Raw genomic sequence first — 56,391 nt, 5'->3', positions numbered from 1 at the left:
GCCGAAGGCCGCGACGATGGCGTCGCGCAGGTCGAGCATGCCGCCGCCGTGCTCGGCCGAGATCGGGCAGGGTTCGCCGAGCCCCAGGCGGTAGGCGTCGTACATGCCAGATTCCGCGCCCTTGGATTCGGCCTTGTTGGCGACCAGCACCACCGGCTTGCCGCGTTTTCTCAGGATTTCGGCCAGCAATTCATCGGCCGGGGTCAGCCCGGACTTGGCGTCGATCAGGAACAGCGCGCCGTCGGCCTCGTCCATCGCCATCTCGCTCTGGGCGCGCATGCGGCCTTCCAGCGTGTCGGGTCCCGCCACTTCGAGGCCGGCGGTGTCGATCATGCGGAAGCGCAAGTCGACCAGCTTGGCGTCGCCCGGCCGGCGGTCGCGGGTCACGCCGGGCGTGTCGTCGACCAGCGCCAGCTTGCGGCCGGCCAGACGGTTGAAGAGCGTCGATTTGCCGACATTGGGGCGTCCGACAATGGCGAGGGTGATGGTCATGGAAAGTCCTTGCCCGAAGGCGCCGTCATCGTCCGGGGCGCCGGAGCGGTCAGGATGCGCCGCCCTGGGCGGCGATCATGTCGAGCATGAGGCCGGCGCGCGTCTTGATGCCGTTGGGGGCCTCGCTGTCGGCGGCGATGGCGCCGAACCACTCGGAGGCCTGTTTGAGATCGCCGGCCTTGAAGGCCGCGAGCCCCAGCGCGTCGCGGGCCGAGTGGCGGGCCGGATTGCCGGGGACGGCCAGAACTTCGACTTCCCCCGAGACATCGGCGTAGCTGCCGTTGTCGACCAGCAGATAGGCGGCGCGCAGCCGCGCGGCGTCGCGGATGGCGACGGGCTGGGCGGTATCCTTGCCGATCGCGGAGAAGGCCGCGATCGCCGCGGCCGTATCGCCCTTGTCGGCCAGGACCGTGGCGGCGCGCATGCGCGCCAGCACCGGATAGGAGCCGTAGCCGGTTTTCTCGAGCTCCTGGAATTCGGCGAGCGCCGCATCGGTGTCGCCGGTGCGGGCCTTTTCGAGCGCCGCCAGGAACACGTCGCCGGAGCGGGCGGCGGTGGTTTCCTGCCAGTACTGCCAGCCGCGCAGGCCGGCGGTGAAGACGACGATGCCGATCGCCACGGCGAGGATGACAAAGCGGAACCGCTTCCACAGCGCCTTCATGTAATCCGAGCGCAGGTCGTCATTGACCTCGCGGATGAATGTCGAATTGTCGTCTGCCATGGCGTCACCGGCCGAAGCCGGTCCTCTCGATCTCGTGCCGCAAGCGGCGGCGTGTGGGGCCTTCTAGCCGATTTTGCGGCTTCTGTAAGGGGGTGCGGCGCCAAAAGCGCCAAAGCGCGGCGCCGGCGAAGCTACAGGCCGGCGATCGGCGGCACCCCGATGAGCCACTGGTGCAGGTAGAGCAGGAACAGCACATAGAGCACCAGGCCGCCCACGACGGAGATGATATCCCATTTCACCGGCCCCGCCACCGGATTGCTGGTGATGCCGGCGCGCAGCCGCTTCTTTTCCGAAATCCGGTCGACGACGGCCCAGGCCAGGAAGGCGCCGAACAGGACGATCGACGCCAGATCGCCATTGACCAGGAGATGGGCCAGCGCCCAGATCTTGACGGCAAGCAGTTGCGGATGCTTGACGGCGGCCTTGATGCGGCCCGCCGGCACCTGGGAGGCGACCAGCAGGATCATGACCGGCACCATCAGCAGCGCCACGACATGGCTCATCCAGGCGGGCGCCGCCCAGAACACCACCGGATCCTGCCGGGCTATGCCGTAGCCCCAGACGAGGATCACGAAGCCTATGATCGCCAGCACGGAATAAATCCCCTTCCAGGCGTTCAGTCCGCGCGCATCGATCTGCGCCTGCCTGAAGCCGGGCGCAGCGATCCGGACAGAGTGTATGCCCAGAAACAGCACAAGTCCGAGTATCAGCCAGATCATTGTTCATCTCCTATGTGGCGTCCGGGCAGCCCCGTCCGCGTGTGGCGGCGACCATAGCCCGGACCACTCCCCATGAGAAGCCGCCCGCGCCCGGATTTGTCCTGCCGCGGGTCGGGCAACGTCGGCGGGATGTCCACGACTGCGCGGGGCGGAGGGTCCGGCCGCGCGCGGGATCTCCGGGACGCACCGGCGCCGGCCGACCCGCCGTTTCACATCCCTGCCGCATTTGCCCTTCACGACGTCGGGACACTGTTTTCTGTCAAGCGTCGCATCGGATTGCCCATGATCGCCCCCGCGAAATCCCCTGCCCCGCCGCGTGGCGCGGCGCCGACCCGAGGCCTCGCCGCGGCTCTCCTCGCCGCGGCGCTGCTCGCCGGTCCCGCCTCCACCGGGGCACAGGCCGGGGAGCGGCCCAGGCAGATGGTGCTGATCTCCTTCGACGGCGCCCATGACAATGCACTGTGGGAACGCAGCCTGAAGCTCGGCGAGGCGACCGGGGCGCGGTTCACCTATTTCCTGTCCTGCACTTTTCTGATGAACCGGGACGACCGTCGCGGCTATCAGGCCCCGGGCCAGTCCGCGGGCCGCTCCAATGTCGGCTTCGCGCCCGACAGCGCCGACGTGCTGACCCGGCTCGGCCATGTCTGGGCCGCCTACCAGACCGGGCACGAGATCGGCAGCCATGGCTGCGGCCATTTCGACGGCAAGGGTTGGAGCAAATCCGACTGGCTCAAGGAGTTCGGCCAGTTCGACGGGGCGCTGAAAACTGCCTGGAGCCGCAATGGCGGATCGGAACCCGCCGGTTGGGCGGGGTTTGCGACATCGGCGGTGAAGGGGTTTCGCGCGCCCTATCTGTCGGGGGGCGACGGGCTCTATGCGGCGCTTGCCGCCCATGGCCTGAGCTATGACGCCAGCGCCGTATCGCAGGGACCGGTCATGCCCGATGTCTCGAAGACCGTCGCGCGATTCGCCCTGCCGCTGATCCCGGAAGGGCCCAAGGGCCGGCGGATCATCGCCATGGACTACAATCTGTTCGTCCGGCATTCCGCCGCGTTCGAGACCCCATCGAAATCGGAGGAGTTCGCGGAGCGGACGCTTGCGGCGTTCCGCGCGGCCTTCGAGGCGGAGTATTCGGGCAAGCGGCGGCCGCTGCAGCTCGGCTTTCACTTCGTCGAGATGAACGGCGGCGCCTACTGGACCGCGCTCGAGCGCTTCGCCATCGAGACCTGCGTCCGTCCCGATGTCGACTGCGTGACCTATCAGGAGGCGCTGCGCCGGCTCGAGCGCAGCGACGGATCGGCGAGCTAGATCAGAGCCCGGACGCCGGACCGGTCAGCGTTTCGGATCCTCGATCGTCTGAATCTGATCGGGTCCGCCCGCGCCGGGCGACGGATCGGCAACGGGCTGCGCGAAACCGCCCTGGCTCGCCAGATAGTTCCGTTCGATCTCATCCAGTTCCTGGCCGCGGAACACGGCTTCGAAAGCCTGCAGACGCTTGAAGATCGAGATCAGCTCGACGATGGTCGTCCAGGAACTGATCAGGAACTGGAACGAGTTTGAGACCTGGCCGAAGGCAGTCAGGATCTGCTGCCAGATGCCAAGAGTGATCTTGCCCGCGACGATGGTCGGCACCAGGAGAACGTCGACATAGATGTTGTCCGCCTGGAAATAGAAGCCGCGGGCGATGTTGAAATACATGTAGTGGAAGTAGAGCCGGAAATAGTTCTTCCGGACATTTTCGAACAGCTCGGCCACGGTGGGCGGCTGGGCGCGGTCCGGATCGTCCTCGCCATAGACCAGTTCCTTGCGGTAGGCGGCCTCGACGCGCTGGTTCCTGAACTCGAGACCCGGCAGCTTGATGCCGACGATGGCCAGCAAGCCGGTTCCGAAAGCCGCCCAGAAGATCAGCGCGGTGAACAGCGCATGCGGGATCTCGCCGACCAGCGGCAGTTCGGTGACGTATTGCGACAGACCCCACAAGACCGGCAGAAACGCTACCAGCGTCATCACCGCATTAACGAAGGCCACGCCCAGGCCCTCCATGATCGAGGCGAAGCGCATGGTGTCTTCCTGCACGCGCTGGGAGGCGCCCTCGATGTGGCGGACCAGCGGCCAGCGCTGCATGTAGAAATCGTTCATCGCGGTGCGCCAGCGGAAGATATAGTGGCTGACGAAAAAGCGGGTGACGACAAAGATGACCATGGAGATCAGGGCTATCTGGGCGAAGATGAGCAACAGGCCGTAAAGGTCCGCCGAGGTCACCGTGCCGTCGCCGGTCAGCGCCTGCTGGAACTGGTCGAAGAACGGCCGCCGCCAGTTGTTGATCGCCACCGAGACCTGGACGCCGTAATAGGTGGTGAAGAGGATGAAGGCCGAGCCCGGCATCGACCACCATTGCCATTTGTGCGGCGAATAGATGAACCAGAACGCCATGAACACGCCCGACCAGATGAAGTAGAAGAGATAGAACCACAGGAAGGACGGCGTGTAGAAATATCGCAGCCCGACGATCGGCTCGCCTTCCGGCTCGGGCAGGTCGAAGCCCAGCGCCGCGCCGATGCTGTCGCCGACCGTGTACCAGATCAGGATGCCCAATGCCGCCCAGATCAGAACTGAGGGGAAGAAGAGCTTCGGTCTGGGGAAAAATGATTCAAACACGGGGCGCGGATCCTGGAAATCGTCCCGCAGCGCGGGACCTGTTTCGTCGTGAGTCGCACGAATACCTAGGACACTGCGGCGAATACGGCAATCCGGGCCATAAGCGGTTCACGCCATCGTGCTGATGCAAGAGAGGGCATGACCGGTCCTGTGAACCGCGGCCACAGGTGTGGACTGCGCCCGTTGTGGTCAGGAGGATCTTCGATGGTCCCGTATTCCGGTCGAGGCAGGTCGGCCCGGATGATGTGCGGGGTTTCGCGCGCGTCACCGAATCTTGATTGGAAAATCGGTCGCGAGCGCCTATTTGTGCATTGCAGCATTCACGAAAGGATATTGCCATGAAAACCATTATCATCACCGGATCGACCAGCGGCATCGGCCTCGGAATCGCCGAGAGCTTTGCGCTTGCCGGAGACAATGTCGTTCTCAACGGCCTGGGCAAGGCCGACGAGATCGAGGCGACCCGGGCGCGCCTGGCGGCGCTGGGCGCGGGCGAAGTGATCTATCACGGCGCCAACATGCTCAAGCCCGACGAGATCGCCGACATGGTGGAGACCACCCGGACCCGGTTCGGCGGCGTGGACGTCATCGTTCCCAATGCGGGCATCCAGCATGTCGAGAAGATCGAGGATTTTCCACCGGAGAAATGGGATGCGATCATCGCCATCAACCTGAGCTCGGCCTTTCACCTGATCCGCGCGGCGATGCCGATCATGAAAGACCGGAAATTCGGCCGGATCATCGCCATCGCCTCGGCCCACGGGCTGATCGCCTCGCCCTACAAGAGCGCCTATGTGGCCGCCAAGCACGGCATCCTGGGCCTGATCAAGACCGTGGCGCTGGAAGGCGCAGAGTTCGGCGTCACCGCCAACGCCATCTGCCCCGGCTATGTCGAGACGCCGCTGGTTGCGGGTCAGATAGCCGACACCGCCAAGGCGCGCAACATGAGCGAGGAACAGGTGATCAACGAGGTGATCCTCAAGGCGCAGCCGACCAAGCAGTTCGTCCAGGTGGGGCAGATCGCGTCGCTGGCCATGTATCTCGCATCCGACCAGGCGGCGCAGATCACCGGCGCGGCGCTGTCGATCGACGGCGGCTGGACCGCGCAATGACCGCGAAAGCCAACAAGCCGACCGCAAGCGCGGGCAATGGCGGCGTGCGCACGATCAATCTGGCGCTGCAGGGCGGCGGCGCGCACGGCGCTTTCACCTGGGGCGTGATCGACAGGTTGCTCGACGAGCCCGACATCGAGTTCGAAGGCCTGTCGGGCACCAGCGCCGGCGCCGTCAACGCGGTGGTGCTGGCGCATGGGCTGATGGAAGGCGGACGGCTGGGCGGACAGGCGGCGCTCGAGGATTTCTGGCGCCGGTCAAGCCGGGCCGGCTCGGTCTGGTCGCCGGTCAACATGGTCCCGCAAGGCGCCATTCCCGGATTGGACATGCTGACGGCCGCGACCTATGCCGCGTTCGACACCATGACCCGCACCTTCTCCCCCTATGAATTCAATCCCTACAACATCAATCCGTTGCGCGACCTGCTGGCGGAAAGCGTGGATTTCGACGCGCTGCGCGACCGGTGCGAGACCAAGCTGTTCCTCAGCGCCACCAATGTGCGCAGCGGCCGGGTGCGGGTGTTCGAAACGCGGGAAGTCACTGTCGACGTGGTGATGGCCTCGGCCTGCCTGCCTTTCCTGTTCAAGGCGGTCGAGATCGAGGGCGAGCACTACTGGGACGGCGGTTACATGGGCAATCCGGTGCTGTTTCCGTTCTTCTACAATTGCCACAGCCGCGATGTGATGATCGTGCACATCAACCCGATGGAGCGCGACGACGTGCCCATGACCGCGCCCGACATCCTCAACCGGATCAACGAGATCTCGTTCAACTCATCCCTGCTCGACGAGTTGCGGGCGATCAACTTCGTCTCCCGCCTGATCGATCAGCAATGGCTCAAGGACGAGTACAAGGACCGGCTCAGGCACATCCTGGTGCATTCGGTGCGGGCGGACGACGCCATGGCGGACCTGCCGGTCTCCTCGAAATTCGATGTGAGCTGGCCGTTCCTGTCGAGGCTGCGCGACCTCGGCCGCGAGGTCGCCGACCGCTGGCTCGAAACCAACCGCGACCAGATCGGCAAGGCCTCGACGGTCGACCTCGCGGGCCAGTATCTCGGGCTTCCCGGTCCACGCCAGGCGGACGGCTCGCAACAGCGCGATTGACCGGATTTGCCTGAAACTGCTGAAAGCGGCCAACGCTCTTTCGCAACGCCGCGCCGTGGGTTAGGTTTTGTCCAAATGGTTTAAAAATCAAGAGGCCCCATGGCGCAGACGCACCGCACGCACATCCGTTTCCTGCTCAACGACCGGACGGTCGAGCTCTCCGGCTTCGCCCCGGACCTGACGCTGCTCGACTGGCTCAGGCTCGACCGCCGGCTGACCGGAACCAAGGAAGGATGCGCCGAGGGCGATTGCGGCGCCTGCACGGTGCTGGTGGGCCGCATGGACAATGGCGTGCTGACCTACGAAACGGTCAATGCCTGCATCCGCTTCGTGGGCTCGCTCGACGCCACCCATGTGGTCACGGTGGAGCACCTGAACCGACCCGACGGGGCGCTGAGCGCGGTGCAGCAGGCGATGGTGGACCTTCACGGCTCGCAATGCGGCTTCTGCACGCCGGGCATCGTCGCCTCGCTGCACGCGCTGTGGCTTGCCGACCCGGAGCCGACCGAGGCCGATATCGAACGGCAGTTGCAGGGCAATCTCTGCCGCTGCACCGGCTACGAACCGATCGTCAAGGCGGCGCTCGCGGCCGCCAGGACCATTCCCTCGGAAGACAACGACCGGCTGGTCAGGGCCTATGCGGAGACGGTCGAGACCCTGACGGCGCTCGCCGACGGGGCACGGGTGACGATCGACAGCGAGCGGGGAACGACCTATCTGCCCGCCGACGTGGACGACCTGGCGGAACTTTACGAAGCCCATCCCGGGGCCACCATCGTCGCCGGGTCCACCGATGTCGGGCTGTGGGTGACCAAGCATATGCGCGACATCGCGCCGGTGATCCTGATCGGCCATCTCGACGGGCTCAAGGAGATCGGGCTCGACGAAGACGGTCTCACACTCGGCGCCGGCGTGTCCTACACCGCCGCGCGCGGCGCGCTGGTCTCGGCCTTCCCGCAGATGGCGGAGCTGTGGGACCGGATCGGCGGCGAGCAGGTGCGCAACATGGGCACCATCGGCGGCAACATCGCCAACGGCTCGCCGATCGGCGACACGCCGCCGCCGCTGATCGCGCTCGACGCCACGGTGACGCTGCGCAAGGGCTCAAGCCGCCGCACGCTGCCGCTCGAAGCCTTCTTCCTCGACTACGGCAAGCAGGACCGGCAAAAGGGCGAGTTCGTCGAGAGCGTGTTCGTTCCGGCGCTCGACGAGGAGGCGTTCTTCGCCGTCTACAAGATTTCCAAGCGCCGCGACGAGGACATTTCGGCGCTGTGCGCGGCGTTTCGCGTGACGCTCGACGGCGAAGGCCTGGTGGCCTCGGCGCGGATCGCCTTCGGCGGCATGGCCGGCACGCCGAAACGGGCCAGGGCCGCGGAAGCGGCCCTGCTCGGCCGGGCCTGGACCTGGGACACGATCCAACAGGCGCGGCAGCAGCTCGCCAGCGACTACCAGCCGCTGTCGGACTGGCGGGCGAGCGCCGAATACCGGATGCTGACGGCGCAGAACCTCTTGATCCGGTTCTTCCTAGAAACCTGCGGCGCCCCGGCCCGCATCGAGCGCCGCCCGGCGCTGGCCGAGGCTTGACGATGACGCACCACAAACCCCGCAGCAAGACCGAGATCCGCGGCGGCGCGCATGCGACGCGCCAGCATGATTCCGCCCACAAGCACGTGACCGGCAGCGCCGACTACATCGACGACATGGCCGAGCCCGCAGGCATCCTGCACGGCTATCTCGGCCTCTCGGACCGGGCGCACGCCCGGATCGTCTCGCTCGATCTCGACGCGGTTCGCGCCTCCGACGGCGTGGTGGCGGTGCTGACAGGTGCTGACGTGCCGGGTAGCAACGACATCTCGCCCACCGGACGCAATGACGAGCCGGTGCTGGCCGAGAACGAGGTTCTGTTTCACGGCCAGCCGGTGTTCGCGGTCATCGCCGAGACCCGCGAGAAGGCCCGTCGCGCCGCCAAGAAGGCGGTGTTCACCTATGAGGACCTGCCGCATGTCACCGATGTGCGCGCGGCGGTCGACGCCGACTACCCCTATGTCACCGATCCGCTGAAGCTCGAGCGCGGCGATGTCGAGGCCGGGCTTGCCGCGGCGCCGCTCAGGCTCAAGGGCGACATGCGCATCGGCGGGCAGGATCATTTCTATCTCGAGGGCCATATCGCCATGGCCATTCCCGGCGAGGACGACGAGGTCACCGTATGGTCCTCGACCCAGCATCCGAGCGAGGTGCAGCACATGGTGGCGCATGCGCTGGGCACCGTGTCGAACGCGGTCACGGTGCAGGTGCGGCGCATGGGCGGCGGCTTCGGCGGCAAGGAAACGCAGAGCAACCAGTTCGCAGCCATCGCCGCCATCGCCGCCAAGAAATTGAACCGGGCCGTCAAGATCAGGCCCGACCGCGACGACGACATGATCATCACCGGCAAGCGGCACGATTTCGTCGTCGACTACGACGTGGGCTATGACGAGGCCGGGGTGATCCACGCGCTCGACGCGAGTTTCGCGGCGCGCTGCGGTTTCTCCTCCGACCTCTCGGGTCCGGTGACCGACCGGGCGCTGTTTCACGCCGACAACTGCTATTTCTACCAGGATGTGCGGCTCCGGTCGAAACCGATGATGACCAACACGGTCTCCAACACCGCCTTCCGCGGCTTCGGCGGGCCGCAGGGCATGCTCGGCGGCGAGCGGGTGATCGAGGAAGTGGCCTATGCGCTGGGGCGCGATCCGCTGGAGATCCGCAAGGCCAATTTCTATGGCGGGCAGGGACGCGACATCACGCCCTACCACCAGAAGGTCGAGGACAACATCATCGCCCGGATCGTCGAGGATCTCGAAGTCTCGACGGACTACCAGGCGCGCCGCGCCGAGATCATCGATTTCAACGCGGGGAGCCCGGTGGTGCGCCGCGGCATCGCGCTGACGCCGGTCAAGTTCGGCATCTCCTTCACCGCGACCTGGTACAACCAGGCGGGCGCGCTGGTGCATGTCTACCAGGACGGCTCGATCCATCTCAATCATGGCGGCACGGAGATGGGCCAGGGGCTCAACACCAAGGTGGCGCAGGTGCTGGCCGAGGAATTCCAGGTCGACCTCGACACGATCCGCATCACCGCCACCACCACCGGCAAGGTGCCCAACACCTCCGCCACTGCCGCCTCGTCGGGCACCGACCTCAACGGCATGGCGGCGGCCAATGCGGCGCAGCAGATCAAGGCGCGGCTGATCGGCTTCGCGTCGGAGAAATTCTCCGTGCCGCCGGAACAGGTGGAGTTCATCCCCAACCATGTGCGCATCGGCAACGAGCTGCTGGCGTTCGGGGATTTCATCAAGATGGCCTACCAGGCGCGGATCCAGCTTTCGGCGGCGGGCTTCTACAAGACGCCGGACATCCACTGGGACCGCGCAAAGGGCATGGGCCGGCCCTTCTACTACTTCGCCTATGGCGCGGCCGTTTCCGAAGTGTCGATCGACACGCTGACCGGGGAGTACCAGGTCGACCGGGTGGATGTGCTGCACGACGCTGGCCGCTCGCTCAACCCGGCGCTCGACATCGGCCAGATCGAAGGCGCCTTCGTGCAGGGCATGGGGTGGCTGACGACCGAGGAATTGTGGTGGGACGACAAGGGGCGGCTCAGGACCCATGCGCCCTCGACCTACAAGATCCCGCTCGCCTCGGACCGGCCGCCGGTCTTCAATGTCCGGCTTGCCGACTGGTCGGAAAACCGCGAGCCGACGATCCGCCGCTCGAAAGCGGTGGGCGAACCGCCCTTCATGCTGCCGATCTCGGTGCTCGAGGCGCTCGGCATGGCGGTGGCCTCGATCGCCGATTACCAGATCTCGCCCAGGCTCGATGCGCCGGCGACGCCGGAACGGGTGCTGATGGCGGTGGAGCGGCTGAAGGCGCTGGCGGCCGGGGACGGAGCCGAGGGCTGATGCCTCGCCTCGCCGCCTACCAGGATTTTGCGGACGCGACCGGGCCCGCCGGTTTCGTGCTGGTCCGGGTGGTCGAAGCCAAGGGCTCGACGCCGCGCGACGCGGATGCCTGGATGCTGGTGTCCGGCTCCGGCGGCTTCGGCACGATCGGCGGCGGCCGGCTGGAACTCGAGGCCATCGACCAGGCGCGCGCCGTGCTGGCGGGCGCGGAGGCCGCGCCGCTGGCGCTGCCGCTGGGGCCGGCCATCGGCCAGTGCTGCGGCGGGCATGTGACGCTGTCCTTCGAGATCATCCCCCCTGCCCGCCTCGGTGAGATCCGCGCCATGGTCGAGGCCGAGGACGCTGCCGATCCCGAGGTCTGGCTGTTCGGCGGCGGCCATGTCGGCCGCGCCCTGGCGTCAGCGCTGCTGCTGCTGCCGGTCAAGGTGCATGTGGCCGAGACGCGGGCGGACGAGCTGGCGCTGACGCCGCAAGGCGCCACACGGCATCTCACCGCCCTGCCCGAAAGCCTGGTCGAAACCATCGCCCCCGGCGGCGCCGTCATCGTGCTCACCCATGACCATGCGCTCGACTTCCTGATCGTCTCGGCGGCGCTCGCGCGCGACGACCTCGCCCAGGTGGGCATGATCGGCTCGGACACCAAGCGCATGACTTTCGAGCACCAGTATGTGCGCGAAGGCGGCGACAAGGCGCGGCTCGCCCGCCTCACCTGCCCGATCGGCCGCAAGCTCGCCGACAAGCGCCCGGAGGTGATCGCGGCCACCGTCGCGGCCGACATCATCGCCGCCCTGGCGGAGTGGCGCGAGGCGAGCCGTCAGGACGCGTCCTGAAGCACCAGCTCGGACGCCCGCCATCCGGTGGCGATGGCCGCGGCGTTGGTGTTGCCGGTGACGATGTTGGGGAAGATCGAGCAGTCGACCACCCGCAGGCCCGAAATCCCGTGAACGCGCAGGCGTGAATCCACGACAGATGTGGCCGGATCCGGCCCCATGCGGCAGGTGGCGACGGGATGATAGACGGTGCCCGAGCGGCGGCGGATGTCGTCGATCATCGCCGCGTCATCGGTGACATCGGGTCCGGGCAGCAATTCGGCCTCGATGCAATCGGCGAGCGGCCTGGCCTGCGCCATCTGGCGCACGAAGCGGCCCGCCTCCAGCATCTCGGCGACATCATCCTCGTGCGAGAGCGCATTGGGCGTGATCCTGGGCGCGGCCAGCGGATCGGCGGAGCGGATCATGATCTCGCCGCGGCTTTTGGGCCGGCAGTTCGACCAGCCGATGGAAAAGCCGGGCCAGGGATCGGGGCTCAGGATCGGGCGTTCGCCGGGCCGCGGGATCACGGTGGAAAAGGCCTGGAAATAGAGCTGGATGTTGGGGCGGGCTCGATCGGGCGTGGTGCGGATGAAGCCGCCGGCCTGGTTGAGGCTCACCGACAAGGGACCATCGCGCAGCAGCAGGTAGCGCAGGCCGGCGGTGAGCTTGCCCCACCAGGGGCCGAGCTGCTGGTTCAGCGTCGGGTAATTGGCCCGGTAGGTGTAGTTGATGCCGATATGGTCCTCGAGATTGCGGCCGACATGGGCATTGTCAACACGCACCCCGATCCCGAGGCCCTTGAGATGATCGGCCGGGCCGATGCCCGAAAGCTGCAGCAATTGCGGCGAATTGACCGAGCCGCCGCTCAGGATCACCTCGCGCCCGGCCTTCACACTCACCGTCCTGCCGCCCCTTGAGTAGGTGACGCCGGTGACTCGGGTTCCCTCGAAGGTGAGGCCGGTGACATGGGCGTTTGTGACGATCCTGACATTGGGCCGCTTCATCGCCGGGCGCAGGAAGGCGCGGGCCGCCGACAGCCGCCTGCCCTTGTGGATGGTGAACTCGAACTGGCCGACGCCTTCCTGGTCGGCGCCGTTGAAATCGGGGTTGATCGTCAGGCCGATGGCCTCGGCCGACTGGAACCATTTGCGGGTCAGCTCGTGGGTGGTCCTGTCGGGGACGAACAGGTTGAGCGGGCCCTTGCGGCCCCGCAGCGCCTCGTCGCCCACCACCGCGCATTCGACGTCGCGGAAGGCCTTGAACATCTCGTCGGCGCCCCAGCCGGGATTGCCGGCGTCGCGCCAGTCGTCGAAATCGGCGCGCGCGCCGCGCACCCAGACCATGGCGTTGATCGAGGAGGAGCCGCCCAGCACCCGGCCGCGCGGCCAGTGGTCGACATTGCCGGCAAGCCCCGGATCGGGCTCGGCGCGGTACATCCAGTTGACCTTCGGATCGAAGAAGGTCTTGCCGTAGCCGAGCGGCATCTGCACGAAGAAGCGCCGGTCGTCGCCGCCGGCTTCCAGCACCAGCACCCTGTGCCGGCCGGACGCCGACAGGCGCTCGGCCATGACGCAGCCCGACGAGCCGGCGCCGATGATGATGAAGTCCGGATTGTCCATGGAAGGCTCACTGCGCGGGCGGATTGACGACAAAACCGTTGTCACATTTGCGGGCGGCGATCAACGGATTTGCAGCGCCCGCCACTGCTCCGGCTGCGACATCGGTGACGGGTCCCGCCCCCGGTCCTACACGCGGAATTGATCGGGCATCGCAACCGGTTCGGGTCGGGCCTCTTGATTGATGAGCATGCTCATTATATATCGCGCTTATGAAAACGCCCCCCATCGACCAATTCGGCCTGCTTCTGCACGACGCCGCCCGGCTGCTGCGCAAGCGGTTTGACGCGCGCGGCGAGGAGCACGGGCTGTCTTCGGCGCAGTGGCGGCTGCTGGTGAAGGTCGTGCGCGAGCAGAAGACCACCCAGGCCCGCCTTGCCGAACTCATGGAAATCGAGCCGATCAGCGTTTCGCGGCTGATCGACCGGATGGAGCAGGCCGGCTGGGTCGAGCGCCGTCCGCACGAGACCGACCGCCGGGTCAAGCTGGTGGCGCCCACGGAGAAGAGCCTTGCGGCCTATTCCTCGATCAAGGCGGCGGCCGGGGATGTCTACAGCGAAGCGATGGCAGGCCTCGACGACTCCCAGAAGCAGGCGCTGGTCTCAGCGCTTGCCCGGGTGGTCGAGAACCTGTCCTCCGACGAACCCAGCTCCCTCTGCCCCGACCTCAAGATTCAGGCCTGACCATGAACGCCCCCGTCAAACCCGTTTCAGCCAACTCCCTTTCCACCGGCCGGACCGATCCGCAGGCCGCGCCGGAAAAGACACGCTCGCGCTTTCGCCGCAACCTGCTGATGGCCCTGGTGCCCGCCCTGCTGGTCGGCGCCGGCGCCTATGTCTGGATCCATGGCGGCCGCTTCGAGGAGACCGAGAACGCCAATCTCAGGCTGTCGCGGATCACCATCGCCAGCGAGATCGCCGGCCGGGTGGTGAGCGTCAATGTGAGCGAGAACGTGCCCGTCAAGCAGGGCGACGTGCTGTTCCAGGTCGACCCGGAACCGCTGCAGATCGCGCTCAACCAGGCCAATGCCGCGGTGGAAAGCGCCCGGCTCAACGTCATCCAGCTCCGGGCCGCCTACACGCAGGCGGTGACCCAGGAACGGATCGCCGCGGACGACGCCAAGTATTTCGACGACAATCTCGCCCGCCAGACCTCGCTCGCCGCCAAGGGCGTGGCAACGGCATCGTCGCTCGACGACGCGCGGCACACGGCGCAGAAGGCCAACCAGGACCTGATCGCCGCCACCCAGTCGGTGTCGACCGCCAAGGCGGCGCTCGCCAACAGCCTGGACGGCGACATCGATGCCCACCCGATGGTCGCGGCCGCGATCGCCGCCCGCGACAAGGCCGCCTACAATCTCGCCGCGGCGACCGTGCGCGCGCCAGCGGACGGCCTGGTCTACCAGGCCTCGTCCTTCCGTCCGGGCGAATATGTCTCGCCCGGCGCCTCGCTGTTCTCCATCGTCGAGACGACCGATCCCTGGATCGACGCCAATTTCAAGGAACCGCAGCTCGCCCACATGCAGCCCGACCAGTCGGCCGAAGTGGTGTTCGACGTCTATCCCGACCGCACCTTCAGGGCGACGGTGGATTCGATCGGCGCCGGCACCGGCGCGGAGTTCTCGCTCCTGCCGGCGCAGAACGCCACCGGCAACTGGGTCAAGGTGACCCAGCGGATTCCGGTCCGCCTCAAGCTCGTGGATCCCGAGGCCAAGATCCTGGCGCGATCGGGGCTCAGCGCCACGGTGACCGTGGACACCGAGGCAAGCCGCAGCTTCGGCGATTTCTTCAGCAGCGCCAAGGCCGCGGAATAATCCTCCGCCCGGAAGGCAAGATCCATGAGCACGACCCTAGAGCCCGGGCATACGGTGCCGCACCGGGGGCTGATCACGATGTCGATCATGCTCGCCACCATCATGCAGGTGCTGGACACGACGATCGCCAATGTGGCGCTGCCGTCGATGACCGGCGATCTCGACGCCTCGCAGGACACCATCACCTGGGTGCTGACCTCCTACATCGTCGCCGCCGCGATCATGACGCCGGTGACGGGGTGGCTCGCCGACCGGGTCGGCCGGCGCGAGCTGTTCCTGATCACCATCGTCGGCTTCACCGTCACCTCGATGGCCTGCGGCATGGCGCCGAGCCTCGAAACCATGGTGGCGTTCCGGCTGCTGCAGGGCGTGTTCGGCGCGGCGATCGTGCCGCTGTCGCAGACCTTCCTGCTCGACATCAACCCCAAGGAACGGCACGGACAGGCCATGGCGATCTGGGGCGCGGGCATCATGGTCGGCCCGATCATCGGCCCGACGCTCGGCGGCTGGCTCACCGAGACGCTGAACTGGCGCTGGGTGTTCTTCATCAACCTGCCGGTCGGCATCATCGCCTTCATGGGCTGCGCTGCCTACCTGCCGGAAGTGGCCAGGCGCGTGCGCCGGTTCGATTTCTTCGGCTTCGCCATGCTCTCGCTCGGCGTCGGCGCGCTGCAGCTCATGCTCGACCGCGGCGGCGAGGTCGACTGGTTCTCGTCCTGGGAAATCTGGATCGAGCTTGCCCTGGCGATCACCGGCCTGTGGGTCTTCATCGTGCATGTGGCGACCGACCGGGAGCCCTTCGTCGATCCGAAGATCTTCGCCGACCGCAATTTCGTCACCGGCCTGGTGCTGATCTTCGTCGTCGGTATCGTGCTTCTGGCGAGCCTTGCGCTGCTGCCGCCGATGCTGTCGCATGTGTTCGGCTACTCGACCATCACCACCGGGCTGGTGATGGCGCCGCGCGGCGTGGGCACCATGATCTCGATGATCCTCGTGGGGCGGCTGGTGCGCATGGTCGACGCGCGCTACCTGGTGATCACCGGGCTGAGCCTGACCGCGCTGTCGCTCTATATGATGACCGGCTTCTCGCCGCAGATGGACAGCGGCCCGGTGATCTGGACCGGCGTCATCCAGGGATTGGGGCTGGGGCTGGTGTTCGTGCCGCTGTCGACGGTGGCCTTCGCCACGCTCGACGTGCGCTTCCGCACCGACGCCGCGAGCCTGTTCTCGCTGGTGCGCAATATCGGCTCGTCCATCGGCATTTCGGTGGTGACCCTGTTCCTGACCCGCTACACGCAGATCAACCACCAGGAGCTCAGCGTGTTCATCAACCCGTTCAATCCGGTGCTGCAGGAGATCATGCCCGGCTTCGCCACCAATCCGGCAAGCCTGCAGGTGCTCGACGGGCTGGTCAACCAGCAGGCGCTGATGATTTCCTACAACAACGATTTCAAGCTGATGATGATGGTGACGCTGCTGGCGATCCCGCTGGCGCTGATGCTGCGCAAGCCGCGGCACGCCGCACCGGCCGGCGCCCCCCCGGCCGCGCACATGGATTGACGCGCGGCGGCCGGGCCGGTCCGGGTGCCTGCAGGAGACAAATCAACGCGCGGCGGTGGCCGGGCCGCGGATTGTGTGAGAATAGACGAAACATGATTCCATTATCAGGAATCGCCATCAACTGATTCATTGCGGCCGGAGCCAAACCAGGCTTTCCATTCGGATCGGCATTGCGCATCATGCGCCGCAACAAGAACGGGCACCAAAACGCGAGGGGCGCCGATGTATGATTATCCGCTGCTGTGGGAATGGCTCAGCTTCGCCACGCGCTGGCTGCATGTGATCACGGCGATCGCCTGGATCGGGTCCTCGTTCTATTTCATCGCGCTCGACCTGGGCCTGGTGCAGCGGCCGGGCCTGCCCGAGGGCGCCCATGGCGAGGAATGGCAAGTGCATGGCGGCGGCTTCTACCACATCCAGAAATACCTGGTGGCGCCGCCGAACCTGCCCGAGCACCTGACCTGGTTCAAATGGGAGAGCTACGCCACGTGGCTGTCGGGCGTGGCGCTCCTGTGCGTGGTCTATTATGCCGGGGCGGAACTCTATCTGATCGACGTCAACGTGCTTGATGTCACGGCGCCGGTGGCGATCGGCATCTCGCTCGCCTCGATCGTCGCCGGCTGGATCATCTACGATCAGTTGTGCAAGTCGCCGGTAGGCGCCAGCACCACCGGGCTGATGCTGGTGCTGTTTGGCGTGCTGGTGGCGATGGCCTGGGGCTACACGCAGGTGTTCACCGGGCGGGCGGCGCTCCTGCATCTCGGCGCCTTCACCGCCACCATCATGACCGCCAATGTGGCGATGATCATCATCCCCAACCAGAAGATCGTCGTGGCCGACCTCAAGGCCGGGCGCACCCCGGACCCGAAATACGGCCGCATCGCCAAGCAGCGCTCGCTGCACAACAACTACCTCACCCTGCCGGTGATCTTCCTGATGCTGTCCAACCACTATCCGCTGGCGTTCGGCACCGAGTGGAACTGGCTGATCGCGGCGCTGGTGTTCCTGATGGGCGTGACCATCCGCCACTGGTTCAACACCGTGCATGCCCGCAAGGGCCGGCCGCACTGGACCTGGGCCGCAACCGTCGCGCTGTTTGCCGTCATCATCTGGCTGTCGAGCCTGCCGCGGTCTGGAGAGACGATGGAAGAGGCGGCCCTGGCGCCGGTGCACGAGCGCTTCGCCACCAACACGCATTTCGAGGCCGTCACCGAGACCGTGATGGGCCGCTGCTCGATGTGCCATGCGGCGGAGCCGTTCTGGGACGGGATCGCGCGCGCGCCCAAGAACGTGAGGCTCGAGACCCCGGCCGACATCGCCCGGCATGCGCGCGACATCTACCTCCAGGCCGGGCGCAGCCACGCCATGCCGCCGGGCAACGTCACTCTCGTCGAACCGCAGGAGCGGGCGCTGATCGTGGCCTGGTACGAATCGGCGATCTCTGGCGAGGCCGGCCAATGACCGCACGACTTCTGCGCGGCCGGGTGCTCAGTTTCAGGTCGCGGCCCGGGGCGCGCGACGACCATGGGAGCTACCTGTTCGAGGACAACGGCGCGGTGCTGATCGAGAACGGCAAGATCTCGGCCTGCGGCGCCTATGACGAGGTCCGGCTCGCTTCGCCGTTGGGCGTCGAGGTGATCGATCACCGGCCGCTGCTGCTTATGGCCGGGTTCATCGATCCGCACATCCATTTCCCGCAGATGCAGGTGACGGCGAGCTATGCCGCGAACCTGCTCGAATGGCTTGGCACCTACACCTTCGTCGAGGAGCAGAAATTCGCCGACGCGGACCACGCCGCGCGGTTCGCGAAGCTGTTCTTCGACGAATTGCTGCGCCACGGCACGACCACGGCGGCGGCCTATTGCTCGGTGCACCGGGGCTCGGCGGACGCCTTCTTTGCCGAAGCGACGCGCCGCAACCTGCTGATGGTCGGCGGCAAGGTGATGATGGACCGCAACGCGCCGGAGGCGCTCACCGACACCGCGCAATCGGGCTATGACGACACCAGGGCGGTGATCAAGGCCTGGCACGGCAAGGGCCGCAACCACGTGGCGATCACGCCGCGCTTCGCCATCACCTCGAGCCCCGCGCAACTGGAGGCGGCGGGAACGCTCGCGCGCGAGCATCCGGACCTGCTGATCCAGACGCATCTGTCGGAAAACAACGCCGAGATCGCCTACACGCTGGAGCTCTATCCCGAGGCCAGGGATTACACCGATGTCTATGCGCTTCACGGGCTCCTGACCCGCAAGACGCTGCTCGGCCACGCCATCCATCTGTCGGACCGGGAGATGGCGGCCATCGCCGAAGCCGGCGCGGTGGCGGTGCATTGCCCTACCTCCAACCTGTTCCTGGGCTCCGGCCTGTTCGATCTCCGGCGGATCAAGGAACATGGCGTGCGCACGGCGGTGGCCACCGACATCGGCGGAGGCTCGAGCTACTCGATGCTCAGGACCATGGACGAGGCCTACAAGATCCAGCAATTGCGCAGTCACCGGCTGCCGCCGATCGAGAGCTTCTGGCAGGCCACCCGCGGCAATGCCGAGGCGCTGGGGCTCGCCGACCGCATCGGCACGCTGGAGCCGGGCAGCGACGCCGACATCATCGCGCTCGACGCCCGCGCCACGCCGGCGATGCGCATCCGCATGGAGACGGTGAAGACGCTGGAGGAGGAACTGTTCCTGCTGCAGACGATGGGGGATGACCGCTCGGTGCGGCACGTCTATATTGCCGGAGAAATCGTCACGGCCTGATCCGCAGGAGGTTGGAGATGGAAGCTGTCGTGGAATTGCGCAATGTGCGCGGAACCCGCGCCGCCATGGGCTGGGCCGGCGGGCATACGGTGATCATCGACCGGCCCGAGGGCCGCGCCGGCGGCATGGGGCTCGGCTTCAATGGCGCGCAGATGCTGGGCCTGGCGCTCGGCGGCTGCTTCTGCAACGACCTGCGCTATACGGCCGAGAAGATGGGCGTGGATCTCGACACGGTCGAAGTCACGGTCAAGGTCACCCTCGAGGGAGAGCCGCTGGTGACCACCGCCGCGCATATGCAGGTGTCCTGCACCCGCACCGATGGCGGCGATTGCGCCGAGGTCATCGATCGCGCAAGGGAGAGCTGCATGGTCAGCAATTCGCTGCAGCGGGGCGTCGCGGTGTCGATCGAGAGCCTTCTCCCCTGACCCGACCCCCGTGCTCCGCCAATTCATGCAGCACCGTCACATTTCCGTCTTAACGCTTTGTTAACACTGTTCCTGCAAGCTGTTTGTCAGCAGCGGTCTCTTCGAAGATCGCTTATAAGTCGCGTGAGCACGGATGTACTGCCACGCGGCTTTCGCTTTTTCCGCTTCCCGGTTTTCGCCAAAGCCTTCGCCCGCGCCGGGCGACCGGCAGCGCCGCGCGGCCTTTAGCTGCCGCGATAGGTCGAGTAGCTGTAAGGCGAGATCAGCAGCGGCACATGATAATGGGCCGAGGTGTCGGCGATGCCGAAGCGGATCGGGATGACGTCGAGAAACGCCGGCTCCGGCAGCACGGCGCCGGTCGAGCGCAGATAGTCGCCGGCGTGAAACCTGAGCTCGTAAACGCCCCTGGCGATGTCCGTACCGGTGAGCAACGGGGCATCGACCCGGCCGTCGTCATTGGTGCGCACGGTCTTGACCGGATGATGGTCGAGGCCGTCGACCCGCACAAGCTCGATCACCAGTCCGCCGGCGGGACGGCCGCGGGCGGTGTCGAGAACATGGGTGGTCAGGCGTCCGGTGGGAAGCGGCTGGGCGGACATCTTCGTCTCCTCTCTCTTGCGGCCCCCGCGCATCAGGCAGGATGCGCAGAGCTCGCTGGAACAGCGTCAATCAGGGTTTGGTAATCACATAGGGCGCCGGATAGCCGATCTCCTCGAGATTGTCGCCCTCGCCTTCGCGGTCCACCACCAGGAACTGGCATATCTGGCCCACCGCGATCAGCGGGTGATGCCAGACGTTGCGGCCATACTGCACGCCCATGTCCCGGGGCACCCTGAACGCGCGCGGCTCGCCCGGCCTGCCGTCCTCATCGGGGGCGACGACGGCGATCCATTCCCGGTTCGACAGCGGAAAGAACGCCTGGCTGCCGAGCGGATGCCGCTCCATCATCCGGATCTTGTAGGGAAACTCGCGCGGCTGGCCGCGGAAGACCGACAGGATGGCGCGCCCGCCCTGGCCGCCGGTGTCGGCCATCGCCAGCGCATGGAAGCGCTCGGTGGTGCCCTCATTGATCAGGCGCCGTTCGGCCGCGCCCGGATCCATCACGGTCCCGAACGGCGCGAAGGCCTCGGCGGTCAGCGGTTCGAGTTCAAGCTCCCGCATGGCGTTCACCCCTCCGCCAGGATGGCGGCGATGCGGAAGCCGGCGATCTTCTCGACCTGGGCGCAGGCGGTCTCGAACTCGGTTTCCCGGTCATGGCCGATGCGGGTCTCGAAGGCCGCGAGAATATCCTCCTTGGTCAGTCCCTTGACCGCGATGATGAAGGGAAAGCCGAACTCGCGCACATAATGGGTGTTGAGGTCGGTGAAGCGGGCGTGTTCCGCCTCGCTCAGCCGGTCGAGCCCGGCGCCGGCCTGCTCGGATTTCGAGTGCTCGGTCAGTTCGCCGGCAATCGCGAGCTTGCCCGCCAGGTCCGGGTGGGCCAGCAGCACGGCGAGGCGCTCGTCAAGGGTCGCGCCGCGGAACTCGGTGCAGAGAGCCTCATGCAACGGCCCGGCCCGCAAAGGCTCGGCAATATGGCCCTGATCGAAGGCCCGTTCGGCGATCCAGGGCGAATGCTCGAACACGCCGCCGAAGGTTTCGATGAATTTGTCGCGCGTGATCATCGGACGCCCTCCGGATGGTGATGCTTGTGCCAGTGATTGGCGATGTCGATGCGGCGGGTGACCCAGGCCTTGTCGTGGGAGGCGACGTAGTCGAGGAAGCGCGCCAGCGCCGCGGCGCGGCCGGGCCGGCCGACGAGCCGGCAGTGAAGCCCGACCGACATCATCTTCGGGCTGCCCGCCGCACCTTCGGCCATCAGCACGTCGAACGTGTCCTTGAGATAGGTGAAGAACTGGTCGCCCGAGTTGAAGCCCTGCGGCGTGGCGAAACGCATGTCGTTGGCGTCGAGCGTGTAGGGCACGATCAGGTGCAGGCCGTTCGGCCCCTGCACCCAGTAGGGCAGCTCGTCGGCGTAGGAATCGGCGGAATAGACGAAGCCGCCCTCCTCCATCACCAGCTTGAGCGTGTTGACCGAGGGCTTGCCCTGATAGATCCCCAGCGGCCGCGACCCGGTCACCTCGGTGTGGATGCGGACGCAGTCGGCGATGTGGCGCCGCTCTTCCGCTTCGGAGAAATCCTTGTATTCGAGCCAGCGAAGGCCGTGGCTGGCGATCTCCCAGCCCGCCTCGTTCATTGCCGCGACCGCTTCGGGATTGCGCTGCAGGGCGAGCGCCACGCCATAGACCGTGACCGGCATGCTGCGCTCGGTGAACAGCCGCCAGAGCCGCCAGAAGCCCGCGCGCGACCCGTATTCGTAGATCGATTCCATGTTCATGTTGCGCTGGCCGGGCCAGGCCTGCGCGCCGACGATTTCCGACAGCAGCGATTCGGATGCCGGATCGCCGTCGAGGATCGAGCTTTCGCCGCCTTCCTCGTAGTTGACGACGAACTGGACCGCGCAATGGGCCTGGCCGGGCCATCGGGGGTCCGGCGTCCTCCGGCCGTAACCGATCAGGTCGCGGGGATATGGTGTCATGCTCATCAATGCGTCCTATCTCACCTGCGCCGAACGGTACCAGCCCGGCCCCAAAAGTCGAGACCGGGACTTTGAAGAAAAACCGCAAGCTGTTGCGGCAATTCAGCCCGCGGCGGCCTTACGGGCGGCCTTGGCGGCGTGGTGGTCGACGGCGAAGCTCAGGGGGGTCTCGGGACCCTCCATTCCGGTGATGGCCGCGACGAGGCAATCGGCCATGCGGTGGGCGATGCCGAAGCTGATCTTGAAGCCGCCGGTCATGGCCAGAACCCCGGGCGCGCCAGGAACCGAGCCGAGCATCGGATCGGTGCCCACCGCGCGCGGGCGCACCCCGGCCCAGCGGCGCAGCACGGGGGCATGCTTGATGAGCGGGCAGAGCTTGCGCGCCCTTTTGACGATCTCGTCGAGCTGGTCGTCGGTGCCGGACGGATCGTCGAAATCCCGTTCGCTGGTCGAGCCGATGGCGACATGGCCGTTCTCGTGGACGATCACATAGACGCCGTCGTCATAGACCAGCGGCAGATCGGGCGACGCCCCGGCGTCGAGCAGCGCCGCCTGGCCCTTGACGCCGCCGCCGAGCGAGCCGGCCGGAAGGCCCGCGGCGCGTTCGACCAGCGCGAAGGCGCCGACGCCGTTGGCGAGCGCGACATGGCCGTAGCTCACGCTGGATCCGTCGGACAGGCGGGCCTCGTGCGCGTGGTGCGCGATGCCGACCACGGCTGCGCCCAGGCGCAGCTCGACATTGGGCATCACCGCAAGGCGCGACAGCAGCGCGCCGATCAGGCCCGGCGGCGACAGCCGGGCGGAGAGCGTTTCGCAGACCACGCCGTGCGGGGCGCGCAGCATGTCGGGCCAGCCGCTGCGGTCGGGCGTGTGGTTGACCTCGTAGCTGAAGCGCGGCCCCCAATTGGCGCGGGCGTCGGCCGTCCGCTCGATCGCCTCGGCGCGGCCGCGTTCGGAAGTCAGGGGCAGGATCCGGCCGACGCGGCGGTAACCGCAATAGGCGCCGGTGTCCGATTCCAGCCGGGCGATCTCGTCCTCGAGATCCACCAACGCGCGAAACTGGAAATCCTTCTTGCCGTTCCAGCGCTCGGGGCTGTGCGGCATCAGCGCGCCCAGGAACCCGCCGCTGGCGCCGCAACCGGGCGTGCCGGGCTCGACCAGCATGACCGACAGTCCGGCGCGCGCCGCCTTCACCGTCAGCCACAGGCCCGCCACGCCGGCGCCGGCGATCAGCAGATCGGGAGCAGCTTGACCGCCGCGCACCACGCCGCTATCGGCAACACCCATGATCGATCCTTCCGCCCCGGACGACGCCGCCGCCGGACAGCCCGCACGGCTGTCCTGGCATGACGGCGATATGCCCTATTCCGAGGAATTTGGCGACTTCTATTATTCCCGCGCCGACGGACGGGCCGAATGCCGCCATGTGTTCCTGGCCGGCAACGGCCTGCCGCAGCGCTTCGCGGAGAGGCCCGGCTTCGTCATCGGCGAGCTCGGATTCGGCACAGGGCTCAATTTCATCGAGACCTGGTCGGCCTTCGAGACGGCGGCCCCCGAAGGCGCGCGGCTGGAGTTCCACTCGTTCGAACTCTCCGCGCTCTCGCGCAGCGACATGGCGCGCGCGCTGTCGGCCTGGCCGGATCTCGCGGAACGCACCTCCCGGCTCACGGCGGCCTGGCCCGATGCGCCCGCAGGCGACATCCGGCTTGAGTTTCAGGACGCCGGGCGATCGGTCGGCCTCCTTATCCATGCCGGACCGGCGCTGGAGCGGCTTCAGGCCGCGCGGCTTGACGCGGACGCCTGGTTTCTCGACGGGTTCTCGCCCGCGCGCAACCCGGACATGTGGTCTCAAGAGCTGATGCGCCTGGTGGCGGCGCGGACCGCGCCGGGGTGCACCTTCGCCACCTATTCGGCGGCGGGCTGGGTGCGGCGGAACCTCGAGGCAGCCGGGTTCGCGGTGGAAAAACGTCCCGGGCATGCGGGCAAGCGCGCCATGAGCGCGGGAATTCTCGCCGGCGCCGCCGTCAGCCCTGGCTGATGCGGGCCGAAATGTCGGCGGGCAGCCATTCGCGGATCTTCGCCTCGAGCTTCTCCGGGCTGATCGGCTTGGACAGGTAATCGTCCATGCCGGCCTCCAGGCACCGCTCGCGGTCGCCGGTGAGCGCATGGGCGGTGACGCCCACGACCGGCGTGCGGCCGAGCGAAGGATCCTCGGCCTCGGCCTTGCGGATCGCCTGCGTCGCCTGATGCCCGTTCATCACCGGCATGGAGACATCCATCAGGATCAGCGCCGGACGGTGGCTCCTCCACAGCTCGAACGCGCTGCCGCCATTGTCGGCGATCTGATAGCGCACGCCCAGATCCTCGAGGATCTGCGTGAAGACGATCTGGTTGACCTCGTTGTCCTCCGCCACCAGGATGTCGAGACGGCTGTGCGGCGAGGCAGGCGCGCGGGTCTGCGGCTCGGCGCCGGAGGAATGCACCACCAGCCTGGGCGGCGTGGAGGCTTGAGCCGGAACAGGCGCCGCGGTCTTCGGCTTGGATGCCGCCGGAATGCGGGCCTGGCTCTGGGCCGAGACCTGTAGCACCTCGACAATGGTTTCGAGCAGGAGCGACGAGCGCGCCGGCTTCATCAGCGTCGCCTGCACGACGCCCTTCCGGAAGTCGGCCTCGGAGGACTTGATGTCCATCGAGGTCAGCATGATGATCGGCGGATTGTCCGGACCGAAAATCTTGCGGATGGCGCGGGCGGTCATCACGCCGTCCATGTCGGGCATGTGGTAGTCGAGGATGACGGCATCGACGGGAACATCGAAGCGGGCGGCCGCCTCCAGCACTTCGATGCCCTCCTGGCCGGAGACGGCGGCGCAGGCGTCAAAACCCCAGGCGGTGAGTTGTTCGTTCAGAATGGCGCGGTTGACGGGATTGTCGTCGATCACCAGGATCCTCGATCCGGTCACATCGAAGGGAGCGACACGGGCCTTGGGCGCGGTGTGGTCGACCGGCATCGACACCTCGATGGTGAACACCGACCCCTGGCCGACCGAGCTTTCGGCCCGGATCGTTCCGCCCATCAGGCTCACCAGCCGCGAGGTGATGGCGAGCCCGAGCCCGGTGCCCTCGTGGCGGCGGGTCGAGGAGGTGTCGACCTGCGAGAACTTCTCGAACACGGCGTCGAGCTTGTCCTGAGGAATGCCGATTCCGGTATCCTCCACCCGGAGCTTCATATCCAGCGTCCTGTCGGCATTGACGCTGCCGGTCAGCTCGATCAGGACATAGCCGGATTCGGTGAACTTGATGGCGTTGCCGGCGAGATTGGTGATCACCTGGCGCACGCGGCCCATGTCTCCGACGACGCGCGCCGGAAGCTCGGGATCGATGCGGACGATGAGCTCGATGTCCCTCTCCGCGGCACGGCTCGAGACCAGCGTCGCGACGTCCTCGACGGTCTCGCGGATGTCGAACGGCGATGCGTCGAGAACGAGCTGGCCTGCATCGATCTTGGAGAAATCGAGGATGTCGTTGATGATGGTCAGCAGCGCATTCCCGGACTTGACGATGATGTCGGTGAAGGTGCGCTGACGGGTGTCGAGGTCGGTCCGCGACAGCAGTTCCGCCATGCCCAGGACGCCGTTCATCGGCGTGCGGATCTCGTGGCTCATATTGGCCAGGAACTCGGACTTGGCGCGATCGGCGATCTCGGCCTTGCCCAGGAGCTCCTCGAGTTCGCCCTCGCGCGTCTTCGCGTCGGTGACGTCCGTGAAGGTGGTGATCATGGTGTTGTTGGCGGCGGGCTTGGCGTCGATCCTCAGCCACAGGCCTTTGGGCACCTGCATCTCGAGCGTATGGGCGATGCCGTCGCGGTGACACTTGAGAATATTGTCGATGTCGCCTTCGTCGGCGTCCTTGCCCTCCTCGCCGGGCAAGGCAGCCTGCTGGCAGAAGCGCAGATAGGCTTCCAGCGAGCTGCCCGGCGCCACCAGTTCCGCGGGGACCCCCATCATGTCCCTCAACGTGTCGTTGGCGAACTGGATCCTGCCTGCGCTGGTCACCATCAGGCCCTGCGCCATGGCGCCGGCAGCGCCTTGCAGCAGCTCGCTGGCGTATTCGGCATCCCTGCGGGCGAGCATCAGCTCCTGCTCCCGCTGCTTGAGTTCGGTGACATCGAAATAGGAGATCATCCGCTTGCCCTCGGACAGGGCGCGGACGGAATAGATCATGGTCCTGCCGTCGGCCCGCGCAAACTCGCGCGGCTCGACATATCCGGCGCTGATCTCTTCCAGCCGTGTCTTGATGTAGTCCTCGAACTTGTCCTCGGCCACCTGGTAGATGCCGTTGTGGCGGTTGACGTCGATGAGGCGCCGGAACGGCGCGCCCCGGTAGGAGTCGTCCGGCTTGATCTTCCAGATCCGGAAGAAGGCGCCGTTGACCAGCTCGACATTGTGATCCCTGTCGACAACGACCACGCCCATGTGCATGGCGTCGATGGCGCTTTCGAGGTCCGAGCGGTTGATTTCGGCAAGCCGCCGCGCCTCGAAGACTTCCTCCTCGCGGCGCCTCATCTCGCTCACATCGAGCGTGGTCCCCAGCAAATAGCGCCGGCCGGCGGGATCGGTGAAGCAGACCTTGCGGTCGATCAGCTTCAGCGCCTCGCCTCTTGCATTGGCGATGTCCGCGTCGCGCTCGATCACGTCGTGGCCTTTCATGACCTCGACATCGGCATCGCGCAGGGCTTGGCCGTGGTCGCCGAAGATCTGGAAATCGTCCCGGCCGATCATGTCGGCGCTGGAGATCCCGGTCAGCCTGCCATGGGCGCGGTTGACATAGGTGTAGCGGTAGTCCTCGTCCTTGACGAAGCTCGAGACCGGCATTTCGTCGAGGATGGCGCGGAACAGCTCGTTCTCGGCGACCTTGCTTTCAAGGGCGGCCTCGCGCTGCTTGAGATCGGTGACGTCGATCCGCAAACCCAGGACGCAGCCATCGCCAAGCCCCCGGTTGATGAGCCGGATCCAGCGGCCGTTCTTCAACTGCTCGACCGTCGCCTTGCCGAAGTCGCGATGCGCCGCGGTGCGCATGGCGATCCAGGCATTGCGGGCGGCGGGATCTTCGTCGGGACGGATGCTGCAGGTGACGTCGAGGACCGAGCGCAGGGGCTGGCCGACCGTGAGGCTGTAGTCGGGCGCGGTCAGCGCATCCATCGCCGGGTTGACGTAGAGCAGGACATCGTCGGGGCCATAAAGAACGATGCCGACTTCCATGCAGTCGAAGATCTCATTGAACCGGTTGAGCAGGGAACTCTCTGACTCAGCGCCTTCCGCCGGTGCGGACCGGCCGTCGCGCGGCGCCGCGGGATCGTTCCGGCCTGCTACCTGGTCCGGCGCGGCCCATTGCAGCACGCCGCCCTCCGGCAAGGGTGTGGTGTGCCACGGGCCGCTTGCGGTCTTGTGGGTGCGGCTTTCGGCGACAATTCGCCCCTGTCCGTCGAACACCGCGATCGGCTGGGCCGCGGCCTCGATCGCCGCCTGCAGCAGCTTGTGGTCGCCGCGCATGGCGGTGTCGTGAGCCGGGGCCTCCCCGGCGGGCGCGACGGGGGCCGGCGCCGCGGGCGCTTCGACGGCGGTCTTGGGCTTGTCCGCCTGACCGGTTTCGAAGCGCACGCCGGCGATGGGCTCGAAATGGCCGACGATGAAGGTCTTTCCGGTGGGCTGGCGCTTGCGGTGGATGCGCACGCGGTAGCGCCCGCCTTTCAGCGGATGGGCGAAGAGCGCGACCTGGTCCTTGCCGAAGACGAGGCTGCGGCGTTCCTTCTCGTCGCGGTCGTTCTGTTCGATCGAATCAAAATGCTGATGGCTCTGCTGGCCGATGAGGGAGGCGGGGTTGCAGTCCCACAGCTCCGCATAGGCGGGGTTGACGGCAACGTAGCGAAGTTCCGAATCCTTGACGAACGCCGGGTTCGGGTCGCTGCCAACCCGCGCGCATGCGTCCGCAAGCACGTCCTCACTGTCGGTACTTTCGAAGTCTCCCACCCGGCAAATCCCCGCTAATGCACGTTCCGGCCTGTGTCACCGCCTGCCATCTTGCATGCCGGCTTTAAATAAAGCGTTAACCATGGCGTCGAGACTAGAATGCCCTGCTTACGCGAGACTTGTCGGCGACACGCGTTGGCGGCGAGGCGAAAATATGCTTCCCGGGACGCCTTGCGGGAACGACGAGACCGGCATAGCGTCTCGCTCCATCGCGACCCGCGAGCGACCGACAGGGATCGCGCCGGGCAGGACAGCACCAGGACGGGGACAGGTTCAAATGAGCAGCTTTGACGACATCGTGCCCGCAGCCATCGAGAACACGGCGGGCGCGCCCGAGCGGCGCAGACGCGTCGGCGGCGGCCGCGGCGGAGACCGTGGCAAGGGCCGGAAAAGCCCGGCCACCCTGCGCTACCGGTCGATCCTCAACACCCAGGATCCGTCCCTGCTGTTGAGCGAGGAGGGGCTCGAGGCCATCCACGAGGCGTCGCTGAAGGTGCTCGAGGAGATCGGCATGGACTTCATGCTGGCCGAGGCCCGCGACCGGCTCAAGGCCGCCGGCGCCGATGTCGCGGCCGGCAGCGAGCGGGTGCGGCTCGACCGCGGCCTGGTCATGGACATGGTCGGCAAGGCGCCCGGACCGTTCACGCTGCATGCCCGCAATCCCGAACGCAATGTCGAGATCGGCGGCCGCAACATCGCCTTCGCGCAGGTTGCCTCGGCGCCCTACTGCTCGGACCGCGACACCGGCCGCAGGACCGGCACCCAGGAGGACTTCCGCAACCTGGTCAAGCTGGCGCAATCCTTCGACATCATCCACATGACCGGCGGCTACCCGGTGGAGCCCACCGACCTGCACGCCTCGGTGCGCCACATCGATTGCCTGTCGGACATGGTCAAGCTCACGGACAAGCCGTTCCATGCCTATTCTCTGGGCAAGGAGCGCAATCTTGATGCACTCGAGATCGTGCGCATCGGCCGCGGCATCAGCGCCGAGCAGTTGGAAGCCGAGCCGTCGCTGTTCACCATCATCAACGCCTCGTCGCCGCTCCGCTACGATGCGCCGATGCTGCAGGGCATCATCGAGATGTCGGCGCGCAACCAGGTGGTTGTGATCACCCCGTTCACGCTTGCCGGCGCGATGGCCCCGGTCACCATCGCCGGCGCGCTGGTGCAGCAGAACGCCGAGGCGCTTGCCGGCATCGCCTTCACGCAGATGGTCCGCGCCGGCGCGCCGGTGGTCTATGGCGGCTTCACCTCCAATGTCGACATGAAGTCGGGCGCGCCCGCCTTCGGAACGCCCGAATACATGAAGGCGGTGATGGCGGGCGGACAGCTCGCGCGGCGCTACGGCGTGCCCTACCGCACCTCCAACACCTGCGCCGCCAACACACTCGACGCCCAGTCGGCCTATGAATCGATGATGTCGCTGTGGGCCGTGGTCCAGGGCGGCGGCAATTTCATCATGCACGCGGCCGGCTGGATGGAAGGCGGTCTCACGGCCTCGTTCGAGAAGTTCATCCTCGACGTCGACATGCTGCAGATGGTGGCCGAGTTCCTGGCGCCGCTCGACACCAGCCCGGAGGCGCTGGCCATGGATGCGATCGCCGAAGTTGGCCCCGGCGGGCACTATTTCGGCACCGCGCACACGCTGTCGCGCTACGAGACCGCGTTCTATTCGCCGATCCTGTCGGACTGGCGCAATTTCGAGAGCTGGAGCCTCGCCGGCCAGCCGACCACCTATGACCACGCCAACCGCGTCTGGAAGGACACCCTGGCCAATTACGAGGCGCCGCCGCTCGATCCGGCGATCGAGGAGGAACTCGACGCCTTCGTCGCCCGCCGCAAGAGCGAGGGCGGGGTGCCGACCGATTTCTGATCAGGCGATGATCCGGGTCTTCCGGTTGGTCAGCCAGACGCCGATGACGACGATCACGGTGCCGAGGATCATCGGCACTGTGAGTTCCTCGCCGAACAGGAACCAGCTTTCGATGGCCACCGCCGGCGGCACCAGATAGGTGAGCGAGGCCGCCCGCGAGACCTGGCCGCGGCGGATGAGATAGAGAAGCAGCATGATCGAGACCAGGGAGAGGCCCAGCACCGACCAGGCCATGGCAAGCGCGAATTCCAGGTTCCAGTCGATCCTGAGCGGCTCGATCAGCAGCGCCAGCGGCATGACCACCAGGCATCCGCCGACATATTGCAGGGACGCGATCGCCCGCAGATCGCCTTCCTGCAGATGCCGCTTCTGGTAGAGCGTGCCGGAAGTCACCGAGGCCATGGCGACGACATTGACAAGGAGCGGCACCAGCGCGACCTGCATCATCGCCGCGTCGAGCGCGAGGACCCGCGGCAGGATAGCGACCGCAAGGCCGGCGAAGCCGAGCACCACGCCCAGTTTCTGCGGCCCGCTCAGGCGCTCGCCGACGATGTAGGGCGCCGCGATCGCGGTCATCAGCGGCTGCAGCGCCGCGATCAGGCCGGAGACGGACGACGGCACCCCTTGCGCGATCGCCCACCAGACGCCGCCGAGATAGAGACCGTGCAGAAACACGCCCGACACGACGGCGTGCATCCAGCCCGCGCGGGTGCGGGGCCAGGCGGCGCGGCTTACCATCGCCAGGACCGCGAACAGCACCGCGGCGATGGTGAAGCGGAGGCTCAGGAAGGTCAGCGGATCGGCATGCGGGCTCGCATATTTGGCGACGATCCACCCGGTCGACCAGAGCAGGACAAACACGGCTGGGGCGAGGCGATCGAGCGACATGAACGGGAACCTGAGGCTTGGGCGCCGGGGCGCGACCGGTGGGACAGCAAAGACTGAGAGGGGTAGCCCCGGCCCCGGCCCAGCGCAACCCCGGAGCCGGCCGGGCCTGAAAAACAGGCGGTGCGCCGCCGGCTGCTTGCTGCCTGAGTGCAACAATGGCCAAGAAAATATAAGTCGCTCCGCGAAATCGGTAAATTCTGCACGGTTCTTGCATTCTGAACCCTGATGCGATCTTATGATCTCAAAAGGGAGCTGAAAACACGTGCCTTTCGATGAAATGCTAACTGAGGACAGCCTTCCCCGAGCACCCTACAAAGGGTACTTCAACTGGCATTCGGAACAGAAGACGTCCGACCTGATCAAGAAATCCCAGGATGCGGAAAACATCTTCCGCAAGACCGGCATCACCTTCGCGGTCTACGGCAAGGAAGATTCCTCGGAACGGCTGATCCCGTTCGATATCGTGCCGCGCATCATCTCCGGCTCCGAATGGCGCAAGCTGGCGCAGGGGATCGAGCAGCGGGTGATGGCGCTCAACGCGTTCCTTGACGACATCTACCACAAGCAGGAGATCATCAAGGCCGGTCGCGTGCCGCGCGCGCTGATCGAGAAGAACGACGCGTTCCTGCCGGAAATGATCGGCATGCGCCCGCCGGGCGGGGTCTACACCCACATCATCGGCACCGACATCGTCCGCACCGGCGAAGGCGAGTTCTATGTGCTCGAGGACAATGCGCGCACGCCCTCGGGCGTGTCCTACATGCTCGAGAACCGCGAAACCATGATGCAGATGTTTCCCGAGCTGTTTCATCTGAACAAGGTGCGGCCGGTCGAGAACTACCCGAAGCTCTTGCGCCAGAGCCTGGCGGCGGTGGCGCCTCCGGGCTGCACCGGCAAGCCGCGGATCGCGGTGCTCACCCCGGGCATCTTCAACTCGGCCTTCTACGAGCACGCCTATCTCGCCGACCAGATGGGCGTCGAGCTGGTCGAGGGCTCCGACCTGCGCGTGATCAACGGCAAGGTGGCGATGCGCACGACGCTGGGCTACGAGGCGATCGACGTGCTCTACCGCCGCGTCGACGACGATTTCCTCGATCCGCTGAGCTTCCGCCCGGATTCGACGCTGGGCGTGCCAGGCATCATGGATGTCTACCGGGCCGGCAACATCACCATCGCCAACGCGCCCGGCACAGGGATTGCCGACGACAAGGCGATCTACTCCTACATGCCCGAGATCGTCGAGTTCTACACCGGCCAGAAGCCGATCCTCGAGAACGTGCCGACCTATCGCTGCTCGGAGCCCGACACGCTGGCCTATGTGCTCGAGCACCTGGCCGAACTGGTGGTCAAGGAGGTTCACGGCTCGGGCGGCTACGGCATGCTGGTGGGACCGGCCGCCTCCAAGCGCGAGCGCACCGAATTCGCCGCCAAGCTCAGGGCGCGGCCCGGCAATTACATCGCCCAGCCGACGCTGTCGCTGTCGACCGTGCCGATCCTGGTCAAGAAGGGACTGGCGCCCCGGCATGTCGATCTGCGGCCGTTTGTGCTGGTGTCCAACAAGATCCAGATCATCCCCGGGGGACTGACCCGGGTGGCGCTCAAGGAAGGCTCGCTCGTGGTCAACTCCAGCCAGGGAGGCGGCACCAAGGACACCTGGGTGCTGGAGGACTGAGATGCTGGGAAGAACCGCAAACGGCCTGTTCTGGATGTTCCGCTATATCGAGCGCGCGGAAAACACCGCGCGCCTGATCGACGCCGGGCTGAGGATGTCATTGACCCGCATGCACGGGCACGAGGAGGAATGGGAATCGGTGCTGCGCAGCTCGGGCGTGTTCAATGCCTACTCGGCGGCCAACCCCCAGGTGACCGGCCCCGACGCCATCAACTATCTGCTGCGCGACAAGTCCAACCCCTCAAGCGTGCTTTCGGCCATCGAGGCGGCGCGCAACAACGGCCGCATGGTGCGCACCGCCTTGACGCGGGAAGCCTGGGAGGCGACCAACGAGTGCTATCTCGACATCAAGGCGAAGCTGGCGCGCAAGATTTCGGGCGACGAGATGCCCGAGATCATCAACACCATCAAGCAGCGCACCGGCCTGATCCGCGGCGCGTTCCACGGCACCATGCTGCGCAACGAGATCTACAATTTCTCGCGCATCGGCACCTTCATCGAGCGCGCCGACAACACCTCGCGCATTCTCGACGTGAAATACTACGTGCTGCTGCCCGCGGTCTCCTATGTCGGCTCGTCGCTCGACAATGTGCAGTGGGAATCGATCCTCCGGTCGGTTTCGGCGCACCGCTCCTACGGCTGGGTCTATGACGACGACTACAAGCCGGCCAACATCGCCGATTTCCTGATCCTGAATGGCCGCATGCCGCGCTCGCTCGCCTATTGCTACGACAAGATCAACGCCAACCTCACCTATCTCGAACGGGAGTATGGCGAACGGACGTCCTGCCACGAGATCGCGGCGGCGACCCTGGGGATGCTGCGCGAGCGCGAGATCCAGTCGATCATGGATTTCGGCCTGCACGAATTCCTTCAGGATTTCATCAGCCATAACAGCCGGGTTGCTGCCGAGATCGCAGAAGTCTACCGGTTCTACCAGGACTGATCCCATGCACCTGAAAATCTCCCATGTGACCGATTACGCGTATGCGCAGCCCGTGCGCTATGCGCTCCAGCGGCTTCGACTGACCCCGCAGGACAGCCCGCTGCAGAGCGTCCGCTCCTGGTCGACCGAGGTCGAGGGCGGCGCGGTCGAGGCGCGCTATATCGACCATTTCGGCAATGTGGTGGAACTGGTGAGCGCCAGCCGCGACACGGAGGCGATCCGGGTGGTGGCGTCCGGCATTGTCGAGACCCATGACAAGATCGGCGTCTCGGGTCCGCACCGGGCCTATATGCCTCTGTGGCTCTACCAGCGGGACTCGGCGCTGACCAAGCCCGGCAAGATGATCCGGGAACTGGCGCGCAGCATCGAAAAGGGCAAGCCGCTCGAGCAGCTCCATGGGCTGATGACCCGGCTGCATGAGGCCATGGCCTATGTGCCGGGCGCGACGCAGACCCACACGCTGGCCGAAGACGCGCTGGCGGCGGGCCAGGGCGTCTGCCAGGACCACGCCCAGGCCTTCGCCGCCGCCGCCCGGGTGATGGGGTTCCCGGCGCGCTATGTCTCGGGATATCTGATGATGGAGGAGACGCCCGACCAGGCGGCGAGCCACGCCTGGGCGGAAGCCCATGTTGAGGGGCTGGGCTGGGTCGGCTTCGACCCCGCCAACGACATGTCGCCCGACGACCGCTATGTCCATATCGCCTATGGCCTCGACTACAAGGACGCCGCCCCTATTTCTGGTATTCGCACCGGCACGGGCGAAGAACAGCTTGCAGTCCGTATCACAGTGGAGCAATAAGAATCGGGCGGCATTTACAGGGCGGATTCGCGAATCATGACTTATTGCGTCGGGCTGCGCCTTAACAGGGGCATGATCTTCATGTCCGACACGCGCACCAATGCGGGCGTCGACAACATCTCCACCTTCCGCAAGATGTACACCTGGTGCAAGCCCGGCAACCGGCTGATCACGCTTTTGTCGGCGGGGAACCTGGCGACCACGCAGACCGTGGTCAGCATGCTCGAGGAGCACACCAAGGCCGCCCAGGACCGGCATCCCGACATCATGGAGGCGCCGTCGATGTTCGAGGTGGCGCGGCTGGTCGGCGAGACCGTGCGCGAGGTCATCAAGAGCGCGACGGACGGCGGCCACCAGAGCGAATCCACCTTCAGCGCCACCTTCATCCTCGGCGGCCAGGTCGAGGGCGGCGCGATGCGCATGTTCCTGATCTATCCGGAAGGCAATTTCATCGAGGCCACGGAGGATAATCCGTTCTTCCAGATCGGCGAGCACAAATACGGCAAGCCGATCCTGGTGCGCGCCTATGACCCGGAGATGAGCTTCGAGATGGCGACGAAGCTGCTCTATGTCTCGTTCGATTCGACGCTCAAATCCAACCTGTCCGTGGGCCTGCCGCTCGACCTGCAGTTCTACGAGCGCGACAGCCTGACCAAGGGCTACGAGAAGCGCATCCAGGCGAGCGATCCCTACTACCGCAAGATCTCCGACGGCTGGTCGGACGCGCTCAGGGCGGCCTTCAACAGCCTGCCCGATTTCGAGCGGACCTGAGCCCGAAACGGCTTGCTACTGCGCGGCCGCGGAGACGCGCAAGCCGCCATTTTCCTCGATGAACGCCACCACGTCCTCGACGCCTGCGCCGCGGCGCATGTCGGTGAACAGATGCGGCCTGCCCTTGCGGCCGGCCGATGCATCGCGCTCCATGACGGAGAGATCGGCGCCGACATGGGGCGCGAGGTCCATCTTGTTGATGACCAGCAGATCCGAGCGGGTGATCGCCGGGCCGCCCTTGCGCGGGATCTCCTCGCCCTGGCAGACCGAGATCACGTAGATGGTCAGGTCGGCGAGATCGGGCGAGAATGTGGCGGCGAGATTGTCGCCGCCCGATTCGATGAAGATGATGTCGAGATCGGGATGGCGCGCGTTGAGCGCGTCGATGGCGCGCAGGTTGAGCGAGGCGTCCTCGCGGATCGCGGTGTGCGGGCAGCCGCCAGTCTCCACGCCGATGATCCTGTCCGAGGGCAGCGCCTGCATCCTGACCAGCGCCTCGGCATCCTCGCGGGTGTAGATGTCGTTGGTGATGACGCCGACGGACCAGGTGTCGCGCATCGCCTTGCAGAGCTTCTCGGTGAGCGCGGTCTTGCCGGAGCCGACCGGACCGCCGATTCCGACGCGCAGGGGACCGTTGGGTGAGGTCATGACAGGAACAACCTTGGCTGAAGGGTTTCGTGGGTCATCGAAGCAATATCACAGATGAAGGCGGCGCCGCCAAGATCGTCGGGCGTGGACGCAGCGGCGCGGGCTGCGGTCTCGCCGATCAGCGGCTCGAGTGCGGCCAGGGCTCTCGTCGCCCCGTCCTGACCGACCACGGAAAGCCTGATCGCGCATTGGAGCTGGTTGGAGACGAAGGCGTGCAGATAGGCGCTCGCCGTAAGCCGCGGATCGATCCGCTCGAGGCCGGCCGCAGCGCCGAGCGCCACCGGCAAGGGCGCGCCCCTGCCCGGCAGGCGCGCCGGGTCGACCCAGTGCGAGACCGCGTCGAAGAACGAAATTCCCTGGTTCAGCGTCTCGTCGAGGCGCTCCTGGCCGATGCACAGCGCAAGGCATAGGTCGGACAATGCGGCGAGCGCTGCCCGGTCTTCGGCGCCGCGGTGGGCCTCCATCAGGATCACCGCATCGTTCCACAGCGCGCCCTGGGCGACCTGCACCGCGATCCAGTCGGCCAGCGCTGCACCTGTCGTCACACGGCCGGACTGCACGGCCTGTTCCAGCCCGGCCGAATAGGCGAAGCCGCCGATCGGGAACACCGGCGACAGCCAGCTCATCAGACGCAACAGGGGGCCCGCGTCGCTCACCGTCCGGCCTCGCGCCGCAGCCATTCCTCGACCGCGTCGCGCATGGTCGAGCCGGCATGGGATTTCATCCAGGCCATGAACGGCCGGTCGAACCTGAACCGCTCGCCGATCTCGGCCCTGAAGAAGCGGCGGACATTCTGGGTATTCCTATAGTGCGCGTCGATCCGCGTCTCGCCGGTGATCGGGCTGCTGTGCCAGTCATGCGGCTCAGCCATGGTCGTGCCCGTGTCCATGGTCATGATCGTGGTCGTGGTCATGATCGCCGGGGCCATGCTCGTGGTGCGCGGCATGCGCGCCGCCATAGGCGCCGCCTTCGGGATCGAACGGCGCCTCGATGTCGGCGACCGTGGCGCCGAGCCCCGTGAGCATGGCGCGGATCACATGGTCGCGCCTTATGCGGATGCTGTCGGCCGCGATTTCGGCGGCGAGATGCCGGTTGCCGATCTGCCAGGCGAGCGCCAGGAGATGCGCGGCGTCCCTGCCCCTCACCTCGATCAGCGGCTCGGGTCGGGCGCGCACCTCGATGACGCGGCCGTCGTCGAGCACAAGGCCATCGCCATGGCGCAGCAGCCGGGCCGCGGGGAGATCGAGCAGGAAGCTGATCGCCGACCCGGACGCGGTGCGGTCGGACGTCATCATCATGCGGCGGCGGTGACGCGCGGTTTCATCGAGCGTGATGGTGGCGGCCGGATCGCGGAAGTCGCGGGTGACGGAGGTCGCGGTCAACATGGGCGAAGTCTACACCAACATCCGGCCGTCCCGCCAGCGCCGAAACAGCGACAAAGCGAGCATTTTCCGCGGGATGAGCACTGTGGCCGGGAGGGCGGACGTCCCGCTCAGGGCATCAAGCCTGCAAGGAGGGCGATGGTCCGGGTAGCACCGGAGGGCGGCGCCTCCAAAGCAGGCACGGCCCGCCGGAAAGCCCGCATCCGGCCCAGGCCCGAGCTATTCGAACAGGATCTTTTCGATGTCCGGCACCGGGTGCTTGGTGAGATCCTTGGCGACCTCAGCGACGATCCGGCTGGTGACGGATTTGCCGAGCTGTTTGCGCAATTCCCCCATGATCACGGCCGGCGCGACGAGGACAATCTGCTCGAACCGGTCGGCCAGGGCATGCTGCTCCAGCACGGAAGCGATCTCCTGGGCGAATTCGTGCTTGGCCAGGCGGTGCCAGTCGGTCTCCTGCACAGCGCTGCGATGGGCGTTGCCCATGCCGTCCGACAGCCGTCCCGGACGGTCCACGCCCTGATCGGCGGTCCGCGGATTGGGCTGTTCAAAGCCGGTGAAGACTTCCAGCTCCGGGCGATCCGGCGTGCCGGCATTGCTCAGAAACAGCGCCTTTTCGCCATCGGCGACCACGACCCAACCATTGTGCTTCAATCTTATTCCGGACATGGCATGTCTCCCTTCAATCTGTCGAACAAATCCATCTAACCACACAATGTGGCGAGACTGACTGATCCGGATCAAGTGCGGCGCAGATTGGCGGAGATTTGGAGAAGAGACGTCCGGGGCGCGGGCCAGGCAAAGGCCGGCCGTCACCGCGACAGGCGGGAACGCGGCGGAGCCGCGCCCGCGGTGCCTGGCAGGGCTGTCAAAGCTGGTCGAGCAGATCCCGGATCGCCTGCTGGCGCGTGGTGCCGCGGGCCTGGAACACGCTTTCGGGCGTGTGGGCAAGACGGTCGGCCTGGGTGGCCAGCCGGAACGAGCGGGCGGCGCCGCTGAAAAAGCGGCTCAACGGGTTGTGATTGGCGGTGGACATGAGGCAACTCCTTGGTTTCGGCGCAGTTTACCATCCTGCTGCACCGCACCATAGCGCCGATCCGTCCCATCAGCCATGCGCCTGACGCATGAGTGGTGATCGAGGCCCCCGCCGGCCGCCCCTCGCCTAGAACAGGAAGTACCGCTGCGCCATCGGCAGCACCGTGGCGGGTTCGCAGGTGAGAAGCTCGCCGTCGGCGCGGACCTCGTAGGTTTCCGGATCGACTTCGATGTGCGGCAGCGCGTCGTTCAACACCATCGAGGCCTTGGAGATGCCGCTGCGGGTGTTTTCCACCGCCAGCATGTGCTTGGCGGTGCCGAGCTTGTGCGCCAGCCCGTCCTCGATCGCCGCCTGGCTCACGAAGGTGACGGAGGATTCGGTCCGGGCCTTGCCGTAGGCGCCGAACATGGGGCGGTAATGCACCGGCTGCGGCGTCGGGATCGAGGCGTTGGGATCGCCCATCGGCGCCGCGGCGATCATGCCGCCGAGCAGCACCATGTCCGGCTTGACGCCGAAGAAGGCCGGGTTCCAGATCACCAGGTCGGCGCGCTTGCCCACCTCGATCGAGCCGATGTGTTTCGACACGCCCTGGGCGATGGCCGGGTTGATGGTGTATTTGGCGATGTAGCGGCGGACGCGGAGATTGTCGTTCTCGCCGGTCTCCTGCGGCAGGCGTCCGCGCTGGCGCTTCATCTTGTCGGCGGTCTGCCAGGTGCGGATGATGACCTCGCCGACGCGGCCCATGGCCTGGCTGTCGGACGCGATGATCGAGAAGGCGCCGATGTCGTGCAGGATGTCCTCGGCGGCGATGGTCTCCTTGCGGATGCGGCTTTCGGCGAAGGCGATGTCCTCGGGGATGGAACTGTCGAGATGATGGCAGACCATCAGCATGTCGAGATGCTCGGCGATGGTGTTGACCGTGTAGGGCCGCGTCGGGTTGGTCGAGGACGGGATGACATTGGGCAGCCCGCAGACCTTGATGATGTCGGGCGCGTGGCCGCCGCCGGCGCCCTCGGTGTGGAAGGCGTGGATGGTGCGGCCCCTGATGGCGTCGACCGTGGTCTCGACGAAGCCGCTCTCGTTCAGCGTGTCGGTGTGGATCATCACCTGGATGTCGTACTGGTCGGCGACCGAGAGGCAAGTGTCGATGGCTGCGGGCGTCGTGCCCCAGTCCTCGTGCAGTTTCAGCGCGCAAGCACCGCCGAGGATCATTTCCTCGAGCGCCGCGGGCCGCGAGGCGTTGCCCTTGCCGGACAGGCCGATGTTCATCGGGAAGGCGTCCATCGCCTGGATCATCCGCCCCAGATGCCAGGGGCCGGGCGTGCAGGTGGTCGCCAGCGTGCCGTGCGCCGGGCCGGTGCCGCCGCCCAGCATGGTGGTGAGCCCGCTCATCAGCGCTTCCTCGATCTGCTGCGGGCAGATGAAATGGATGTGGCTGTCGAAGCCGCCGGCGGTGAGGATCTTGCCCTCGCCGGCAATGACCTCGGTGCCGGGGCCGACGATGATGTCGACGCCGGGCTGCGTGTCGGGGTTGCCGGCCTTGCCGATGGCGGCGATGCGGCCGTCCTTCAGGCCGATGTCGGCCTTGAAGATGCCGGTGTGGTCGACCACCAGCGCGTTGGTGATGACGGTGTCGACGGCGCCGTCGGCGCGGCTGACCTGGCTCTGGCCCATGCCGTCGCGGATCACCTTGCCGCCGCCGAACTTGACCTCCTCGCCATAGGTGGTGAAGTCCTTCTCCACCTCGATGAACAGCTCGGTGTCGGCGAGCCGCACCCGGTCTCCGGTGGTGGGGCCATACATGGCCGCATAGGCCTGGCGCGACAGTCTGCTCATGTGCTCATCCCCGTGATGCGTTGATCCAATATCATATTGCCGCCGCACAATGGCCCAGCGATGACCTTGCGGGCGGCGGCATGAAGCCACTTTCGGGCGGTGTTCTGCCCTGGCCTTGCGCGACGCGGAAGGCAGACCCCGAATCCCAAACGAAGGAACCCATCATGAAAAACGGGATCATTCTCGCAGCAGCATTCGCAGTCAGCACCGCGCCGGCCTTTGCCCAGACAGCGCCGCCCGCCACAGGAACCCAGCCCCAGGCCCAGGCCGAACCCCAGACGCAGACGCAGGCCCCTGCGCAACCGGCGGTCAAGACCGTCAGCATCATCGACATCACCGAGCTTCCCGAGACGGCGCAGGCGCAGGTCGCCCAGATCGAGGAACAGCGCTCCGAAGAGGACCTCACGCAACTGCGCGAGTCGATCAAGACCTCGCCGGCGCTTCTGCAGGCGCTCGAGCAGAAAGGCACGTCCGCCGCCGAGGTGGTGGCCGCGCGACTGAGCCAGGACGGCAACCTGACGATCGTCACGCGCAAGAAGAGCTGACCGCCCGGCGCCGCGCGGCGAACGCCGGATTAAATCACCGAACCGGGGAACCAAAGTCCCCTGTTCGGCTTTACAACCCGAACATGCGCGCACCCTGTCTCCGTTCAAAGGACACATTTCATGACCACGATCTCCGCCCTGACCGGATCCCGGCTGCAAAGATTTGCGGCAATGGTGCTTCTCGCCGCCTCCGTTCAGGCCGCGCCGGTTCACGCCCAGGGCGTCACCGACCAGGAGGCCGTCGACAGGATCGTCGGCTCGCAGGTCAATGAGGAAGAGGTGCGGTCCGAGGCCGGCGACGAGCGGGTCATCGCTGCGATCGAGAAGCTGAGCGACAACATCGACATCGTTCGCAAGATCACCGCTCTCGACCGGGTCGACATCGTCTATATGCCGGATTCGTCGCGCATCGAAGGCGGGCCTCCGGAGAAGATCGCCAGCAAGTTGAGCGAACACAGCGAGACCGTGGCGACCCTGCGGCGCGAGCTGGAAGGCAATGCCCTGCTCTATCACGCCATCAACTCCAAGAATATCCTGGTCCAGGACGTCCTCGCCATCGAGTTCGACGGCGAGAAGAACCTCATCATCTTCGCCGCCGCCAAACCTGCGCAATAATCTCCGGCCATCCTGGCGGGCATCGGCGATCCTCGGTTCGTTCACACACTGCCGATCGACATGCAAGACACGGGCCATCAGGACCCGCCACCCCGAGACGATGCCTAGCGCTGCGCCAGTGCCTGCCTGAACAGCGCGACGCGCTCCCGGGTCAGACGCGCAAGGCAGAGGCTGCCGACCATCGGCTGGGCGGTTCCGCCGAACACCTCATAGGCCTCGTAGTCGCATTGCGCATCGCGAAAGGCGATCCAGGCGCGCTGGGCTGTGCGCAGCGCCTCCTCGGTGGTGGGCACGCCCATCGACTTGGCCTGTTCGGCGACATACTCGTCGTCCTGCCGTGCGGCGGCCACCACTTCGGGCCACAGCTCGTTGAGTTCCGCGTCAGCGGTCTCATAGTCGAGACCGGCGCAATAGGTCATCTCCACCTGCGCCTGCGGATCGATGCAGTCGGGCAGGTCCTCAGCAAGCGCCGAGGCGCCGAGCCACAGGAGCGCGGAAAAACCCATCACTGTCCGGATCATGGTCACGGCCTGCCTCACGACTTGCGGCCGCCGGGAACGGCGTTGCGGGCCAGCCGCTTGCGGTTGGCGCGGGCAACCGTGGCGAGCGGCTTGACGGCGGCGGCGACCACCTGGTCGGGCCTGCCGCCGGCCGCGGCCTTTTTCGCAGCCGCGAGCGAGGCTTTGGCGAAGGCGGGCGGTTTCTCCGAGAGCATCTTCTTGTCCTCGCCCTTGCCCACCGGCCACAGGCCGTTCATGCCCATCACGCGCATGCCGACCACGGCGTTGGCCTCGAAGGCCAGCATGCCGAGCCCCGCCCAGGCGCGCCAGAGGTCGACCGGAGTTGCTTTCTTTCGCGCCATCAGTGGGTTCCCATCGTGGTGTTCCTCAGATCATCGCCATGACGCGCGCGGGGCCGCCGGTGCCGTTGCGGTGCTTGGGGGCGCCGACGAACAGGGTTGCGCCGGTGGCGGGCAGTTGATCGAGATTGGCAAGGTTCTCGATGCCGTAGCGGCCGGAGGGCAGCCAGGAATAATGCACGGCGAAATCGGCCGAATTGCCCGGATCGAGCGACAGCGTGTCGACGCCGATGGCGCCCGCGCCCATCTCGATCAGCAGATCCGTCGCAGCCTTGGAGAAGCCGGGAAACGCGAACTTGCCTTCGGCGTCGTTGCGGTAGCTCGGATCGCCCATCTTCGCCTGCCATCCCGAATTCATCGCCACGCAGGCGCCTTGCGGAATGGCGCCATGAGCGCTGGTGTAGGCTTCGATGTCCGCGGGTTCGACCATCGCATTGGGGTCTTCGGCCGCCTTGGCCTTGATGTCGACGATGCAGAGCGGGCAGATCAGGCCCTGCGGGTCGAGCTCGGCGACCGAGGTGCCGTCCTTGGAAAAATGCAGCGGCGCATCGATGTGGGTGCCGGAATGCTCGAAAATCGTCAGTTCCCAGATCTGGTAGCCGGACTTGTCGAAGTTGACGTTCTCGGTGAAGAGGATCCCCGGCTTGCCGTCGAAGGTGGGGAAATCGCCGTCGAGCACATAGGTGAGGTCGACGACCTTGCCCGAGGCCTGCGCCAGCGCCGGCTTGGCCGACAGGGCGCCGGCCGCGGTGGCGGCAACGCCCGCTGCGGCCGTCTTGCGGAAGAAATCACGACGCGACAGCATCGAGGACTTGACGTTGTTGATCACGCAGACATTGCACATATGACTTCCCTTCCCCTGTGACGGCGCGGCGAAACCCTCAGAGTTTCCCCATCACCTTCTGTTGAAATCCATAGACCGTCCGCCCGCCGGACAGCGGCACGAGCGTGACGTCGCGTTCCTGGCCGGGCTCGAAGCGCACGGCGGTGCCGGCGGCGATGTCCAGTCTTTGACCGCGCGCCTTGGCGCGGTCAAAACTCAGAGCCTGGTTGGTTTCGAAAAAATGGTAGTGGCTGCCCACCTGCACCGGGCGGTCGCCGGTGTTGGCGACCTTCAGCGTCACCCGCGCAGCGCCCTGGTTCAGGTCGATATCGCCGTCGCGCGTCAGGATTTCACCAGGGATCATCGCATTTCTCCGTATCCGTTGCGGTCAGCCGGCCAGCGCCAGCGCCAGCCCGGTGGCCGCGGTGGCGAGGCCCGCCGAGCGGGTCAAGACTGATCGTCCACCCGCCGCCTGAAGCCGCGCAAGGCCGATGCCGAGCGCGATGCCGGTGGCGTGCAGCGCCGCGGTGGCGAGCATGAAGCTGATGGCGAAGCTCGCAGCGCCCGCCTGCCCCAGTTCACCGCCATGGGCGTGGCCATGGAAGACGGCGAAAAAGGCCACCGTGACGGCCATGCCGGCGACGGAAAACGGCAGCGCCAGCGCCACCATCAGGCCGATGAAGATGATCGAGGCCAAGATCACCGGCTCGACGAAGGGAAGCGGCAGCCCGGCGATGGCCGCGGCGAAGCCGAGACCCATGGTGCCGACGAAGGCCGCGGGAACGACCAGCATGGCGCGACCCTTGAGCGACGCCGCCCAGAGACCCACCGCCAGCATCACCAGCACATGGTCGAGCCCGAAGAGCGGGTGGGAGAAGCCTGCCGCGAACGAGCCGTGCTCGGCTGGATTGAGGTGGGCGAAGGCCGGGGCCGTGGCGAGGCCAAGCGCCGCGATGGCAAGGGAGAGGCGTCTGATCATCTTGAAAGTCCTTTTTTGGTCAACACGGCGTCCTCGGTTGGGTCACGCCGACAGGATGAATGCATGAAGCATGCGGGCGGATATTGCGCGTTTCCTGGGGCCGCTGTCGAGAGGGCAAATCATCTTCCCGGCACAGATTTTTAGCGGATCGGCTCATGCACGGTCACGAGCTTGGTGCCGTCGGGAAACGTCGCCTCGACCTGGATGTCGTGGATCATCTCGGCGATGCCCTCCATCACCTGGTCGCGGGTGATCACATGGGCGCCGGCCTCCATGAGATCGGCCACCGCGCGGCCGTCGCGGGCGCCCTCGACGACGAAATCGGTGATCAGCGCGATGGCTTCGGGATGGTTGAGCTTGACGCCGCGCTCGAGCCGCCTGCGCGCGACAATCGCCGCCATGGCGACGAGCAGCTTGTCTTTTTCCCTCGGGGTCAGGTTCATGGCATCTCTTTCATATCGACCAGACTTTCGGCACGCCGCCCGACGGATTGAGCAGGCGGATCAAAGGGACAAGAATCTTGCGCAGCTCATAGCTGTCGGGTGCGACAATCCTCGCAAGAAGCTTGCCAGTTTCGTGACGCGCGCCGGGGTGGCGCTGAAGCACGTGGCTCGCGCCGCCGGAGGCGCCGATCAGCGCCCGCACCGCCGCAAGCCTCGCCTCGGCGTCGGGCGCGATCATCACCACCGTCGCCATCGCCAGCCCGCCATCGGCGACCGCCATCCGCTGAAGGACTGCGGCCATATCCGGGCCGAGCCGCGTCTCCTCGGCATGGATGAGATGACCGGCGAGGCGGATGCGCCAGCGATCGCGGAACAGGCCCTGGGTCACGCTTTCCTTCATGGCGAGGCGGCCGAAGACCACCGGCTCGACCATGAGCAGCCGGGAGCCAGCTTCCATGTCGACCTCGATGCTGCGGAGGAGCCGCGCCCGGTCGAACAGGATGGTCTCCTGCGGCAGCCAGGCGAGCGCGCTCGAGGGATGGAGCTTCAGCCGCACCGAGACCTGCGCTTCGCTCGTTCCATGCGCCTTATAGGTCTTCTCGCAGGCCTGGGTGGCGAGCAACATTGCCGCGCCCTCCCCCGCCTCGAACTCCCAGTCCATGCGGTCGCCGCCGGTCAGGCCGCCGGCGGTGTTGATCAGCACCGCCTCGAGCGGGAAGCCGCGCGGCACACGCGGCACACGGATGCGGGCCGAGCCTTCCTGGAACAGCCGGTCGATGCGGCTTTCGCCGGCCGACAGCTTGACCGACAGGCGTCCGCCGCCGCGGGTGCGCTGCAGGGCCACACCCGGCTCCGGCGTGGGAAGGGGAAACAACGAGGTCATCGGCGCTCATCGGTTGGTCGCCCCGATCATCGGGAAAGCCGGGTCCGCGCGCAAGGGTGTTTCGCGCCGGCCCGAGCGATTGGCCAAGCGGCAGCCTGCACCTGATCAAACGACGGGCAGGATGCCCATTTTCTGGGCTGGGCCGGCCCGCGCCCACCCCGGGTGACGGCGGCCTTATCGAGCCCGGCGAGCCCGATGCAAGTATTAGTGAAACCAAATGCTCGCAAGCGCGTTAACAAGCCAGACGGGTACGGAATAGGCCGGACCCTTGGAATGCGCGGAAAGGAGTAACCATGTTGATTTCTATGCTTGCACTTGCGATGAGCATCGCCATGATGGCTTCGGCCATGGTCATCCTGTATAATGAGTCCATGGCCCGGAAGCAGCCGACCTCGAGCAAATGAGACCGAGAGAGTTTGCGTCCGTTTTTGCCGCACATGAACGGAGCCCTTGATGAACAGACTCGTCCTTTCCACGCTTTCAGCGATTGCCCTCCTGGCCGCTGCAGGCTGCACCACAACTGAACAGCGCGCCGGCACCGGAGCCGTCGTCGGCGCAGGCACTGGCGCGCTCGTCGCGGCCGCAACCGGCAGCAGCGGCCGGGGCATCGCAACCGGCGCCCTGATCGGCGGCGCCGCCGGCGCCTTGATCGGCGCGGCCACCACCCCGGGCATGTGCCGCTACCGCGACGCCTATGGCCGCATCTACGAGGCGCGCTGCTAAACCAGCGCCGCCTGCAAGGCCGCCATCCAATACCCGCCCCCGAATGTCATGTTCGGGGGACGGGACTGTTTTTCAAAGTTTTTACGGCGCCCGCGCGCTTGCATTAGGCCGCCAGGAAATCCGAGTCGTAGCCCATTGAGCGCATGCTCCCGTCCGTAAAGCGGATCGTGAGGCTGTCTGCTTCCGCGGCAACGGCGACGACCCTCCCCTCCTCTCCCCGCACCCCACAGGCGCCGATCACCTGGCGGACCGTGACCGTCCGGTCCGGGCCCAAGGCAAAGGCTGTCGGGACGCCCAGCCGCGTGAATGCATTGTCGCCGCAGGAATCGGCGTGGCCGAGCGGCGAGGCGCACGCGTCCTCGATGCCGAGCACGCCGGTGTGGCGTCCGGACCACGGCGCATAGTCCCGCCCGCCATTGCTCATCCACAGCATCGTCACCGGCAGCACGTCGGGGCGCTTGAGCACGAACACATGATCCTGCTCCGCCCTGCGGCTGACCGCGGTCCAGCCGAGCGACGCGCCCGAACCTTCGTTGGTGTCTTCGACCAGGGTGAGGAAATCCTCATGGCTTTCGCCGTGCGGGTAGCGGGTCAGATCGGCAAAGCCGCCCCCCGCGAGCGGAAAGGCGGTGAGGTCGGATGATTGCGCCGGATAGGCCAGAATGGAGCGGCCGCGCGCCGGATCGGGCTCCAGCGCCTCGGGCGGGGTCAGGGCGCCCTGCTTGGGCGAGAACGCCAGGTCGCCGCCGCCGGCCATCGGCACCATGACGTGATGGGCGGCGGATACCGCGCCGGCGCCGCCCGAAAACTTGTGCTCCTGGTAGACGAAGGGGTGGCCGCCGACCAGAGTGAGCCGCTTTTCGACCGTCGCGCCCATCACTTTCCGGATCAGCCGGAAAGCGATCGTGATGCGACCGTCTTCGCTGACGGTACCGAGATGGTCCCAGGCGCTGTTGGCGGGCCAGCCATGCGAGGGCGCGTCCTCGATGTCGTTGCGGCCGAAGGGCGCGCAGAAGAAATCGCCCGACAGGCGCTTCACATTGGGCGCGGTCCCGGCCGGAAACACGGCCTCAGGGTCGTCCACCCACGGCGCGCGGTGCAGCGGGGACAGGGTGCGGTCGCCGTCGCGGATCGTCAATGCAGCGATATGGCCGACGCTCGCATCGAGCGTCAGGGTGACGGGATCGAGATCGATCGAATGGAGGGTCATGGTCTTTTCCGGTTGATGGCTTATCTCTACAGGGGTGCGCCCAGGGGCCGCAACAGTGTTCGGGCCCGGGCGGGGCGCGAGGCAGAGAATTTGTTGCGACCTGTCTGATCTGCTATGGCCTGCGGTCTGTGGACAACCGGCGCGCCTGCATCGGGACCGTTCCCATGGAGAGCAAATGCCAACGATGAACAAAACCGATGTGGTTGTGCTCGGCGCGGGTGCTGCGGGCATGATCTGCGCCGTCGAGGCGGCGCGGCGGGGCCGTTCGGTCACGGTGATCGATCACGCGCGAAGCCCGGGCGAGAAGATCCGCATTTCCGGCGGCGGGCGCTGCAACTTCACCAATCTCTATTGCGGGCCGGCGAATTTCCTCTCCGGCAACCGGCATTTCGCCATTTCAGCGCTCCGCTCCTTCACCCAGCACGATTTCATCGACCGGGTCAAAGCCCACGGCATCGCCTTTCACGAAAAGACGCTGGGCCAGCTCTTCTGCGACGGGTCGGCGCGCGAGATCATCGCCATGCTGACCGGCGACATGGCCGAGGCCGGGGCGCGGCTGGAGCTTGCGACCGACATCACCGGCGTCGCGCGGTCCGACGCGGGCTTCGAAATTCGCACCAGCGCCGGCATCTGGCTGTCGGACCGCCTGGTCGTCGCCACCGGCGGCAAGTCGATCCCCAAGATGGGCGCCACCGGGCTCGGCTACGACATCGCCCGCCAGTTCGGCCATGCCGTCACCGAGACCCGGGCCGGGCTGGTGCCGTTCACCTGGGCGTCGAACATGCATGAGAGCTGGGGCGCGCTGTCGGGCGTTTCGCTGCTGGTCCACGCCGCCTGCAACGGCGCGGGCTTCGACGAGGCGATGCTGTTCACCCATCGCGGCCTGTCGGGACCTGCGATGCTGCAGGTCTCGTCCTACTGGCGCGAAGGCGATGCGGTGACGATCGATCTCGCGCCGGGGATCGATGTGGCAGCCCATATCCGGGCCGAGCGGCAGGCGCGGCCGAAGGCCTCGGTCTGGACTGTTCTCGCCGACCTGCTGCCCAAGCGGCTGGCGCACCAGTTCAGCAGCGAGGCCGGTTCCGTGACGCCGAGGCTCGCGGATCTGAGTAATGACGCGATCGACCGGATCGTGGCGGGGATCCGCTCGTTCGAGGTCGTGCCCGGCGGAACCGAAGGCTACCGCACGGCGGAAGTCACGCTCGGCGGCGTCGACACGGACGCGATCGACCAGAAGAGCATGGAGAGCCGGCTGGTTCCGGGCCTGCATTTCATCGGCGAGGTGATGGATGTGACCGGCCATCTCGGCGGCCACAATTTCCAGTGGGCCTGGTCGTCCGGCGTCGCTGCCGGACGGGCGGTTTGACGCCGGCTTCCGAAGCTGCGATCCAGTCCACACAGAATGAAGGAGATCAAGATGCGCGTATTGTTCACCGGTGGATCCGGCAAGGCCGGCAAGCATGTCATCCCCTATCTCGTCGACCGTGGCCACCGGGTGGTCAATGTCGACCTGACGCCGCTCGCCCACCCCGGCGTCGACAATCTGACCGCCGACATCACCGATTCCGGGCAGATGTTCAACGTCATGACCAGCTATGCCGATTTCGACGAGCTGGAGCCGGGCACCGGGGTGCCGAAATTCGACGCGGTGGTGCATTTCGCCGCCGTGCCGCGGATCCTGATCCGGCCCGACAACGAGACCTTCCGGATCAACACGGTGGGCACCTACAATGTGATCGAGGCGGCGGTGAAGCTCGGCATCCGCAAGATCATCATCGCCTCCTCGGAGACCACCTATGGCGTCTGCTTCGCCGATGGCGAGGTGAGCCCGGTGTCGCTGCCGGTGGAGGAGGACATGGATGTCAATCCGATGGATTCCTACGGCCTGTCCAAGGTCGTCAACGAGCAGACGGCGCGCGCCTTCCAGCGGCGGTCGGGCTTCGACATCTATGCGCTGAGGATCGGCAACGTGATGGAGCCGCACGAATATGATCGGTTCCCCGGATTCTTCGCCGATCCCGCAGTGCGCCGCCGCAACATCTTCTGCTACATCGACGCCCGCGACCTGGGCCAGATCGTCGACCGCTGCCTGACGACCGACGGGCTCGGGTTCCAGATCTTCAACGCCGGCAACGATACCAATTCGGTTGACCTGCCGACGGCGGAGATCGCCCGGCGGTTCTTCCCGGGGGTTCCCATCACCCGCGAGATGGGCGAGCACGAGGCGCTCTATTCCAACCGCAAGATCCGCGAAATGCTCGGCTTCAGCGAAGAGCACGACTGGCGCAAGCACGTGAAATAGCGCCTGCCTCAGGGCAAGGGCACGCCGAGCGGATAGCGGAACAGGGCGTAGAAGGCGGCCATGATGAAGATGCCGGAGAGCGCGAAGACGAATGCGCTCTTCAGATCCCAGCCCTCGTGGCGCGCGGCGATGAGCCCGCCCGCGAAGGCGATCGCGGTGGCGGGCAGGAAGCCCGCAAGCGGCATGACCAGGCAGCCGGCGATCATGCTGGCGACCAGCAGGATCCGCCGCCACCAGTCGCCGCCGCCAAAGCCGTTGTCCGGGTTGGGCCTGAGCCAGGAGGCGAGGATGACCATCGCCGAACAGCCGATCAGCGCATAGGCGACGGTGGTGGGAAACACCACCGAATCGGTGTCGGAATAGGTGCTCACATCCTGCAGCGTCACCAGTCCCAGGCCGATGAACAGGCTGGCGATGAGCAAGGTGCCGATGTCCTTCGGCGCGGATTTCGATGAAGTGTCAGTCATTGGCGCCGGCCTCGGTCTTGATGAGCCGTCTGGCCCTGCGGCCCTGGATGACCGGGTAGACGAGCGAGAGGATGGTGAAGGCGATGATCGCCAGCGAAATCGGCCGTCCGAAGAACATGCCGGCCAGATTGCCGGTGGCGTCGCCGATGATCCAGGCCTGGACGAAGCCCTGCTCGGCGATCGGCCCGAGAATGAGGCCGAGCACGATCGGCGAGGCGGCGAAGCCGAAGCGGGACAGAACCCAGCCGACCGTGCCGAGCACGATCATGATCATGACATCGGAGATCGAGTTGCGGATGGCGAAGGTGCCGATGATGGTCATGAAGCCCACCGCCGGAACGAGGATGGTCTTGGGGATGGTAACGATGGTCTTGTAGGCGTAGCGGCCGATCAGGAGCCCGGTGGGCAGCATCAGGATGGTGGCGATGAACAGGCCGAAGACGAAGGTGTAGACGATCGATCCGCCGCCCTCGAACAGCGTCGGGCCGGTGCGCACCCCCTGCACCAAGAGCGCGCCGAGAATGACCGCGTCGGGCGGCGTGCCGGGGATGCCCAGCACCAGCGTCGGGATGAAGCCGCCGCCGACGGTGGCGTTGTTGGCGGCTTCCGTGGCCATGACGCCGTCGGGCTCGCCCTCGCCGAATTTCTGGCCGGGCCTGGCGGTGCGCTTGGCCTCGGAATAGGCGACGAGCCCCGCCACGGACCCGCCCGCGCCCGGCAGGATGCCGATCACCGTGCCGATGATCGAGGAGCGCAAGAGGTTGAACCGCGATTTCCAGGCGATCGCCGCGCCCTCGCGGAAGCGCACCGCGCGCCCGCCCTCCTCGACCTTGAGATGGCGCTCGGGGGTCGCCACCATGTCGATGAGCACCGGGATGCAGTAGAGCCCGATCAGCGCGCCGACCACCTCGATGCCGCCGATCATGGTGGAGGAGCCGAAGGTGAGGCGTATGTCGGCGGAGATCTCCGCCACGCCGACGCAGGACAGAAGCAGGCCGAAGGCGCCGCCAGCCAGGCCCTTGAGCACGTTGCCGGTCGACAGCGAGGCGATCAGCGACAGGCCGAAGACCGAGAGCCACAGATATTCCACCGGCCCGAAGGCGAGCGCCACCGACGACAGCGGCGGCGCCAGCAAGAGCAGCGCCAGCGCTCCCACCAGCCCGCCGAAGACGCTGGCATAGCAGGCGATCGCCACGGCGAGATCGCCGTCGCCGCGCTTGGCCATCGGATAGCCGTCGAAGGTGGTGGCAATCGCCGAGGGCGTGCCCGGCGTGTTGAGCAGGATGGCGGAATAGGCGCCGCCATAGATGGCGCCGGTGTAGATGGCGCCGAGCAGGATCAGCGCGGAGGCCGGTTCCATCGAAAAGGTGATCGGCACCAGCACCGCCACCGCCATGGTGGCAGACAGGCCCGGGATCGAGCCGATGATGGTGCCGGCCACGACGCCGAACAGCGCCAGCGCCAGATTGGTCAGCGTCAGCGCATTGGCCAGATGTTCAAAATCCATAGCGGCTTGTCCAGTCAGATGGAGGCGAAGGTCAGCCATCCCGCGGGCGGCGGATCGCCGGCCGCGATGCAGCGTGCTTCACACGGCGCGAATGGGACGCCCGGGCGAAAAGCCCGGGCGCACAGCGGATGGATCAGTTGAGCAGGCCGGCGTCGGTCGCCGCTTCGATATATTCGGCCTTGCGGGCCGCCATGAACGCGTCCATGCCGTCGATGCCGACGTCGAGAAGCGCGAAGCCGCCATCGAGCATCTGCTTGCGGAAGGCCTCGTCGGCGTTGATCTCGCCGAACATGTCCGACAGGCGCTGGACGGTTTCCGCCGGCGTGTCCTTCGGCACGGCCATGCCGCGATAGGCGCCGCCGACCATCTCGTAGCCGAGTTCCTTGAAGGTGGGCACGTCGGGGAACAGCGGGTGGCGTTCCTCCATGGCGACCGCCAGCATGCGCACCGCGTCGCCCTGGGCCGCGCCCACCGTGGTGTAGCCCCACTGGGCCTTGACCTGGTTGCCGAGCGTGGCGGTGGTCGAGGCGCCGGTGCCCTTGAACGGGACATAGGTGGTCTTGATGCCGGCCAGCTTGTCGAAGCGGATCTGCGCCAGATGGTTGGCGGTGGCCTTGCCGGAGCCCGCCATCGTCACCGCGCCGGGATTGGCCTTGGCGTCGGCGATCAGATCATCGAGCGTCTTGTAGGGGCTGTCGGCCGTCACCACGATCGCATCCGGGGTGTAATGGAACATGTAGAAGGTGTGGATGTCCTCGGTGGTGTAGCCGACATCCTTCTCTGCGGGCTGGATGACGATATGCGGCAGGTTGATGCCCATGATGGTGTGGCCGTCGCTCGCCATGGAATTGAGCTGGGCCCAGCCGACCGCGCCGCCGCCGCCGGGCTTGTAGGAGACCACCAGGTCCTGGCCGAACTTGTCCTTGAAATAGGGCTGCTGGAAGCGGGCGGAAATATCGGATTCGCCTCCCGGGCCGAACGGAATGATGTATTCGACCGATTTGTCCGGAAATGCCAGAGCGCTGGTCGCCGCGACGATCGACACCGCGGATGCAATCACCAATGACTTGGCGGTTTTCAGATAAAACATGTTTTCCTCCCAGAAACCTATAAAATGCAAGCGCTTACATGCTGGCTCGCGACAAACCCTCTCACATGCCGTTGCGCCCGTTCCGCCTCCTTTGACGAACCGCGGGCCAAGCGGCAGGGCCATTTAAGCACCTGCCAAACGGTTTGTCATGGGCTTTCGGCCGCTTGGCCGGTCCGAAACGCCCTGGCGGGCAGTGCATCAGGCCGTCCCGTTTCCCGCAACCGGGTCCCTGCGCCTGCCCCATAACGAGGCAACCGGACCGGGAATCGCGGCCGCACGACAGCTTTAGCCCTTTTTTTGCATTTTGGATCTAGACTGGGTCTGAACTGAGATTGTGACCTCGACCGGACAGCCGTTCGAGACGGCGCGATCTCGCAGGAATAGTCATGTTAATGAACGTATCGCGCGGACTTCATCATTGCAATTTCCTGCTGCGGCCGAGCGTCATCGCAGCCGGGATCGCGCTTGCGGTGACGCTGACGGCCGGTATCTACGCCGAACAGCAGAACCGCCTCGTCCATCACCAGAGTTCCCGCGCCAAGGTCAGCGAACAGCTCGGGCTGGTGCGGGCGAAACTGGAAGGCAACATCAACAGCAATATCCAGTTGGTGCGCGGCCTGGTCGAAGTCATCGAGGTGCAGCCGGATATCGACCAAGACAGGTTCAGCAGGATTGCCGCCGGCCTGGTCGACCACCACTCGCAACTGCGCAATATTGCCGCCGCTCCGGATCTGGTCATCAAGCTGATGTACCCAATCAAGGGAAACGAGCGGGCGATCGGCCTCGATTACCGGACCAGCGAGAAACAGCGCGACGCGGCCCTGCGGGCGGTCGGATCGCGCGAAATGGTGCTGGCGGGCCCGGTCAATCTGGTGCAGGGCGGCCAGGGCTTCATCAGCCGTTTCCCGGTTTTCACCGAAGACGAAGACGGCAATGACCGGTTATGGGGGCTTGTCTCGGCGGTCATCGACGTCGAAAGGCTCTATGCCGAGAGCGGGCTGCTCTCCCCTGACCTCCCCATCGACATCGCCATTGCCGGGCAGGACGGCACCGGCAGCTACGGCACCGTCTTCTTCGGGGACGCCAAGGTGCTGGACAACCATCCCCTGATCTCCAGCGTGGCGCTGCCGAGCGGGAGCTGGAAGATCGCCGCGATGCCCAAGGGCGGCTGGGCGGACACGCCGCCCAACACCTGGCAGATCCGCATGGCGGTGCTATTCGGCGGGCTGCTGCTCGTGCTGCCGATCTCGATCGCCGGCTATCTCTACGACCAGCGCCGGGCCAACATGCGCGAACTCAACCGCCGCCAGAGCGAGATGGAGCGGCTGTCGCACCGGCTCAAGCTGGCGCTGACCACCTCGAAGATCGGCGTGTGGGAATTCAATCTGGACACGTCCGAACTGACCTGGGACGACCGGATGTGCGAACTTTACGGCGTCGACGCCAGCCTGGATCGGCGCGGCGTCGACTGCTGGTCCTCGACCCTGCATCCCGACGACAAGGCGCGGGCCGAGGAGGAGTTCCACCGGGCGACCCTCACCGGCGGCGCCTACAATTCCGAATTCCGGGTCCTGACCCGCGACGGCACCACCCGGTGGATAAGGGCGATCGGCGCGGTGCATTACGATCTCGACGGCCGGCGCTACATTGTCGGCGTCAACTGGGATGTCTCCACCGACATTGCGCTCAAGACCAGGCTGCTCGCCTCCAAGCAGAATGCGGAGCTCAGGAACCGCGAGCTCGAGGACGCCCGCGCCCAGATGGAGCGCAACTCGCTGCATGACAGCCTCACCGGCCTGCCCAACAGGCGGTTTCTCGACGAGCGGCTTCTGAGCGGCCATGCCGGACGGCGCGTGACCGCGCTGCTGCACATCGACCTCGACCGGTTCAAGCAGATCAACGACACGCTGGGCCATGCCGCGGGAGACGCGATGCTGGTCCATGCCTCATCGGTCCTCAAGGCCAGCACGCGCGCCGATGATTTCATCGCCCGCATCGGCGGCGACGAGTTCGTCATCGCCACGACCTCGCAGACCAGCGAGGAGCACCTGGCGGCGCTTGCCAGCCGCATCATCGTGCAGATGCGCCAGCCGGTCCCCTATGAAAGCCACGAATGCCGCTTCGGGGTGAGCATCGGCATCGCGACCGCCGATCCCAGGGAGGGCGATTGCGGCAAGCGCCTGCTGATCGACGCCGACATCGCGCTCTACCGGGCCAAGAGCAACGGCCGCAACCGCTTCGAGTTCTTCACCGCCTCGCTGAAGGCCGAGATCATCCGCAACAAGCGCGTCGCCGACGACATTCTCAACGGCCTCGAGCGCAAGGAATTCCGGCCCTATTTCCAGCCGCAGTTCGACGCCCGCACCCTCGACATCGTCGGCGTCGAGGCTCTCGCCCGCTGGGAGCACCCGACCGAGGGCATGCTCACGCCCGACGTCTTCCTCAAGACCGCGGGCGAACTCAATGTCGTGCCGCTGATCGACCGCTCGATCCTCGAGCAGACGCTGTGGCAATCGACCCGCTGGAAGGCGGCTGGCGTCACCATCCCGAAAATGTCGGTCAACGTGTCGGCCGGAAGGCTCTACGAGGCCGATCTCCTCGGCAGCCTGGACGGGCTCTCCATCGAACGCGGGACCCTGTCCTTCGAGCTGCTCGAATCGATCTTCCTCGACGAGAAGAACGAGACCATCGTCGCCAATATCGAGCGGCTGAGGTCGCTCGGGATCCAGATCGACATCGACGATTTCGGCACCGGCTTCGCCTCGATCGTCAGCCTCATCCAGGTCCGCCCGGACCGGCTGAAGATCGACCGCCAGCTGATCTCGCCGATCGTCAAGTCCGAAAGCCGGCGCCGCCTGGTCGCCTCCATCATCGAGATCGGCCAGTCGCTCGGCATCAAGGTGGTGGCCGAGGGCGTGGAGACCATGGACCATGCCGTGATCCTGCGCGATCTCGGCTGCGACACGCTCCAGGGCTATGCGCTGGCGCGCCCGATGTCCTCGGACACGCTGATGGACTTCGTCCGCGACGAAAGCTGGCGCCGGGCGGCCTGAGGCGCTTTCCTCCCTTTGCGGATGTGACGTGGATCCGCCGCATCCCCCGGCTTCCGGGCCGTCTCATGGGCCTTCGCCAGAAGCCGCGTCCCTGTCGTCGCGCGTATCTCTGCCTCAGTCCGGAGCGGCCGGGCCCGCGGAGCCGGCCAGCCGCGCCCTCCGCTTCTGCTTTTCGACGAAATGCATCGCCTCGAGCTTCAGGCCGTCGGGATCGTAGAAATAGACCGCGTAATAGCCCTCCCCGTAGCTCGGATAGTCCGCCGGGGCATCGGCGATCTCCACCTTCTGCTCGAGCAGGAACTCATAAAGCGCATCGACCTCCTCCCGCGCCGCCAGCTCGAAGGCATAGTGATGCAGGCCGACATCGCCGGTATGGTGCTTGTGGCGCCGCCCCTCGGCGTCGGCCTGGGTGATCCAGTACATGGTCTCGCCGTTGTTCCAGCCGACCACCTCGCCGAACTCCCATTCGCGTTCGAACCCCATGAAGCCGAGCACCCTGTCGTAGAAATGCCGGGACGCCCCGAGGTCGCCGACACGGATGGCGAGATGATCTATCCCGATGACACGAACCATGGTCTTTCTCCTTTAACATCCGGCGCAACAGGCACCGTGGCCGATTCCGTCCGGCGGACTAAAGGCGCGCTGCGGAACACCAGGCCGGAGCGGGCGGCGGGGCCGCATGGCCGCCCTACTCCAGCACCGTCCA

Annotated in this window: 56 protein-coding genes (2 of these 56 only partly in view); 24 read left to right on the top strand and 32 right to left on the bottom strand. The window is 66.3% G+C overall.

Annotated elements, in window-relative coordinates; translation table 11 throughout:
• From der to LL06_RS02460, 3 genes are all read right to left on the bottom strand, one after another.
• A protein-coding gene (der, locus tag LL06_RS02470; RefSeq protein WP_035521717.1) for a ribosome biogenesis GTPase Der crosses the window boundary here: on the bottom strand, positions 1-492 show its 5' portion. It extends 1,008 nt beyond the left edge of the window; 492 of the gene's 1,500 nt are visible here — the first part of the coding sequence; its start codon is at positions 490-492; the stop codon falls past the left edge of the window.
• A 49-nt stretch (positions 493-541) separates the two neighbouring features.
• Positions 542-1,213 (bottom strand): tetratricopeptide repeat protein, encoded by a 672-nt coding sequence (locus LL06_RS02465; RefSeq protein ID WP_035521715.1) that lies wholly within the window; start codon positions 1,211-1,213, stop codon positions 542-544.
• 131 nt (positions 1,214-1,344) lie between these two features.
• Positions 1,345-1,932, bottom strand: coding sequence for an NnrU family protein (locus tag LL06_RS02460; RefSeq protein ID WP_035521713.1), 588 nt, complete (start codon positions 1,930-1,932; stop codon positions 1,345-1,347).
• 282 nt (positions 1,933-2,214) lie between these two features.
• On the opposite strand from LL06_RS02460, the gene LL06_RS02455 reads away from it, so the two are divergent.
• Positions 2,215-3,240 carry a polysaccharide deacetylase family protein gene (locus LL06_RS02455; protein WP_052161132.1) on the top strand — a complete coding sequence of 342 codons (1,026 nt, stop codon included), beginning with the start codon at positions 2,215-2,217 and terminating at the stop codon, positions 3,238-3,240.
• 24 nt (positions 3,241-3,264) lie between these two features.
• On the opposite strand, the gene sbmA is transcribed toward LL06_RS02455, so the two are convergent.
• Positions 3,265-4,590, bottom strand: coding sequence for a peptide antibiotic transporter SbmA (gene sbmA / locus LL06_RS02450; RefSeq protein ID WP_035521711.1), 1,326 nt, complete (start codon positions 4,588-4,590; stop codon positions 3,265-3,267).
• Between the two features lie 338 nt (positions 4,591-4,928).
• Between sbmA and LL06_RS02445 the strand changes: the two genes are divergently transcribed.
• The 5 genes from LL06_RS02445 (at position 4,929) to xdhC (ending at position 11,579) form a co-directional block, all read left to right on the top strand.
• The gene (locus LL06_RS02445) at positions 4,929-5,702 is read left to right on the top strand and encodes a 3-hydroxybutyrate dehydrogenase (RefSeq protein WP_035521709.1); all 774 of its coding nucleotides are present in this window, start codon (positions 4,929-4,931) and stop codon (positions 5,700-5,702) included.
• Positions 5,699-6,808, top strand: a complete 1,110-nt coding sequence (locus tag LL06_RS02440; protein ID WP_052161131.1) for a patatin-like phospholipase family protein — start codon at positions 5,699-5,701, stop codon at positions 6,806-6,808. The genes LL06_RS02445 and LL06_RS02440 overlap by 4 nt, the downstream gene beginning before the upstream one ends.
• Positions 6,809-6,907: 99 nt before the next feature.
• The gene (gene xdhA, locus LL06_RS02435) at positions 6,908-8,392 is read left to right on the top strand and encodes a xanthine dehydrogenase small subunit (protein WP_035521707.1); all 1,485 of its coding nucleotides are present in this window, start codon (positions 6,908-6,910) and stop codon (positions 8,390-8,392) included.
• 2 nt (positions 8,393-8,394) lie between these two features.
• On the top strand, positions 8,395-10,749 hold the full coding sequence (gene xdhB, locus LL06_RS02430) for a xanthine dehydrogenase molybdopterin binding subunit (protein WP_035521705.1): 2,355 nt from the start codon (positions 8,395-8,397) through the stop codon (positions 10,747-10,749).
• A complete protein-coding gene (gene xdhC, locus LL06_RS02425; protein ID WP_035521702.1) occupies positions 10,749-11,579 on the top strand; it encodes a xanthine dehydrogenase accessory protein XdhC in 831 nt (276 codons plus the stop codon). The genes xdhB and xdhC overlap by 1 nt, the downstream gene beginning before the upstream one ends.
• On the opposite strand, the gene LL06_RS02420 is transcribed toward xdhC, so the two are convergent.
• On the bottom strand, positions 11,564-13,180 hold the full coding sequence (locus LL06_RS02420) for a GMC family oxidoreductase N-terminal domain-containing protein (RefSeq protein WP_035521700.1): 1,617 nt from the start codon (positions 13,178-13,180) through the stop codon (positions 11,564-11,566). The two genes, xdhC and LL06_RS02420, sit on opposite strands and share 16 nt — an antisense overlap.
• 209 nt (positions 13,181-13,389) lie before the next feature.
• Between LL06_RS02420 and LL06_RS02415 the strand changes: the two genes are divergently transcribed.
• The 6 genes from LL06_RS02415 to LL06_RS02390 all read left to right on the top strand — a co-directional run bounded on the left by LL06_RS02415 (position 13,390) and on the right by LL06_RS02390 (position 19,728).
• Positions 13,390-13,860 (top strand): MarR family transcriptional regulator, encoded by a 471-nt coding sequence (locus tag LL06_RS02415; protein WP_035521697.1) that lies wholly within the window; start codon positions 13,390-13,392, stop codon positions 13,858-13,860.
• A gap of 2 nt (positions 13,861-13,862) precedes the next feature.
• A complete protein-coding gene (locus tag LL06_RS02410; protein ID WP_035521695.1) occupies positions 13,863-14,990 on the top strand; it encodes an HlyD family secretion protein in 1,128 nt (375 codons plus the stop codon).
• A gap of 24 nt (positions 14,991-15,014) precedes the next feature.
• A complete protein-coding gene (locus LL06_RS02405; protein WP_035521693.1) occupies positions 15,015-16,550 on the top strand; it encodes a DHA2 family efflux MFS transporter permease subunit in 1,536 nt (511 codons plus the stop codon).
• 222 nt (positions 16,551-16,772) lie between these two features.
• Positions 16,773-18,011: a urate hydroxylase PuuD gene (locus LL06_RS02400; RefSeq protein WP_035521691.1), complete on the top strand. Its 1,239-nt coding sequence runs from the start codon at positions 16,773-16,775 to the stop codon at positions 18,009-18,011.
• On the top strand, positions 18,008-19,303 hold the full coding sequence (gene guaD, locus LL06_RS02395) for a guanine deaminase (protein ID WP_035521689.1): 1,296 nt from the start codon (positions 18,008-18,010) through the stop codon (positions 19,301-19,303). Before LL06_RS02400 ends, guaD begins: the two co-directional genes overlap by 4 nt.
• Before the next feature lie 17 nt (positions 19,304-19,320).
• Entirely contained in the window at positions 19,321-19,728 is a 408-nt protein-coding gene (locus LL06_RS02390) for an OsmC family protein (protein WP_035521687.1), read from the top strand.
• 224 nt (positions 19,729-19,952) lie between these two features.
• Here the strand turns inward: LL06_RS02390 and uraH are convergent, their stop codons facing one another.
• From uraH to LL06_RS02365, 5 genes are all read right to left on the bottom strand, one after another.
• Entirely contained in the window at positions 19,953-20,327 is a 375-nt protein-coding gene (gene uraH / locus LL06_RS02385) for a hydroxyisourate hydrolase (RefSeq protein ID WP_035521685.1), read from the bottom strand.
• Positions 20,328-20,397: 70 nt separating this feature from the next.
• A complete protein-coding gene (locus LL06_RS02380) occupies positions 20,398-20,889 on the bottom strand; it encodes an ureidoglycolate lyase (protein WP_035521683.1) in 492 nt (163 codons plus the stop codon).
• A 5-nt stretch (positions 20,890-20,894) separates the two neighbouring features.
• Positions 20,895-21,392, bottom strand: coding sequence for a 2-oxo-4-hydroxy-4-carboxy-5-ureidoimidazoline decarboxylase (uraD, locus tag LL06_RS02375; RefSeq protein WP_035521682.1), 498 nt, complete (start codon positions 21,390-21,392; stop codon positions 20,895-20,897).
• Positions 21,389-22,312: an allantoinase PuuE gene (gene puuE, locus LL06_RS02370; protein ID WP_035521680.1), complete on the bottom strand. Its 924-nt coding sequence runs from the start codon at positions 22,310-22,312 to the stop codon at positions 21,389-21,391. The genes uraD and puuE overlap by 4 nt, the downstream gene beginning before the upstream one ends.
• Before the next feature lie 96 nt (positions 22,313-22,408).
• Positions 22,409-23,593, bottom strand: coding sequence for an FAD-dependent oxidoreductase (locus LL06_RS02365; RefSeq protein WP_052161130.1), 1,185 nt, complete (start codon positions 23,591-23,593; stop codon positions 22,409-22,411).
• Between LL06_RS02365 and mnmD the strand changes: the two genes are divergently transcribed.
• Complete coding sequence (gene mnmD / locus LL06_RS02360) at positions 23,592-24,344, top strand: tRNA (5-methylaminomethyl-2-thiouridine)(34)-methyltransferase MnmD (protein ID WP_035521679.1); 753 nt, start codon at positions 23,592-23,594, stop codon at positions 24,342-24,344. The genes LL06_RS02365 and mnmD overlap by 2 nt on opposite strands.
• Here the strand turns inward: mnmD and LL06_RS02355 are convergent.
• Positions 24,331-28,332, bottom strand: a complete 4,002-nt coding sequence (locus tag LL06_RS02355) for a response regulator (RefSeq protein ID WP_152599469.1) — start codon at positions 28,330-28,332, stop codon at positions 24,331-24,333. The two genes, mnmD and LL06_RS02355, sit on opposite strands and share 14 nt — an antisense overlap.
• Before the next feature lie 277 nt (positions 28,333-28,609).
• Between LL06_RS02355 and LL06_RS02350 the strand changes: the two genes are divergently transcribed.
• A complete protein-coding gene (locus tag LL06_RS02350) occupies positions 28,610-30,208 on the top strand; it encodes a trimethylamine methyltransferase family protein (RefSeq protein WP_052161128.1) in 1,599 nt (532 codons plus the stop codon).
• Here the strand turns inward: LL06_RS02350 and LL06_RS02345 are convergent, their stop codons facing one another.
• Entirely contained in the window at positions 30,209-31,096 is an 888-nt protein-coding gene (locus LL06_RS02345) for a DMT family transporter (protein WP_035521677.1), read from the bottom strand.
• Positions 31,097-31,373: 277 nt separating this feature from the next.
• On the opposite strand from LL06_RS02345, the gene LL06_RS02340 reads away from it, so the two are divergent.
• Genes LL06_RS02340 through LL06_RS02325 form a run of 4 tightly spaced genes read left to right on the top strand, consistent with a single transcriptional unit; the run spans position 31,374 to position 35,284 of the window.
• The gene (locus LL06_RS02340; RefSeq protein ID WP_035521770.1) at positions 31,374-32,768 is read left to right on the top strand and encodes a circularly permuted type 2 ATP-grasp protein; all 1,395 of its coding nucleotides are present in this window, start codon (positions 31,374-31,376) and stop codon (positions 32,766-32,768) included.
• Position 32,769: 1 nt separating this feature from the next.
• Positions 32,770-33,714 carry an alpha-E domain-containing protein gene (locus LL06_RS02335; RefSeq protein WP_035521675.1) on the top strand — a complete coding sequence of 315 codons (945 nt, stop codon included), beginning with the start codon at positions 32,770-32,772 and terminating at the stop codon, positions 33,712-33,714.
• Between the two features lie 4 nt (positions 33,715-33,718).
• Positions 33,719-34,513: a transglutaminase family protein gene (locus LL06_RS02330; RefSeq protein ID WP_035521673.1), complete on the top strand. Its 795-nt coding sequence runs from the start codon at positions 33,719-33,721 to the stop codon at positions 34,511-34,513.
• 36 nt (positions 34,514-34,549) lie between these two features.
• Complete coding sequence (locus tag LL06_RS02325) at positions 34,550-35,284, top strand: proteasome-type protease (protein WP_035521671.1); 735 nt, start codon at positions 34,550-34,552, stop codon at positions 35,282-35,284.
• A gap of 15 nt (positions 35,285-35,299) precedes the next feature.
• On the opposite strand, the gene ureG is transcribed toward LL06_RS02325, so the two are convergent.
• The 7 genes from ureG to ureC all read right to left on the bottom strand — a co-directional run bounded on the left by ureG (position 35,300) and on the right by ureC (position 40,186).
• Positions 35,300-35,932 carry an urease accessory protein UreG gene (gene ureG, locus LL06_RS02320; RefSeq protein ID WP_035521669.1) on the bottom strand — a complete coding sequence of 211 codons (633 nt, stop codon included), beginning with the start codon at positions 35,930-35,932 and terminating at the stop codon, positions 35,300-35,302.
• Positions 35,929-36,558, bottom strand: a complete 630-nt coding sequence (locus LL06_RS02315; protein WP_345775668.1) for an urease accessory UreF family protein — start codon at positions 36,556-36,558, stop codon at positions 35,929-35,931. Before LL06_RS02315 ends, ureG begins: the two co-directional genes overlap by 4 nt.
• A 26-nt stretch (positions 36,559-36,584) precedes the next feature.
• Positions 36,585-36,827, bottom strand: a complete 243-nt coding sequence (locus LL06_RS02310; RefSeq protein ID WP_081963594.1) for a DUF6434 domain-containing protein — start codon at positions 36,825-36,827, stop codon at positions 36,585-36,587.
• Positions 36,796-37,317, bottom strand: a complete 522-nt coding sequence (locus tag LL06_RS02305; protein ID WP_035521664.1) for an urease accessory protein UreE — start codon at positions 37,315-37,317, stop codon at positions 36,796-36,798. The genes LL06_RS02310 and LL06_RS02305 overlap by 32 nt, the downstream gene beginning before the upstream one ends.
• A 216-nt stretch (positions 37,318-37,533) precedes the next feature.
• Complete coding sequence (locus tag LL06_RS02300) at positions 37,534-37,983, bottom strand: host attachment family protein (RefSeq protein ID WP_035521661.1); 450 nt, start codon at positions 37,981-37,983, stop codon at positions 37,534-37,536.
• Between the two features lie 199 nt (positions 37,984-38,182).
• Positions 38,183-38,350, bottom strand: coding sequence for a hypothetical protein (locus tag LL06_RS27595; protein ID WP_161784919.1), 168 nt, complete (start codon positions 38,348-38,350; stop codon positions 38,183-38,185).
• Between the two features lie 126 nt (positions 38,351-38,476).
• The gene (gene ureC / locus LL06_RS02295) at positions 38,477-40,186 is read right to left on the bottom strand and encodes an urease subunit alpha (RefSeq protein ID WP_035521659.1); all 1,710 of its coding nucleotides are present in this window, start codon (positions 40,184-40,186) and stop codon (positions 38,477-38,479) included.
• Positions 40,187-40,350: 164 nt separating this feature from the next.
• Here ureC and LL06_RS02290 point away from each other — a divergent pair, with 164 nt between their 5' ends.
• A complete protein-coding gene (locus LL06_RS02290) occupies positions 40,351-40,731 on the top strand; it encodes a hypothetical protein (RefSeq protein ID WP_035521657.1) in 381 nt (126 codons plus the stop codon).
• A gap of 120 nt (positions 40,732-40,851) precedes the next feature.
• Complete coding sequence (locus LL06_RS02285) at positions 40,852-41,346, top strand: hypothetical protein (protein ID WP_052161126.1); 495 nt, start codon at positions 40,852-40,854, stop codon at positions 41,344-41,346.
• 104 nt (positions 41,347-41,450) lie between these two features.
• Here the strand turns inward: LL06_RS02285 and LL06_RS02280 are convergent, their stop codons facing one another.
• The 7 genes from LL06_RS02280 to LL06_RS02250 form a co-directional block, all read right to left on the bottom strand.
• On the bottom strand, positions 41,451-41,867 hold the full coding sequence (locus tag LL06_RS02280; protein WP_035521766.1) for a lysozyme inhibitor LprI family protein: 417 nt from the start codon (positions 41,865-41,867) through the stop codon (positions 41,451-41,453).
• A gap of 14 nt (positions 41,868-41,881) precedes the next feature.
• Positions 41,882-42,208 (bottom strand): hypothetical protein, encoded by a 327-nt coding sequence (locus tag LL06_RS02275; protein ID WP_035521655.1) that lies wholly within the window; start codon positions 42,206-42,208, stop codon positions 41,882-41,884.
• Positions 42,209-42,233: 25 nt separating this feature from the next.
• Positions 42,234-43,049, bottom strand: coding sequence for a cyclase family protein (locus LL06_RS02270; RefSeq protein ID WP_035521653.1), 816 nt, complete (start codon positions 43,047-43,049; stop codon positions 42,234-42,236).
• A 37-nt stretch (positions 43,050-43,086) separates the two neighbouring features.
• Entirely contained in the window at positions 43,087-43,392 is a 306-nt protein-coding gene (locus LL06_RS02265; protein WP_035521651.1) for an urease subunit beta, read from the bottom strand.
• Positions 43,393-43,416: 24 nt separating this feature from the next.
• Positions 43,417-44,007 (bottom strand): HupE/UreJ family protein, encoded by a 591-nt coding sequence (locus LL06_RS02260; protein WP_035521649.1) that lies wholly within the window; start codon positions 44,005-44,007, stop codon positions 43,417-43,419.
• A 140-nt stretch (positions 44,008-44,147) separates the two neighbouring features.
• The gene (locus tag LL06_RS02255) at positions 44,148-44,450 is read right to left on the bottom strand and encodes an urease subunit gamma (protein ID WP_035521647.1); all 303 of its coding nucleotides are present in this window, start codon (positions 44,448-44,450) and stop codon (positions 44,148-44,150) included.
• Between the two features lie 10 nt (positions 44,451-44,460).
• Complete coding sequence (locus LL06_RS02250; RefSeq protein ID WP_052161125.1) at positions 44,461-45,333, bottom strand: urease accessory protein UreD; 873 nt, start codon at positions 45,331-45,333, stop codon at positions 44,461-44,463.
• Between the two features lie 450 nt (positions 45,334-45,783).
• Between LL06_RS02250 and LL06_RS02245 the strand changes: the two genes are divergently transcribed.
• Positions 45,784-46,056: a glycine zipper domain-containing protein gene (locus LL06_RS02245; protein ID WP_035521644.1), complete on the top strand. Its 273-nt coding sequence runs from the start codon at positions 45,784-45,786 to the stop codon at positions 46,054-46,056.
• A 103-nt stretch (positions 46,057-46,159) separates the two neighbouring features.
• Here LL06_RS02245 and LL06_RS02240 read toward each other — a convergent pair whose 3' ends face one another.
• A complete protein-coding gene (locus LL06_RS02240) occupies positions 46,160-47,266 on the bottom strand; it encodes a hypothetical protein (protein WP_035521642.1) in 1,107 nt (368 codons plus the stop codon).
• Between the two features lie 184 nt (positions 47,267-47,450).
• Between LL06_RS02240 and LL06_RS02235 the strand changes: the two genes are divergently transcribed.
• Both LL06_RS02235 and LL06_RS02230 read left to right on the top strand, forming a co-directional pair.
• Positions 47,451-48,632, top strand: coding sequence for an NAD(P)/FAD-dependent oxidoreductase (locus LL06_RS02235; protein WP_345775667.1), 1,182 nt, complete (start codon positions 47,451-47,453; stop codon positions 48,630-48,632).
• Positions 48,633-48,677: 45 nt separating this feature from the next.
• Complete coding sequence (locus LL06_RS02230; RefSeq protein WP_201772296.1) at positions 48,678-49,568, top strand: NAD(P)-dependent oxidoreductase; 891 nt, start codon at positions 48,678-48,680, stop codon at positions 49,566-49,568.
• A gap of 8 nt (positions 49,569-49,576) precedes the next feature.
• Here the strand turns inward: LL06_RS02230 and LL06_RS02225 are convergent, their stop codons facing one another.
• The 3 genes from LL06_RS02225 to LL06_RS02215 form a co-directional block, all read right to left on the bottom strand.
• A complete protein-coding gene (locus LL06_RS02225) occupies positions 49,577-50,035 on the bottom strand; it encodes a tripartite tricarboxylate transporter TctB family protein (RefSeq protein WP_035521638.1) in 459 nt (152 codons plus the stop codon).
• Entirely contained in the window at positions 50,028-51,542 is a 1,515-nt protein-coding gene (locus LL06_RS02220) for a tripartite tricarboxylate transporter permease (protein WP_035521636.1), read from the bottom strand. The genes LL06_RS02225 and LL06_RS02220 overlap by 8 nt, the downstream gene beginning before the upstream one ends.
• Before the next feature lie 133 nt (positions 51,543-51,675).
• Positions 51,676-52,632 (bottom strand): tripartite tricarboxylate transporter substrate binding protein, encoded by a 957-nt coding sequence (locus LL06_RS02215; RefSeq protein ID WP_035521634.1) that lies wholly within the window; start codon positions 52,630-52,632, stop codon positions 51,676-51,678.
• 392 nt (positions 52,633-53,024) lie between these two features.
• On the opposite strand from LL06_RS02215, the gene LL06_RS02210 reads away from it, so the two are divergent.
• Entirely contained in the window at positions 53,025-55,685 is a 2,661-nt protein-coding gene (locus LL06_RS02210; protein ID WP_052161123.1) for an EAL domain-containing protein, read from the top strand.
• Positions 55,686-55,799: 114 nt separating this feature from the next.
• Here LL06_RS02210 and LL06_RS02205 read toward each other — a convergent pair whose 3' ends face one another.
• Positions 55,800-56,258 (bottom strand): VOC family protein, encoded by a 459-nt coding sequence (locus tag LL06_RS02205; protein ID WP_035521633.1) that lies wholly within the window; start codon positions 56,256-56,258, stop codon positions 55,800-55,802.
• A gap of 115 nt (positions 56,259-56,373) precedes the next feature.
• A protein-coding gene (locus LL06_RS02200; protein WP_035521631.1) for a DUF6880 family protein crosses the window boundary here: on the bottom strand, positions 56,374-56,391 show its end. It continues 1,416 nt past the right edge of the window; 18 of the gene's 1,434 nt are visible here — the last part of the coding sequence; its start codon lies beyond the right edge, outside the window; it ends in the stop codon at positions 56,374-56,376.

The sequence above is a fragment of the Hoeflea sp. BAL378 genome, assembly GCF_000759435.1.
Classification (GTDB): domain Bacteria; phylum Pseudomonadota; class Alphaproteobacteria; order Rhizobiales; family Rhizobiaceae; genus Hoeflea.
The sequence above is the reverse complement of the archived record's forward strand: the minus strand, read 5'-3'. Positions and strand labels throughout refer to the sequence as shown.

Bases quoted from the DNA above. Each gene is read 5' to 3' on its own strand.
- LL06_RS02465 (WP_035521715.1), bottom strand. From the start codon at position 1,213: ATGGCAGACGACAATTCGACATTCATCCGCGAGGTCAATGACGACCTG.
- LL06_RS02460 (WP_035521713.1), bottom strand. From the start codon at position 1,932: ATGATCTGGCTGATACTCGGACTTGTGCTGTTTCTGGGCATACACTCT.
- LL06_RS02455 (WP_052161132.1), top strand. From the start codon at position 2,215: ATGATCGCCCCCGCGAAATCCCCTGCCCCGCCGCGTGGCGCGGCGCCG.
- LL06_RS02445 (WP_035521709.1), top strand. From the start codon at position 4,929: ATGAAAACCATTATCATCACCGGATCGACCAGCGGCATCGGCCTCGGA.
- LL06_RS02440 (WP_052161131.1), top strand. From the start codon at position 5,699: ATGACCGCGAAAGCCAACAAGCCGACCGCAAGCGCGGGCAATGGCGGC.
- xdhA (WP_035521707.1), top strand. From the start codon at position 6,908: ATGGCGCAGACGCACCGCACGCACATCCGTTTCCTGCTCAACGACCGG.
- xdhB (WP_035521705.1), top strand. From the start codon at position 8,395: ATGACGCACCACAAACCCCGCAGCAAGACCGAGATCCGCGGCGGCGCG.
- xdhC (WP_035521702.1), top strand. From the start codon at position 10,749: ATGCCTCGCCTCGCCGCCTACCAGGATTTTGCGGACGCGACCGGGCCC.
- LL06_RS02420 (WP_035521700.1), bottom strand. From the start codon at position 13,180: ATGGACAATCCGGACTTCATCATCATCGGCGCCGGCTCGTCGGGCTGC.
- LL06_RS02415 (WP_035521697.1), top strand. From the start codon at position 13,390: ATGAAAACGCCCCCCATCGACCAATTCGGCCTGCTTCTGCACGACGCC.
- LL06_RS02410 (WP_035521695.1), top strand. From the start codon at position 13,863: ATGAACGCCCCCGTCAAACCCGTTTCAGCCAACTCCCTTTCCACCGGC.
- LL06_RS02405 (WP_035521693.1), top strand. From the start codon at position 15,015: ATGAGCACGACCCTAGAGCCCGGGCATACGGTGCCGCACCGGGGGCTG.
- LL06_RS02400 (WP_035521691.1), top strand. From the start codon at position 16,773: ATGTATGATTATCCGCTGCTGTGGGAATGGCTCAGCTTCGCCACGCGC.
- guaD (WP_035521689.1), top strand. From the start codon at position 18,008: ATGACCGCACGACTTCTGCGCGGCCGGGTGCTCAGTTTCAGGTCGCGG.
- LL06_RS02390 (WP_035521687.1), top strand. From the start codon at position 19,321: ATGGAAGCTGTCGTGGAATTGCGCAATGTGCGCGGAACCCGCGCCGCC.
- uraH (WP_035521685.1), bottom strand. From the start codon at position 20,327: ATGTCCGCCCAGCCGCTTCCCACCGGACGCCTGACCACCCATGTTCTC.
- LL06_RS02380 (WP_035521683.1), bottom strand. From the start codon at position 20,889: ATGCGGGAGCTTGAACTCGAACCGCTGACCGCCGAGGCCTTCGCGCCG.
- uraD (WP_035521682.1), bottom strand. From the start codon at position 21,392: ATGATCACGCGCGACAAATTCATCGAAACCTTCGGCGGCGTGTTCGAG.
- puuE (WP_035521680.1), bottom strand. From the start codon at position 22,312: ATGAGCATGACACCATATCCCCGCGACCTGATCGGTTACGGCCGGAGG.
- mnmD (WP_035521679.1), top strand. From the start codon at position 23,592: ATGATCGATCCTTCCGCCCCGGACGACGCCGCCGCCGGACAGCCCGCA.
- LL06_RS02365 (WP_052161130.1), bottom strand. From the start codon at position 23,593: ATGGGTGTTGCCGATAGCGGCGTGGTGCGCGGCGGTCAAGCTGCTCCC.
- LL06_RS02350 (WP_052161128.1), top strand. From the start codon at position 28,610: ATGAGCAGCTTTGACGACATCGTGCCCGCAGCCATCGAGAACACGGCG.
- LL06_RS02345 (WP_035521677.1), bottom strand. From the start codon at position 31,096: ATGTCGCTCGATCGCCTCGCCCCAGCCGTGTTTGTCCTGCTCTGGTCG.
- LL06_RS02340 (WP_035521770.1), top strand. From the start codon at position 31,374: ATGCTAACTGAGGACAGCCTTCCCCGAGCACCCTACAAAGGGTACTTC.
- LL06_RS02335 (WP_035521675.1), top strand. From the start codon at position 32,770: ATGCTGGGAAGAACCGCAAACGGCCTGTTCTGGATGTTCCGCTATATC.
- LL06_RS02330 (WP_035521673.1), top strand. From the start codon at position 33,719: ATGCACCTGAAAATCTCCCATGTGACCGATTACGCGTATGCGCAGCCC.
- LL06_RS02325 (WP_035521671.1), top strand. From the start codon at position 34,550: ATGACTTATTGCGTCGGGCTGCGCCTTAACAGGGGCATGATCTTCATG.
- ureG (WP_035521669.1), bottom strand. From the start codon at position 35,932: ATGACCTCACCCAACGGTCCCCTGCGCGTCGGAATCGGCGGTCCGGTC.
- LL06_RS02315 (WP_345775668.1), bottom strand. From the start codon at position 36,558: ATGAGCTGGCTGTCGCCGGTGTTCCCGATCGGCGGCTTCGCCTATTCG.
- LL06_RS02310 (WP_081963594.1), bottom strand. From the start codon at position 36,827: ATGACCATGGACACGGGCACGACCATGGCTGAGCCGCATGACTGGCAC.
- LL06_RS02305 (WP_035521664.1), bottom strand. From the start codon at position 37,317: ATGTTGACCGCGACCTCCGTCACCCGCGACTTCCGCGATCCGGCCGCC.
- LL06_RS02300 (WP_035521661.1), bottom strand. From the start codon at position 37,983: ATGTCCGGAATAAGATTGAAGCACAATGGTTGGGTCGTGGTCGCCGAT.
- LL06_RS27595 (WP_161784919.1), bottom strand. From the start codon at position 38,350: ATGTCCACCGCCAATCACAACCCGTTGAGCCGCTTTTTCAGCGGCGCC.
- ureC (WP_035521659.1), bottom strand. From the start codon at position 40,186: ATGAGCAGACTGTCGCGCCAGGCCTATGCGGCCATGTATGGCCCCACC.
- LL06_RS02290 (WP_035521657.1), top strand. From the start codon at position 40,351: ATGAAAAACGGGATCATTCTCGCAGCAGCATTCGCAGTCAGCACCGCG.
- LL06_RS02285 (WP_052161126.1), top strand. From the start codon at position 40,852: ATGACCACGATCTCCGCCCTGACCGGATCCCGGCTGCAAAGATTTGCG.
- LL06_RS02280 (WP_035521766.1), bottom strand. From the start codon at position 41,867: ATGATCCGGACAGTGATGGGTTTTTCCGCGCTCCTGTGGCTCGGCGCC.
- LL06_RS02275 (WP_035521655.1), bottom strand. From the start codon at position 42,208: ATGGCGCGAAAGAAAGCAACTCCGGTCGACCTCTGGCGCGCCTGGGCG.
- LL06_RS02270 (WP_035521653.1), bottom strand. From the start codon at position 43,049: ATGTGCAATGTCTGCGTGATCAACAACGTCAAGTCCTCGATGCTGTCG.
- LL06_RS02265 (WP_035521651.1), bottom strand. From the start codon at position 43,392: ATGATCCCTGGTGAAATCCTGACGCGCGACGGCGATATCGACCTGAAC.
- LL06_RS02260 (WP_035521649.1), bottom strand. From the start codon at position 44,007: ATGATCAGACGCCTCTCCCTTGCCATCGCGGCGCTTGGCCTCGCCACG.
- LL06_RS02255 (WP_035521647.1), bottom strand. From the start codon at position 44,450: ATGAACCTGACCCCGAGGGAAAAAGACAAGCTGCTCGTCGCCATGGCG.
- LL06_RS02250 (WP_052161125.1), bottom strand. From the start codon at position 45,333: ATGACCTCGTTGTTTCCCCTTCCCACGCCGGAGCCGGGTGTGGCCCTG.
- LL06_RS02240 (WP_035521642.1), bottom strand. From the start codon at position 47,266: ATGACCCTCCATTCGATCGATCTCGATCCCGTCACCCTGACGCTCGAT.
- LL06_RS02235 (WP_345775667.1), top strand. From the start codon at position 47,451: ATGAACAAAACCGATGTGGTTGTGCTCGGCGCGGGTGCTGCGGGCATG.
- LL06_RS02225 (WP_035521638.1), bottom strand. From the start codon at position 50,035: ATGACTGACACTTCATCGAAATCCGCGCCGAAGGACATCGGCACCTTG.
- LL06_RS02220 (WP_035521636.1), bottom strand. From the start codon at position 51,542: ATGGATTTTGAACATCTGGCCAATGCGCTGACGCTGACCAATCTGGCG.
- LL06_RS02215 (WP_035521634.1), bottom strand. From the start codon at position 52,632: ATGTTTTATCTGAAAACCGCCAAGTCATTGGTGATTGCATCCGCGGTG.
- LL06_RS02210 (WP_052161123.1), top strand. From the start codon at position 53,025: ATGAACGTATCGCGCGGACTTCATCATTGCAATTTCCTGCTGCGGCCG.
- LL06_RS02205 (WP_035521633.1), bottom strand. From the start codon at position 56,258: ATGGTTCGTGTCATCGGGATAGATCATCTCGCCATCCGTGTCGGCGAC.